Source organism: Actinoalloteichus caeruleus (genome assembly GCF_049311605.1).
Lineage (GTDB): Bacteria > Actinomycetota > Actinomycetes > Mycobacteriales > Pseudonocardiaceae > Actinoalloteichus_B > Actinoalloteichus_B caeruleus.
Genome location: NZ_CP186005.1, coordinates 4,317,678 through 4,374,304, shown reverse-complemented (window position 1 = coordinate 4,374,304; position 56,627 = coordinate 4,317,678). Strand labels below are relative to the sequence as shown.

Annotated in this window: 53 protein-coding genes, 1 pseudogene and 1 riboswitch (2 of these 55 cut by a window edge); of the genes and pseudogenes, 37 read left to right on the top strand and 17 right to left on the bottom strand. The window is 72.7% G+C overall.

The window, feature by feature from the left end; translation table 11 throughout:
* From hisD to ACOJVX_RS17585, 4 genes are all read left to right on the top strand, one after another.
* A protein-coding gene (hisD, locus tag ACOJVX_RS17600) for a histidinol dehydrogenase (RefSeq protein WP_026420047.1) crosses the window boundary here: on the top strand, window positions 1-1,216 show its 3' portion. The gene continues 119 nt to the left of window position 1, outside the view; only the last 1,216 of its 1,335 coding nucleotides appear in the window; its start codon lies off the left edge, out of view; its stop codon occupies window positions 1,214-1,216.
* Between the two features lie 29 nt (window positions 1,217-1,245).
* Window positions 1,246-2,370, top strand: a complete 1,125-nt coding sequence (locus tag ACOJVX_RS17595; protein ID WP_026420048.1) for a histidinol-phosphate transaminase — start codon at window positions 1,246-1,248, stop codon at window positions 2,368-2,370.
* Entirely contained in the window at window positions 2,367-2,966 is a 600-nt protein-coding gene (gene hisB / locus ACOJVX_RS17590) for an imidazoleglycerol-phosphate dehydratase HisB (protein ID WP_026420049.1), read from the top strand. The genes ACOJVX_RS17595 and hisB overlap by 4 nt, the downstream gene beginning before the upstream one ends.
* Before the next feature lie 101 nt (window positions 2,967-3,067).
* A complete protein-coding gene (locus tag ACOJVX_RS17585; protein WP_418153527.1) occupies window positions 3,068-3,223 on the top strand; it encodes a hypothetical protein in 156 nt (51 codons plus the stop codon).
* 618 nt (window positions 3,224-3,841) lie between these two features.
* Here ACOJVX_RS17585 and soxR read toward each other — a convergent pair.
* The gene (soxR, locus tag ACOJVX_RS17580; RefSeq protein WP_418153528.1) at window positions 3,842-4,303 is read right to left on the bottom strand and encodes a redox-sensitive transcriptional activator SoxR; all 462 of its coding nucleotides are present in this window, start codon (window positions 4,301-4,303) and stop codon (window positions 3,842-3,844) included.
* A gap of 52 nt (window positions 4,304-4,355) precedes the next feature.
* Between soxR and ACOJVX_RS17575 the strand changes: the two genes are divergently transcribed.
* From ACOJVX_RS17575 to priA, 7 genes are all read left to right on the top strand, one after another.
* Window positions 4,356-5,126 carry a thiamine pyrophosphate-dependent enzyme gene (locus ACOJVX_RS17575; protein WP_372493001.1) on the top strand — a complete coding sequence of 257 codons (771 nt, stop codon included), beginning with the start codon at window positions 4,356-4,358 and terminating at the stop codon, window positions 5,124-5,126.
* Window positions 5,123-6,076 (top strand): transketolase family protein, encoded by a 954-nt coding sequence (locus tag ACOJVX_RS17570; protein ID WP_422646934.1) that lies wholly within the window; start codon window positions 5,123-5,125, stop codon window positions 6,074-6,076. The genes ACOJVX_RS17575 and ACOJVX_RS17570 overlap by 4 nt, the downstream gene beginning before the upstream one ends.
* 116 nt (window positions 6,077-6,192) lie before the next feature.
* On the top strand, window positions 6,193-7,056 hold the full coding sequence (locus ACOJVX_RS17565) for a helix-turn-helix domain-containing protein (protein WP_026420053.1): 864 nt from the start codon (window positions 6,193-6,195) through the stop codon (window positions 7,054-7,056).
* Window positions 7,053-7,283 carry a DUF397 domain-containing protein gene (locus tag ACOJVX_RS17560; RefSeq protein ID WP_337661844.1) on the top strand — a complete coding sequence of 77 codons (231 nt, stop codon included), beginning with the start codon at window positions 7,053-7,055 and terminating at the stop codon, window positions 7,281-7,283. Before ACOJVX_RS17565 ends, ACOJVX_RS17560 begins: the two co-directional genes overlap by 4 nt.
* Window positions 7,284-7,763: 480 nt before the next feature.
* Window positions 7,764-8,393, top strand: a complete 630-nt coding sequence (gene hisH / locus ACOJVX_RS17555; RefSeq protein WP_030225497.1) for an imidazole glycerol phosphate synthase subunit HisH — start codon at window positions 7,764-7,766, stop codon at window positions 8,391-8,393.
* A complete protein-coding gene (locus tag ACOJVX_RS17550) occupies window positions 8,390-8,599 on the top strand; it encodes a hypothetical protein (RefSeq protein WP_026420056.1) in 210 nt (69 codons plus the stop codon). Before hisH ends, ACOJVX_RS17550 begins: the two co-directional genes overlap by 4 nt.
* A 78-nt stretch (window positions 8,600-8,677) precedes the next feature.
* Window positions 8,678-9,427 carry a bifunctional 1-(5-phosphoribosyl)-5-((5-phosphoribosylamino)methylideneamino)imidazole-4-carboxamide isomerase/phosphoribosylanthranilate isomerase PriA gene (gene priA / locus ACOJVX_RS17545; protein ID WP_026420057.1) on the top strand — a complete coding sequence of 250 codons (750 nt, stop codon included), beginning with the start codon at window positions 8,678-8,680 and terminating at the stop codon, window positions 9,425-9,427.
* Between the two features lie 33 nt (window positions 9,428-9,460).
* On the opposite strand, the gene ACOJVX_RS17540 is transcribed toward priA, so the two are convergent.
* Window positions 9,461-10,192 (bottom strand): CPBP family intramembrane glutamic endopeptidase, encoded by a 732-nt coding sequence (locus tag ACOJVX_RS17540; protein WP_026420058.1) that lies wholly within the window; start codon window positions 10,190-10,192, stop codon window positions 9,461-9,463.
* Window positions 10,193-10,227: 35 nt separating this feature from the next.
* Between ACOJVX_RS17540 and ACOJVX_RS17535 the strand changes: the two genes are divergently transcribed.
* The 12 genes from ACOJVX_RS17535 to ACOJVX_RS17480 all read left to right on the top strand — a co-directional run bounded on the left by ACOJVX_RS17535 (window position 10,228) and on the right by ACOJVX_RS17480 (window position 22,210).
* Window positions 10,228-11,415 carry an acyltransferase family protein gene (locus ACOJVX_RS17535; RefSeq protein WP_026420059.1) on the top strand — a complete coding sequence of 396 codons (1,188 nt, stop codon included), beginning with the start codon at window positions 10,228-10,230 and terminating at the stop codon, window positions 11,413-11,415.
* 194 nt (window positions 11,416-11,609) lie between these two features.
* Window positions 11,610-12,383, top strand: coding sequence for an imidazole glycerol phosphate synthase subunit HisF (gene hisF, locus ACOJVX_RS17530; RefSeq protein ID WP_026420060.1), 774 nt, complete (start codon window positions 11,610-11,612; stop codon window positions 12,381-12,383).
* Complete coding sequence (locus ACOJVX_RS17525; RefSeq protein ID WP_026420061.1) at window positions 12,380-12,766, top strand: hypothetical protein; 387 nt, start codon at window positions 12,380-12,382, stop codon at window positions 12,764-12,766. The genes hisF and ACOJVX_RS17525 overlap by 4 nt, the downstream gene beginning before the upstream one ends.
* Before the next feature lie 82 nt (window positions 12,767-12,848).
* Complete coding sequence (hisI, locus tag ACOJVX_RS17520) at window positions 12,849-13,208, top strand: phosphoribosyl-AMP cyclohydrolase (protein WP_418153531.1); 360 nt, start codon at window positions 12,849-12,851, stop codon at window positions 13,206-13,208.
* 68 nt (window positions 13,209-13,276) lie between these two features.
* Window positions 13,277-14,905, top strand: a complete 1,629-nt coding sequence (locus ACOJVX_RS17515; protein WP_026420063.1) for an anthranilate synthase component I — start codon at window positions 13,277-13,279, stop codon at window positions 14,903-14,905.
* Window positions 14,889-15,572 carry a Trp biosynthesis-associated membrane protein gene (locus tag ACOJVX_RS17510; protein WP_026420064.1) on the top strand — a complete coding sequence of 228 codons (684 nt, stop codon included), beginning with the start codon at window positions 14,889-14,891 and terminating at the stop codon, window positions 15,570-15,572. The genes ACOJVX_RS17515 and ACOJVX_RS17510 overlap by 17 nt, the downstream gene beginning before the upstream one ends.
* Window positions 15,573-15,691: 119 nt before the next feature.
* Window positions 15,692-16,501 carry an indole-3-glycerol phosphate synthase TrpC gene (gene trpC, locus ACOJVX_RS17505; protein WP_026420065.1) on the top strand — a complete coding sequence of 270 codons (810 nt, stop codon included), beginning with the start codon at window positions 15,692-15,694 and terminating at the stop codon, window positions 16,499-16,501.
* Window positions 16,502-16,539: 38 nt separating this feature from the next.
* Window positions 16,540-17,817, top strand: a complete 1,278-nt coding sequence (trpB, locus tag ACOJVX_RS17500; RefSeq protein ID WP_422646933.1) for a tryptophan synthase subunit beta — start codon at window positions 16,540-16,542, stop codon at window positions 17,815-17,817.
* Entirely contained in the window at window positions 17,817-18,614 is a 798-nt protein-coding gene (gene trpA / locus ACOJVX_RS17495) for a tryptophan synthase subunit alpha (protein WP_422646932.1), read from the top strand. Before trpB ends, trpA begins: the two co-directional genes overlap by 1 nt.
* 362 nt (window positions 18,615-18,976) lie before the next feature.
* Window positions 18,977-20,017 (top strand): prolipoprotein diacylglyceryl transferase, encoded by a 1,041-nt coding sequence (gene lgt, locus ACOJVX_RS17490; protein ID WP_245588911.1) that lies wholly within the window; start codon window positions 18,977-18,979, stop codon window positions 20,015-20,017.
* A 40-nt stretch (window positions 20,018-20,057) separates the two neighbouring features.
* Window positions 20,058-20,735: a response regulator transcription factor gene (locus ACOJVX_RS17485; RefSeq protein WP_016699564.1), complete on the top strand. Its 678-nt coding sequence runs from the start codon at window positions 20,058-20,060 to the stop codon at window positions 20,733-20,735.
* An 11-nt stretch (window positions 20,736-20,746) separates the two neighbouring features.
* On the top strand, window positions 20,747-22,210 hold the full coding sequence (locus tag ACOJVX_RS17480) for a HAMP domain-containing sensor histidine kinase (RefSeq protein WP_422646931.1): 1,464 nt from the start codon (window positions 20,747-20,749) through the stop codon (window positions 22,208-22,210).
* Between the two features lie 613 nt (window positions 22,211-22,823).
* Here ACOJVX_RS17480 and ACOJVX_RS17475 read toward each other — a convergent pair.
* Entirely contained in the window at window positions 22,824-23,795 is a 972-nt protein-coding gene (locus ACOJVX_RS17475; protein ID WP_337661846.1) for a TAXI family TRAP transporter solute-binding subunit, read from the bottom strand.
* A 297-nt stretch (window positions 23,796-24,092) separates the two neighbouring features.
* Between ACOJVX_RS17475 and dctA the strand changes: the two genes are divergently transcribed.
* The 5 genes from dctA to ACOJVX_RS17450 all read left to right on the top strand — a co-directional run bounded on the left by dctA (window position 24,093) and on the right by ACOJVX_RS17450 (window position 29,122).
* Window positions 24,093-25,499 carry a C4-dicarboxylate transporter DctA gene (gene dctA, locus ACOJVX_RS17470; RefSeq protein WP_035274813.1) on the top strand — a complete coding sequence of 469 codons (1,407 nt, stop codon included), beginning with the start codon at window positions 24,093-24,095 and terminating at the stop codon, window positions 25,497-25,499.
* A 106-nt stretch (window positions 25,500-25,605) separates the two neighbouring features.
* Window positions 25,606-26,334, top strand: a complete 729-nt coding sequence (cmk, locus tag ACOJVX_RS17465) for a (d)CMP kinase (protein ID WP_026420068.1) — start codon at window positions 25,606-25,608, stop codon at window positions 26,332-26,334.
* A complete protein-coding gene (locus ACOJVX_RS17460; RefSeq protein ID WP_245588912.1) occupies window positions 26,331-27,086 on the top strand; it encodes a lysophospholipid acyltransferase family protein in 756 nt (251 codons plus the stop codon). The genes cmk and ACOJVX_RS17460 overlap by 4 nt, the downstream gene beginning before the upstream one ends.
* Window positions 27,067-28,485, top strand: a complete 1,419-nt coding sequence (gene der / locus ACOJVX_RS17455) for a ribosome biogenesis GTPase Der (protein WP_026420069.1) — start codon at window positions 27,067-27,069, stop codon at window positions 28,483-28,485. Before ACOJVX_RS17460 ends, der begins: the two co-directional genes overlap by 20 nt.
* A 16-nt stretch (window positions 28,486-28,501) precedes the next feature.
* Window positions 28,502-29,122, top strand: coding sequence for a hypothetical protein (locus ACOJVX_RS17450; RefSeq protein WP_026420070.1), 621 nt, complete (start codon window positions 28,502-28,504; stop codon window positions 29,120-29,122).
* Between the two features lie 226 nt (window positions 29,123-29,348).
* On the opposite strand, the gene ACOJVX_RS17445 is transcribed toward ACOJVX_RS17450, so the two are convergent.
* The 4 genes from ACOJVX_RS17445 to ACOJVX_RS17430 form a co-directional block, all read right to left on the bottom strand.
* Window positions 29,349-29,813 carry a DUF2690 domain-containing protein gene (locus tag ACOJVX_RS17445; RefSeq protein WP_026420071.1) on the bottom strand — a complete coding sequence of 155 codons (465 nt, stop codon included), beginning with the start codon at window positions 29,811-29,813 and terminating at the stop codon, window positions 29,349-29,351.
* A 134-nt stretch (window positions 29,814-29,947) separates the two neighbouring features.
* Window positions 29,948-30,121: a hypothetical protein gene (locus ACOJVX_RS17440; RefSeq protein WP_155886229.1), complete on the bottom strand. Its 174-nt coding sequence runs from the start codon at window positions 30,119-30,121 to the stop codon at window positions 29,948-29,950.
* A gap of 168 nt (window positions 30,122-30,289) precedes the next feature.
* Entirely contained in the window at window positions 30,290-30,997 is a 708-nt protein-coding gene (locus tag ACOJVX_RS17435) for an HAD family hydrolase (RefSeq protein WP_418153539.1), read from the bottom strand.
* Between the two features lie 279 nt (window positions 30,998-31,276).
* On the bottom strand, window positions 31,277-31,831 hold the full coding sequence (locus ACOJVX_RS17430; RefSeq protein ID WP_026420074.1) for a GNAT family N-acetyltransferase: 555 nt from the start codon (window positions 31,829-31,831) through the stop codon (window positions 31,277-31,279).
* A gap of 127 nt (window positions 31,832-31,958) precedes the next feature.
* On the opposite strand from ACOJVX_RS17430, the gene ACOJVX_RS17425 reads away from it, so the two are divergent.
* A complete protein-coding gene (locus ACOJVX_RS17425) occupies window positions 31,959-32,723 on the top strand; it encodes a hypothetical protein (protein ID WP_026420075.1) in 765 nt (254 codons plus the stop codon).
* 226 nt (window positions 32,724-32,949) lie between these two features.
* Here ACOJVX_RS17425 and ACOJVX_RS17420 read toward each other — a convergent pair whose 3' ends face one another.
* On the bottom strand, window positions 32,950-33,822 hold the full coding sequence (locus tag ACOJVX_RS17420; RefSeq protein WP_211257290.1) for an Eco29kI family restriction endonuclease: 873 nt from the start codon (window positions 33,820-33,822) through the stop codon (window positions 32,950-32,952).
* A gap of 82 nt (window positions 33,823-33,904) precedes the next feature.
* Here ACOJVX_RS17420 and ACOJVX_RS17415 point away from each other — a divergent pair, with 82 nt between their 5' ends.
* Window positions 33,905-35,266: a DNA cytosine methyltransferase gene (locus ACOJVX_RS17415; protein ID WP_418153542.1), complete on the top strand. Its 1,362-nt coding sequence runs from the start codon at window positions 33,905-33,907 to the stop codon at window positions 35,264-35,266.
* Window positions 35,267-35,275: 9 nt separating this feature from the next.
* Entirely contained in the window at window positions 35,276-36,055 is a 780-nt protein-coding gene (locus ACOJVX_RS17410; RefSeq protein WP_081715650.1) for a very short patch repair endonuclease, read from the top strand.
* A 170-nt stretch (window positions 36,056-36,225) separates the two neighbouring features.
* On the opposite strand, the gene lpdA is transcribed toward ACOJVX_RS17410, so the two are convergent.
* The 7 genes from lpdA to ACOJVX_RS17375 all read right to left on the bottom strand — a co-directional run bounded on the left by lpdA (window position 36,226) and on the right by ACOJVX_RS17375 (window position 46,516).
* Window positions 36,226-37,623: a dihydrolipoyl dehydrogenase gene (gene lpdA, locus ACOJVX_RS17405; RefSeq protein ID WP_026420077.1), complete on the bottom strand. Its 1,398-nt coding sequence runs from the start codon at window positions 37,621-37,623 to the stop codon at window positions 36,226-36,228.
* A 581-nt stretch (window positions 37,624-38,204) separates the two neighbouring features.
* Complete coding sequence (locus ACOJVX_RS17400) at window positions 38,205-38,996, bottom strand: ECF transporter S component (protein ID WP_051314266.1); 792 nt, start codon at window positions 38,994-38,996, stop codon at window positions 38,205-38,207.
* Between the two features lie 389 nt (window positions 38,997-39,385).
* Window positions 39,386-41,014 carry an ABC transporter ATP-binding protein gene (locus ACOJVX_RS17395; protein WP_030225519.1) on the bottom strand — a complete coding sequence of 543 codons (1,629 nt, stop codon included), beginning with the start codon at window positions 41,012-41,014 and terminating at the stop codon, window positions 39,386-39,388.
* Window positions 41,014-42,243, bottom strand: coding sequence for a CbiQ family ECF transporter T component (locus tag ACOJVX_RS17390; protein ID WP_081895294.1), 1,230 nt, complete (start codon window positions 42,241-42,243; stop codon window positions 41,014-41,016). Before ACOJVX_RS17390 ends, ACOJVX_RS17395 begins: the two co-directional genes overlap by 1 nt.
* Window positions 42,240-43,280: an ABC transporter substrate-binding protein gene (locus ACOJVX_RS17385; RefSeq protein WP_422646930.1), complete on the bottom strand. Its 1,041-nt coding sequence runs from the start codon at window positions 43,278-43,280 to the stop codon at window positions 42,240-42,242. Before ACOJVX_RS17385 ends, ACOJVX_RS17390 begins: the two co-directional genes overlap by 4 nt.
* Complete coding sequence (locus ACOJVX_RS17380; protein ID WP_422646929.1) at window positions 43,280-45,250, bottom strand: LPXTG cell wall anchor domain-containing protein; 1,971 nt, start codon at window positions 45,248-45,250, stop codon at window positions 43,280-43,282. Before ACOJVX_RS17380 ends, ACOJVX_RS17385 begins: the two co-directional genes overlap by 1 nt.
* Before the next feature lie 154 nt (window positions 45,251-45,404).
* Window positions 45,405-45,490, bottom strand: a riboswitch (cobalamin riboswitch).
* A gap of 174 nt (window positions 45,491-45,664) precedes the next feature.
* Window positions 45,665-46,516: a fumarylacetoacetate hydrolase family protein gene (locus ACOJVX_RS17375; RefSeq protein WP_026420080.1), complete on the bottom strand. Its 852-nt coding sequence runs from the start codon at window positions 46,514-46,516 to the stop codon at window positions 45,665-45,667.
* A gap of 848 nt (window positions 46,517-47,364) precedes the next feature.
* Between ACOJVX_RS17375 and ACOJVX_RS17370 the strand changes: the two genes are divergently transcribed.
* On the top strand, window positions 47,365-47,961 hold the full coding sequence (locus ACOJVX_RS17370) for a cadmium resistance transporter (protein WP_030105926.1): 597 nt from the start codon (window positions 47,365-47,367) through the stop codon (window positions 47,959-47,961).
* Between the two features lie 288 nt (window positions 47,962-48,249).
* Here ACOJVX_RS17370 and ACOJVX_RS17365 read toward each other — a convergent pair whose 3' ends face one another.
* Complete coding sequence (locus ACOJVX_RS17365; protein ID WP_103056455.1) at window positions 48,250-48,948, bottom strand: hypothetical protein; 699 nt, start codon at window positions 48,946-48,948, stop codon at window positions 48,250-48,252.
* Window positions 48,949-49,311: 363 nt separating this feature from the next.
* Window positions 49,312-49,977, bottom strand: coding sequence for a phosphotransferase (locus ACOJVX_RS17360; protein ID WP_026420083.1), 666 nt, complete (start codon window positions 49,975-49,977; stop codon window positions 49,312-49,314).
* A 989-nt stretch (window positions 49,978-50,966) separates the two neighbouring features.
* Between ACOJVX_RS17360 and ACOJVX_RS17355 the strand changes: the two are divergent.
* From ACOJVX_RS17355 to ACOJVX_RS17335, 5 genes and pseudogenes are all read left to right on the top strand, one after another.
* Window positions 50,967-53,437, top strand: a pseudogene (locus tag ACOJVX_RS17355) (NACHT and WD repeat domain-containing protein); the annotation flags it as partial.
* Entirely contained in the window at window positions 53,435-54,946 is a 1,512-nt protein-coding gene (locus ACOJVX_RS17350; protein WP_422647581.1) for a WD40 repeat domain-containing protein, read from the top strand. The pseudogene ACOJVX_RS17355 and the gene ACOJVX_RS17350, both read left to right, overlap by 3 nt.
* Before the next feature lie 404 nt (window positions 54,947-55,350).
* Window positions 55,351-55,614 (top strand): hypothetical protein, encoded by a 264-nt coding sequence (locus ACOJVX_RS17345; RefSeq protein ID WP_026420086.1) that lies wholly within the window; start codon window positions 55,351-55,353, stop codon window positions 55,612-55,614.
* The gene (locus ACOJVX_RS17340; protein ID WP_418156064.1) at window positions 55,611-55,865 is read left to right on the top strand and encodes a hypothetical protein; all 255 of its coding nucleotides are present in this window, start codon (window positions 55,611-55,613) and stop codon (window positions 55,863-55,865) included. Before ACOJVX_RS17345 ends, ACOJVX_RS17340 begins: the two co-directional genes overlap by 4 nt.
* Window positions 55,866-55,929: 64 nt before the next feature.
* Window positions 55,930-56,627, top strand: the 5' portion of a protein-coding gene (locus tag ACOJVX_RS17335) for a glycerophosphodiester phosphodiesterase (RefSeq protein WP_422646928.1). It continues 415 nt past the right edge of the window; 698 of the gene's 1,113 nt are visible here — the first part of the coding sequence; it begins with the start codon at window positions 55,930-55,932; its stop codon lies off the right edge, out of view.

The following is a 56,627-nucleotide window of genomic DNA, read 5'->3' as shown; positions in this document are numbered from 1 at the left end:
GGAGGTCCGGCGGTACGGGGTCTCGGCGGCGCTCGACCTCACCGAGCGCTTCGACGGTGTGCGCCCGGCCCGCGTCCGCGTCCCGGCCCAGGCCCTCGCCGACGCCGAGCGGGACCTCGAACCCGGGGTGCGGTCCGCGCTGGTGGAGAGCATCTCCCGCGCCACCCGGGTGCACGCCGCCCAACGCCGGCGGGACGTGACCACCCAGGTCGTGCCCGGCGGCACGGTGACCGAACGGTGGGTCCCGGTGGCCAGGGTCGGCCTCTACGTCCCCGGGGGCAACGCCGTCTACCCGTCGAGCGTGGTCATGAACGTCGTACCCGCCCAGCAGGCCGGCGTGGACTCGCTGGTGGTGTGCTCGCCGGCCCAGGCCGACTTCGGCGGGCTGCCGCACCCCACCATCCTGGCCGCCTGCCAGCTGCTCGGCGTCACCGAGGTCTGGGCGGTCGGGGGCGCGCAGGCGATCGCCCTGCTCGCCTACGGGGGGCAGGACACCACGGGGGAGGACCTGGTCCCCGTCGACCTGGTCACCGGGCCGGGCAACATCTACGTGACCGCCGCCAAGCGGGAACTGCGCGGGCTGGTCGGCATCGACGCCGAGGCCGGTCCGACCGAGATCGCCGTGCTCGCCGACCACACCGCCGACCCGGTCCACGTCGCCGCCGACCTCATCAGCCAGGCCGAGCACGACGAGCTGGCCGCCAGCGTGCTGGTGACCACCTCGTCCGACCTCGCCGACGCCGTGGACGCCGAACTGGCGCGCCGGGTCCCGGCCACCCGGCACAGCGAGCGGGTCCGGACGGCGCTGTCGGGCGCCCAGTCCGGCTGCGTGCTGGTCGCCGACCTGACCGACGGGCTGCGGGTGGTCGACGCCTACGCCGCCGAGCACCTGGAGATCCAGACCGAGGACGCCGGGGCGGTGGCCGCCCGGGTGCGCAACGCCGGAGCGGTGTTCGTCGGAGCCCACAGCCCCGTCTCGCTGGGCGACTACTGCGCCGGATCCAACCACGTGCTGCCCACCGGCGGCTGCGCCCGCCACTCCGGCGGCCTGTCCGTGCAGAGCTTCCTCCGGGGCATCCACGTCGTGGACTACTCCGAGCAGGCGCTCCGGGACGTCGCCGACGTCGTGGTCGCCCTGGCCGAGGCCGAGGACCTGCCAGCCCACGGGCAGGCCGTCACCGCGCGTTTCCGTCCCGAGTCTGGAGCTTCCAGTTGAGCAGCACCCCCGAGCCGCCCGCTTCCGCCGTGCCCGGTGCCCGCGTCGGGTTGGACGCCCTGCCGCTCCGCCCCGACCTGCGCGGCCGCAGCCCCTACGGGGCACCGCAGCTCGACGTGCCCGTCCGGCTGAACACCAACGAGAACCCCTTCCCGCCGCCCGCCGAGCTGGTGGCGGACGTCACCGCGGCGGTGGGCCGGGCCGCCGCCGAGCTGCACCGCTACCCGGACCGGGACGCCGTGGCGCTGCGCGCCGACCTGGCGGCCTACCTCTCCCGGGCGACCTCCACCCCGCTGGACGCCCGCAACGTGTGGGCGGCCAACGGCTCCAACGAGATCCTCCAGCAGCTGATGCAGGCCTTCGGCGGCCCCGGCAGGACGGCGTTGGGCTTCGAGCCGTCCTACTCGATGCACCCCATCATCGCCGCCGGCACCCGCACCGAATGGGTCGCCGCGCCCCGGCGCGCCGACTTCTCGCTGGACACGGCCGCCGCGGCGGAGACCGTGCGCTCCCGGCGGCCCGACGTCGTGTTCGTCACCAGCCCCAACAACCCGACGGGGCAGTCGGTGCCGCTGGCCGACCTGCGCACCGTGCTGGACGCCGCCACCGGGATCGTCGTCGTCGACGAGGCCTACGCCGAGTTCTCCTCCGCCCCCAGCGCGGTGTCGTTGATCGACGAGTACCCGGACCGGTTGGTGGTCAGCCGGACGATGAGCAAGGCGTTCGCCTTCGCCGGGGGGCGTCTCGGCTACCTCGCCGCCGCCCCGGCGGTCGTCGACGCGTTGCTGCTCGTCCGGCTCCCCTACCACCTGTCCGTCCTGACCCAGGCCGCCGCCAGCGCCGCGCTCCGCCACGCCGACGCGACGCTGAAGTCGGTGCGGACCCTCGTCGAGGAACGGCACCGCGTCGCCGACGGGCTCGGGGCGCTCGGGTTCGACGTGGTGGACTCCGACGCCAACTTCCTGCTGTTCGGCCGTTTCCCCGACGCGGGCGCGGCCTGGCGCGCCTACCTCGACTACGGTGTGCTCGTTCGTGACGTCGGCATCCCGGGGCACCTGCGGGTGACCGTGGGCACGGCCGAGGAGAACGACGCCTTCCTCGCCGCGAGCAGGGGTCTCGCCGAGGGGGCCGCAGACGGGAAGGACCAGCGGTGAACCGCATCGCGCGGGTGGAACGCACCACCAGGGAATCCTCGGTCGACGTGGAGGTCGACCTCGACGGCGCCGGGAAGGTCGAGATCGACACCGGCGTGCCCTTCTACGACCACATGCTGACCGCGCTCGGGACCCACGCGGCCTTCGACCTCCGGGTGCGGGCCAGCGGTGACACCGAGATCGACGCGCACCACACCGTCGAGGACATCGCGATCGTGCTGGGGCAGGCGCTCCGGGAGGCGTGGGGCGACAAGAAGGGGGTCCGCCGCTTCGGGGACGCCTGGATCCCGATGGACGAAACCCTGGCGCACGCGGCCGTCGACCTGTCCGGCCGGCCGTACTGCGTGCACACCGGTGAGCCGGAGACCTACAACACCTTCACCATTGGTGGGAACTACCCCTTCGTGCTCAACAGGCACGTCTTCGACTCGTTGGCCTTCCACGCCCAGATCGCGCTCCACGTGCGGGTGATCCACGGTCGGGATCCGCACCACATCACCGAGGCCCAGTTCAAGGCGGTGGCCAGGGCGCTGCGGGCCGCCGTCGAGCCGGACGAGCGGCTGCGGGGAGTGCCCTCCACCAAGGGCGCCCTCTGACCGAGCACCGGTACGGCGCGGGGGGAGCCCCGCGCCGCCACCACGGTCCGCCCCGGCGCGGGCGCCGGCTGACGACGTGTCACGACGAGAAAGGGTTCCGCGTGGAGTTCACCTGGGTGTCGATCGTGCTGCTCGGGGTGGCGGGTTTCCTGTTGGGAGGGGCCTGGTCGCTGCGCCGGACCAGCCGGGCGGGCGTGGCGGTCCTCCTGGTCGGCGCGGTGCTCGCCGCCGCGGGAGCGGTGCTCTGGACGGGCTGAGCCCAGCCACCTGGTCGCCGACGGCAGGGTGGTGACCGGCAGACCAGCCACCCGCCGTTGGCGCTGAGGTGGAACACGTGCCTGCCCCGGGTCATGCCTCCGGCGTCCACGACGAGCACGACGGGCGCGCCCCCGCGGTGCGGACGGCCCCGGCCGTCGCCTCGTCAGGGGAGACGCACGGCGTGGCCCCGCACCGGGCGTAGCCCCTCCCGGCGGATCGAGGCAGGGGACTTCGCCGTCGTGCCGTGGAACGACGTCGGTGGGGGGTGGCGGAGGTGAGGCCGGGGTCGAGGGGCACCGGGGGCCCCTGGCTCGCCCGCATCCACGAGCCGGACCCGTCGTCGGCGAAGCGCTTCCGGTCGTTCTCGCCGACCAACCCGGTCCAGGGCGCCGGTCGATCCGGTGCCCTCGTCCCGCAAGCCCCGCGAGCCGGGGCTCGACCGACACCCACCCCGCGGCGCCCGGGGAGACCCCCAGCGTTCCCGGGTCGCGCCGGAGTGCGTGGGCCAGGACGCGCGGGATCCCGCCGGGGTCGATGTTCCGCGCGGTCCGCCCCTGCCACCCCGGCCGCACGACCCACCTCCGCCGCGTCCCGGCTGGTCGGCGTCCTTTTGTGGATCAGCGGCCACCCTCGCGTGACGGTCGCAGCATGGGGGCTCCCGGGCCCTGCGCGGCCAGCTCGTCGTCCGGGTTGTGCAGCCAGCAGGTGGCCAGCGAGAGGCAGCCGCAGCCGATGCACGAGTCGAGGCGGTCCCGCAGCCGCACCATCCCGTCGATGCGGGTGTCGAGTTCGGACCGCCACTGCCGGGAGAGCCGCGCCCAGTCCGCCTTGGTCGGGGTGCGCCCTTCCGGAAGGGTGGTGAGCGCCGCCTGGATGTCCTCCAGGCTCAGACCGACCCGCTGCGCGGAACGGATGAAGGCGAGCCGGCGCAGGACGGACCGCTCGTAGCGGCGCTGGTTCCCGCTGGTGCGGTGGGAGGAGATCAGGCCGCGGTCCTCGTAGAAGCGCAGGGCGCTGTGGGGGACTCCGCTGCGGTGGGCGATCTCGCCGATGCTGAGGGTGGGGCTGCTCGCGGGCATGGGACAGCCTAACCCTTGACCTAAACCAATGTCGAGGTATCAGGCTGGGGTCATGATGATGAAGAACCCCACCACCCCCACCACCACGCGGTGGGGGTACGCGGACCTGCCAGCCCTCGTCCGCCGGATGACCGGCGACGAGAAGCACCACTCCGCGTCCTCCTCCACCCTGGACGTCCTCTGGGTCCTCTACGACCGGATCCTCGACGTCAGCCCCGAGCGGATCGACGACGAGGGGCGCGACCGCTTCCTGCTGTCCAAAGGGCACGGTCCGATGTCCTACTACGCGGTGCTCGCGGCCAAGGGGTTCCTCGACGCCGACCAGTTCCCGGACTGGGCGTCCTTCGGATCCCCCCTCGGCCACCACCCCGACCGGATGCTGCTCCCGGGGGTGGAGATCGGCAGCGGCTCCCTGGGTCACGGGCTCCCCCTGGGCGTCGGCACCGCGTTGGGACTGCGCGCCCGGGGCATCGGCTCCCGCGTCGTGGTCCTCACCGGGGACGCGGAGCTGGACGAGGGCAGCAACCACGAGGCCATCGCGGTCGCCGGTCGACTGGGGCTGGAGCAGCTGACCACGGTGGTCGTGGACAACGACTCCGCCTCGTACGGCTGGCCAGGCGGCATCGAGGACCGGTTCACCCGGGAGGGCTGGAACGGGGCCACCGTGGACGGACGGGACCACGACGCGCTGTACGCGGCGTTCACCAGGCCCTCGAACGGGCGGCCCTCGGTGGTCGTCGCCCAGGTCGAACCGTACGACGACGACGCTTCCGAGAGCCAGGACCAGGGCACGGCCACGACGACGGAGGAGCAGACCCGATGAGCACCCGACCCGCCACCAGCAGCGAGATCGACGAGCGGCCCACCCGGACCATGCGCGACATGTTCGTCGAGACGACCACCGCCCGCTTCGACACCGACGACCGGCTGGCCGTGGTGCTGGCCGACATCAGCGCGGACAGTTTCGCCCCGGCGGCGGCCCGCTGGCCGGACCGCGTGCTCAACGTCGGGATTCGTGAACAGGCCATGGTCGGGGTGGCCGGCGGCCTCGCGTTGACCGGTCTCCGCCCCGTGGTCCACTCCTACACCCCGTTCCTGGTGGAACGGCCCTTCGAACAGCTCAAGATCAGCATCGGTCACCAGGGGGTGGGTGCGGTGCTCGTCAGCATCGGCGCCTCCTTCGACGCCAGCAGCGAGGGACGCACCCACCAGGCACCCGGGGACGTGGCCCTGCTCGACACGCTGCCTGGGTGGCGGGTGCACGTCCCCGGCCACCCCGACGAGGTCCCCGCGCTGTTGCGGGACGCCTTCGACTCCGACGGCCCCGTCTACGTCCGGTTGTCCGGTCAGACCAACTCCACGCCGATGCCGGTCGGCGCCGGATTCCACCAGGTCAGGGGCGGGTCAGGCTCGGACAGGGGGGTGGTGCTCGCGGTAGGCCCCGTGCTCGACCAGGTCATCGAGGGCGTCGGGGACCTCGACGTCACCGTGCTCTACACCCCGACCGTCCGGCCCTTCGACGCGGTCGGCCTGGCCGAGGCGGTCGGTCGTGCCCGGCACGCCGACGTCATGCTGGTCGAGCCTTACCTGGCGGGAACCTCCGCGCACCGGGTGGGCTCGGCGCTCGAGGCCGTGCCCCACCGCGTCCGGTCGCTGGGCGTGTCCCGGGACGCCGAGTTGCGCGCGTACGGCACACCCGAGGAGCACACGGCGGCGCACGGCTTGGACGCGACGAGCATCGGGCTGGCCGCCCGGGAGTTCTTCCGACCGTGACCGCGTCAGCCAATATCACTAGTGGCTATCGCCCAAGAGGTTGATTGCCACTGCTACACCGATGGGGTTGTGTGGGCGGCGGCAATTCGCACGGCAGTTCGAAGGAAGGAACCGTGATGGCGCCGTCCTCACCCACCGTCGCAAGTTGGGAACTGGGACTTCGGCTTCGTGAACGTCGGGAGCTGATGGGGCTCACGGCGCAGGCGGTGGCCAAGCGCAGCGGGTGCACCCAGGGCTACCTCTCGGAGGTCGAACGGGGAAAGACCAAGATCGCCGAGGAACGGCTGGCCGCGTTGACCGAGATCTACGAGTTCCACCGCGACGAGGCCGAGGAACTGGCGGCGCTGCGGCGCGACGCCAACCAACGCCCGTGGTGGAACTCCTACTCGGCCCTGTTCAGCGACGACCTCCTCCGGTTCTTCGGCTACGAGCACGGCGCGGAGAGCTGCCGCGCCTACGACGGGGGCCTGGTGCCCGGTCTCCTCCAGACCGAGGACTACGCCCGCGCGGTGATCCGGGGAGGGGGCCCCAACATCCGGCTCGCGGAGGTCGACCGGCGGGTCGAGGCGCGGATGCAGCGCAAACAGCGGCTCACCGGCCCCACACCCATCCACTACACGGCGGTGATCAACGAGGCCGTCCTCCGCCAACACGTCGGAGGCCCCCGGGTGCTGGCCGACCAGCTCACCTACCTCGTCGACATGATCGAGTCCTGCCCGGACACCCTCGACCTGCGGGTCGTGCCCTTCACCGCGGACGCCTACCACGCGCTGGGCGGATCGACCTTCTACCTGCTCGACTTCGCCAGCTCGCGGTTACCCACGCTGGTCTGGCAGGAGACCGTCACCTCCACGGACCTGATCGATCACTACATGAGGGTCCGCGAGTACGATCTGGCGTACTCGCAGGCCGCCACGCTGGCCCTGAGCGCGGCCGACTCGTTAGCCCTCATCCGCCTGATCGCCAAGGAGCTGCTGTGACCAGTCGGGTGTCCCCCGTTCGTCACGATCGGTCGGCGCGCTCCTCCTGGTTCAAGTCGACGCGGAGCGCGGGCAACTCCTCCTGCGTGGAGGTGCGGTTCGTCTCCGGGGAAGCCGGGGTGCGGGACTCCAAGAACCCGTGCGGGCCGGCACTGGTCTTCGCCTCCTCGCAGTGGTCGGGCTTCGTGGGCAACGTGCGGCGGGGCTCGTTCGACGACACCCCCTGAGCGCCGGCTGGCGGTAGCTCGGTGGCGCGGATCTCACTCGGATCGGTGGTAGGCACCCGCACGCTTCGTGAGCGGTGCGGATCCGGGGTCCCAAGGCCCCGATCGGGTGCCGTCACGGTGAACAAGTGGGCGTGGTGACCTGTCCGGGGCCCGGCCGAGGTGGCCCTGGACGGGCGGAGCGCCCGAGGCGGGGCGCCCGAGGCGGGGTGCCCCGGGGCATCAGCCGCGGTAGGTGGTCCCCACCTTCCGCGTCCCGCCAGGGCCGCCGCCGCTCCGGCCGCTGACCAGGGCCTCGTCCGCGTGTGGCCCTCCGGTCGGGGCGGGAGGTGGCGGAACGCGGACGGGACGCCGAGGCCACTCGCGCCCGACCCGCTCCGGCGATGGCCGCCGCCGACCTCCCTCGGCGCGGCGTCCGTCACACCCCGCCTCCTCCCGACTCCGGCCCGTGGGCACGCCGGCCCGACGGTTTAGCCTGGACGCGTGGCATCAGTCGTCGTGTTGGATTACGGGTCGGGCAACCTCCGGTCCGTCGAGCGGGCGTTGGAGCGAGCGGGCGCCGAGGTGACGGTGACCTCCGACGCTCGCGCGGCCGTCGAGGCGGAGGGCCTGGTGGTGCCGGGCGTGGGCGCGTTCGCCGCATGCGCGGGAGGGCTGCGCGAGGTGGGCGGCGCCGAGATCGTGGACCGGCGCCTCCGCGACGGGCGCCCCGTCCTCGGGGTCTGCGTCGGCCTCCAGGTCCTCTTCGAACGCGGCGTCGAGCACGGGGTCACCGCCGACGGGCTCGGCCGGTGGCGGGGTCAGGTGGAGCGCCTGAAAGCGGATGTCCTACCCCACATGGGCTGGAACACGGTCCGCGTGCCGGCGGGCAGCCGGCTCTTCGCCGGCCTCGACCCGGAGACCCGCTTCTACTTCGTCCACTCCTACGCCGTCCGCACCTGGGAGCCGGACGGAACCGGCGGCGCGGGACCGCTGGTCACCTGGGGGCACCACGGCGAGGACTTCGTGGCCGCCGTGGAGGACGGTCCGCTGTGGGCGACGCAGTTCCACCCCGAGAAGTCGGCGGACGCGGGCGCGGTCCTACTCCGGAACTGGTTGCGGGAACTCCGGTGACCGGGCGCCGCTACCGCTCCGTGCGGCCCGGGAGGGGGTCCAGGTTCGTCGCGCTCCTGTTGATCGTCGTGATGACGGCGAGCGTCGGCCAGGCCGTGCTGGTCAACTTCGGGCTCTCGCTGTGGGAGGCGCTGGCCGTGCTGTTGCTGGTGATCGCGGTCCCCGCCGCCGTGGTGTTCGGCCGCAACCGGGACCGCGACCGCTGAGCCACGATGTGCCGCCCAGCGCGCCGGTAGGGGGAACCGCTCCGGCGTCGGCGGCGCGTCAGGCCTTAAGGTTGCCCGGTGACTTTCACCTTGCTCCCCGCCGTGGACGTGGTGGACGGCCAGGCCGTCCGGCTCGTGCGCGGTGAGGCCGGTACCGAGACCTCGTACGGTTCCCCCCTCGACGCCGCGCTCGCCTGGCAGCGCGACGGAGCCGAGTGGGTGCACCTGGTGGATCTGGACGCCGCCTTCGGACGGGGTGAGAACCGCGAGCTCCTCGCGGACCTCGTGGGGCGCCTTGACATCGACGTGGAACTGTCCGGCGGGATCCGGGACGACGCCTCGCTGCGCGCCGCCCTGGCCACCGGCTGCCGACGGGTGAACCTCGGAACGGCTGCGCTGGAGAACCCCGACTGGTGCGCCCGCGCCATCGCCGAGCACGGCGACCGCATCGCCGTCGGCCTCGACGTGCGCATCACCGAACGCGGGCACCGGGTGGCCGCCCGGGGCTGGACCAGCGACGGCGGCGACCTGTGGGAGGCGCTGGAACGCCTCGACCGGGACGGCTGCGCCCGCTACGTCGTCACCGACGTGGGCCGGGACGGGACCCTCACCGGCCCCAACCTGGACCTGCTCCGCGCCGTCTGCGAACGGACGCCGGCGCCGGTCGTCGCCTCCGGTGGCGTGGCCAGCATCGAGGACCTGACCGCTCTGGCCGGCCTCGCCGACCTCGGTGTGGAGGGCGCGATCATGGGCAAGGCGCTCTACTCCGGCGCGTTCACCCTCCCGGCGGCGCTGGCCGCGGTCCGGGACACCGCCGTCCGAGGCTGACCCGCTCCGGTGGCGGCGCCTGACCGGGCCCGGTCAGGCGTGCAGCAGCCAGGCCAGCAGGAACGCGCCACTGTTGCTGGCCAGGTGTCCGAGGACCGGCGCCAGCAGGCCGCCTCCGAGCCGCCGCACGCCGCACAGCACCAGACCGAGGACGAAGGTGGCCAGCACCGCGGTGAGGCTGGTCAACAGGGTGGAACCGCCGAAGAGCGCGCCCACCGCGTCGTTGCCCTCGCTCAGGCCGAGCGAGGGCAGGACGTGCCACAGGCCGAAGCACGCCGAGGCCAGGGCGGCCGCCGGCCACCAGCCGCGGCCCTCGGGCCGGAACAACGCGGGCAGGACCCCCCGGAACGCCACCTCCTCCAGGAGGACGGTCCCGACCGGGATGCGGACCAGCACCGCCCACAGCATCGCCCCGGTGCCGACCTCGGCCGCGCGTTCGTCGGCGAAGGCCTGCCGGAGTTCGGGAACGACCAGCGCGATCGCGAACGCGAGCAGCACCACCGCCACGGCGGCGGCGCCGACGAGGAGCCCGCGCCGGTCCAGATCGGACCCGATGCCCAGCGTCCGCCAGCTCAGGCCGCAGCGGCGGGCCACGACGACGGCGAGCACGGCGACCACCCCGTTCCAGAACGGGTAGGCGGTCGCGGGCAGAATCGTGTTGGTCATCACCACCGAGCAGGCCAACATGACCAGCACGAGGAACAGGCCGCGGCGGCGGGACCACCGAGCCGTCCCCGGATCGGAACCGACCTGCGCCATCGTCATGCCATCCTGCCGGAGAACCTGGGGAGAGGGTAGCGATGGTCGGGCCGGACGGGGTGGGGCAGGCTCCGGGCGCGGGGGACGAATCCCAGTTCACCGCGTCCGGCCAGCGGGACCGCTACGTCGACCTCCTGCGAGCTCTCAGCCTGCTGGTGGTGGTGTTGTGGCACTGGGCGTTCACCATCCTGATCTGGACTCCCGACGGCCCCGTCGCCACCAGCCCGCTCGGTTTCACCTCGGGGCTGTGGATCTTCACCTGGCTGCTCCAGGTGATGCCGGTGTTCTTCTACATCGGCGGCTACGTGCACATGATGTCCTGGCGGCGGGCGAAGGCGCGGGGCTCGGGACTCGGTGGCTTCGTCTGGCACCGGATCAGGCAACTCGCCGTCCCGGGTGCCGCGCTGATGCTCACGTGGATCGTGCTGGGACTGGTCCTCGGCGCGCTGTTCGACATCCAGTGGATCGGCCAGGCGGTGCTGATGGTCATCAGCCCGCTGTGGTTCCTCGCCGTCTACCTCATGCTGATCGCCCTGCTCCCCGTGGCGCTCTGGTTGCACCGCCGCTTCGACGTGCTCGCCCTCGTCTGGTTGGGCGGCCTGGCCATGTGCGTGGACGTCCTCCGGTTCCGCTACGGGCTGGAGGAGCTGGGCTGGCTGAACATGGTGCTGGTGTGGGGACTGGCCCACCAGGCCGGTTTCTTCTACCGGCGCCTCGTCCTCGCCTCCCGCCGACTGGACCTGTCCTTGTTGTGGGCCGGGCTGTTCGCCCTGGTGGGGCTCGTGTTCTCCGGGCTCTACCCGGGGTCGATGGTGGGCGTCCCCGGCGACCGGCTCTCGAACATGGCGCCGCCGACCTTCGTCATCGTGGCCCTGCTCGTCTTCCAGATGGGTGTGGTGGAGACCCTCCGCCCCCGGATGGAGGGAGTGCTCGAGGGCGTGCGCTGGCGACGGTTCAACGACGTCATCAACCGGTTCGCGTTGCCGCTGTTCCTCTTCCACACGACCGGGATGGCCCTGTGGCTGGTGGTGTCGTGGGGGGTGTTCGGCGTCACGGTGCCGGAGGCGATCGTGCCAGACGCCGGGTGGTGGGTCCGCCGCCCGCTGGCCCTGGTGGGCCCGCTGTTGTTCACCCTCCCGGTGATCGCGCTGTTCGGGAAGTTCTGGATGCGGCATCGCACCGAACGGCGCCCCGCCGTGATCCCACCCCGCCCCCCGGGACCCGGGTAGGACGTGGCGCCGGAGCCCCGGACGGGCGACGTCCTGGCCGGCCCGGCCACCTGGGGGCCGGGACGGGGCGGCGCCCTCGGCCAGGTGGTGGCCGGCCCGGCCGGCGGGGGAGGGCGCGGGCCCTGCCCGCCCGAACCGGAGCGCGGTGACCGGCGGTCGACGGACGTGGAGGGGGCAGCCTCTACCCTGGGCGCATGTCAGTCGCCGTACGCGTGATCCCCTGCCTGGACGTGGACCGGGGACGGGTCGTGAAGGGGGTCAACTTCACCGACCTCGTGGACGCCGGTGACCCGGTGGAGCTCGCGGCCGCCTACGACGCCGAAGGCGCGGACGAACTCACCTTCCTCGACGTCACGGCCTCCTCCTCCGAGCGGGAGACCACCTTCGACGTGGTGCGCCGGACCGCCGAGCAGGTGTTCATCCCCCTGACGGTCGGCGGTGGGGTGCGCAGCGTCGAGGACGTCAACCGGCTGCTGCGTGCCGGTGCCGACAAGGTGAGCCTGAACACCGCCGCCGTCGCCCGCCCCGAGCTCCTGCGGGAGGCCTCCCACCGGTTCGGCGCCCAGTGCGTCGTGTTGTCGGTGGACGCCCGACGGGTCCCGGCCGGGCAGCCACCCACCCCGTCGGGGTTCGAGGTGACCACCCACGGGGGCCGCCGGGGCACCGGCGTGGACGCGGTGGAGTGGGCGGCCACCGGCGAACGACTCGGAGTGGGGGAGATCCTGTTGAACTCGATGGACGCCGACGGCACGAAACGGGGCTTCGACCTCGAACTGATCGAGGCGGTCCGCCGGGAGGTCTCGGTCCCCCTGATCGCCAGTGGCGGCGCGGGGACCCCGGAGCACTTCGCCCCGGCGGTGCGGGCCGGTGCGGACGCGGTCCTCGCCGCCAGCGTCTTCCACTTCGGCGAGCTGCGCATCGGCCAGGTCAAGGACGCGCTGCGCGAAGGCGCGGTGACGGTGCGATGACCCGGGCGGAACGCTCGACCGAGGCTGGTCCGCCACTGGAGGTGCGGGTGGCCATCGGCGTCCTCTCCGGTGGGGGCCTGTTGTTCCTGGTGCTGGGCCTGGTGCGCCTGGTGACCGAGGGCGGCTCCGACGTGATGTTGCTGCCCACCATGATCACCATGCTGGTGCTGGCCGCCTCGGTGAGCATCTACGCCGGCCGCCCGTCGCTGCGCGCCCTGGGACTGGCGGGGGCGACATTGGCCGGGCTCCTCTACCTGCTGCTGGCGATGAGCGACGGACCCTGGTGGCTGACCGTGGTCGGTCTGCTGCTGGCCGCCAGCGCCTTCTACACGCTGGTCCTGCTCAACACGGGGCCCGCCCGCCGGTACGGCGGACTGGCCTGATCCCGGGGGCCGCCCCGACCGGGGCGCCGCCGGCCACGCCGCCCCTCCAGGGCGGCGAACACCGAGAACGTGGAGGTCGTCGATGAGTTCGGCGCGGCTGGATCCCACCGTCGCCGACCGGCTCAAGCGCAACGAGGCCGGTCTCGTCTGCGCGGTCGCGCAGCGCCGGGAGGACGGCGCCGTGCTGATGGTGGCGTGGATGGACGACGAGGCCCTCCGACGCACCCTCGCCACCCGGCGCGCCACCTACTTCTCCCGGAGCCGGGGGGAGTACTGGGTCAAGGGGGAGACCTCCGGGCACACCCAGTACGTGCACGAGGTGCGGTTGGACTGCGACGGCGACACCGTGCTGCTCACCGTCGACCAGACGGGCGCCGCCTGCCACACCGGCAGCGCCACCTGCTTCGACGACGGGCTCCTGCTCGCCGCCGAGACGGGCTGAGCGCCTCGCGGGCAGGGCGTTCGCCGAGCCCAAACCCGGTTTGGGTGACGGCCCGGTCCGGCGGCACAATGGCCGGCATGGCTGGCGTGCACGGTGGCGGTACTGGTTCGGTGAGCCCGACCAGGGAGGAGTTCCGGCAGCTCGCGGTCCAACGGCGGGTGATCCCGGTGGTGCGCAAGCTCCTCGCTGACGGGGAGACGCCCGTCGGCGTCTACCGGAAACTCGCCAGGAACCGGCCCGGGACCTTCCTGTTCGAGTCGGCCGAGAACGGCAAGTCCTGGTCGCGCTGGTCCTTCGTCGGTGTGCGCAGCCCCGCCGCGTTGACGGTGGTCGACGGCCAGGCCACCTGGACCGGGAGCCCACCGGTCGGGTTGCCCAGTGGGGGTGATCCGATGGCGGTGCTGCGGGAGGCGGTGGAGCTGCTGCGTACCGATCCGCTGCCAGGCCTGCCGCCGCTGACCGGCGGCATGGTCGGCTACGTCGGCTACGACGCGGTGCGCCGGCTGGAACGGCTGCCCGAACTGACCGAGAACGACCTCCAGGTGCCCGAGCTGATGATGCTGCTGGCCACCGACCTCGCCGCGCTGGACCACCACGAGGGCACCGTGACCCTCATCGCCAACGCGGTCAACTGGGACGACAGCCCGGAGAACGTCGACGCCGCCTACGCCGACTCCGTCCGCCGCCTCGACGAGATGACCCGGCTGCTGTGCACCCCGGCCGAGCCGACGGTCTCGGCGTTCGGCCGCCCCCGCCCGAGTTTCACGCGCCGCCGGTCCCGTGAGGAGCACTTCGCGGCGGTGGAGACCGCGAAGGAGGCGATCCGGGCCGGCGAGGCGTTCCAGGTCGTGGTGTCCCAGCGGTTCGAGGTGGAGACCGACGTCGACGCCCTCGACGTCTACCGGGTGCTGCGCACCACCAACCCCAGCCCGTACATGTACCTGCTGCGGCTGTCCGCGCCCGACGAGGACGGTGTGGAGCGCCCGTTCAGCGTCGTCGGCTCCAGCCCCGAGTCGCTGGTCACGGTGCGGGACGGCCACGCGACGACCCACCCGATCGCCGGCACCCGGTGGCGGGGCGCCGACCCGGACGAGGACGCGCTGTTGGAGAAGGACCTGCTCTCCGACGAGAAGGAACGCTCCGAACACGTCATGCTCGTCGACCTCGGCCGCAACGACCTCGGCCGGGTGTGCCGCCCGGGCAGCGTGCACGTCGTCGACTTCTTCCGCATCGAGCGCTACAGCCACGTCATGCACATCGTCTCCACCGTGCGCGGTGAACTCGCCGAGGGCCGCACCGCCTTCGACGCCGTCGCCGCCTGCTTCCCCGCCGGGACCCTGTCCGGCGCTCCGAAGCCCAGGGCGATGGAACTCATCGAGGAGCTGGAGCCGACGCGCCGGGGGCTGTACGGCGGAGTGGTGGGCTACCTGGACTTCGCCGGCGACGCCGACACCGCCATCGCCATCCGCACCGCGCTGATCCGGGAGGGCGTGGCCTACGTGCAGGCCGGGGGCGGTATCGTCGCCGACTCCGACCCGGAGGCCGAGGACAACGAGTGCCTGAACAAGGCCGGTGCCGTCCTCTCCGCGATCGCCACGGCCGAGACCCTGGCCGAACCGGGACCCGTGGGTGGCGAGGGCACGGACGGCGGTGCCGAGACGACGACGAGGGCGGCGGCGGATGTCGCGGGCGTCTGAACCCGGCGGTTCGGGAACGGGGCCCGCCCAGGCGGAGGCTCCCGCGAGCAAGGACGCCGCCCGCCGGCGCGGCGGTCGGCTGTGGCCGCTGGTGGCCGGCCTCGTGTCGGCCGCGCTCCTGCTGTGGGGCGCCAACCAGCTCAGCTGGGGTTTCGTCGCGGACTGGCGGCCGGGGCAGGCCAGGCTGCCCGGGGACATCCCGGGTTCCGCGGCCGTCGGTGGACTGGCCGCGGTCGCGCTGCTGTCCCTGGCCGCCGTGGCGGCCGTGCTCGGCACCCGGGGCTGGCTGCGCCGAGGGGTGGGCGTCGTGCTGGCCCTCGCCGGGATCTGGGTCCTCTGGTCGGTGAGTTCCTTCGATCCGGGCGCGGCTGTCGGTGTGGTCGGCGACACTGGTCACGTCCCGGTGGACCCGATGTCCGTCGCCGACCCCGGCGACGGGGGCCCGCCGTGGGGCAGGGTGCTCGGCGGCGCGGGCGGCGTCGTCCTGGTGCTCAGCGGGCTGTCGCTGGTCCTGCGTTCCGGCGCGCTGCCCGTGCTGGGCGGGCGCTACCGCACGCCCGCCGACCGGCGCTCGGCGGCGCCGTCCGACCGCCAACTCTGGGAGGCGATGGACAGTGGTGACGATCCGACCACCGCACGCGACCAGCACGACGCGGCGCGCGAGTGATGGTCCACCCAGTGCGGGGGGTCGCCCGCGAGCGGAGTTAGCATCCTCGACAACCAGCGGCGCGCGAGGGGAGTGGGCGTGATCGAGCGCACGAACGGGCACGGCGACGAGGTGATCTCGTGAGCGTCCTGGAGTCCATCCTCGACGGGGTGCGGGCCGACCTGGCGGAACGCGAGTCCGCGGTCCCCTTCGAGGAGATCAAGAGGCGGTCCCTGGAGGTCGCGCCTCCCAAGGACGTCAAGTCCGCGATGCTGGCCCCGGGTGTGGGGGTCATCGCCGAGGTCAAGCGGCGCAGCCCCTCCAAGGGTGAGCTCGCCGAGATCGCCGACCCGGCGGAGCTGGCCAGCTCCTACGCGGCGGCGGGGGCCAGGGCGATCAGCGTCCTGACCGAGCGGCGACGTTTCGGCGGATCGCTGGAGGACTTCGACGCCGTCCGGGCGGCGGTGGACGTCCCTCTGCTGCGGAAGGACTTCATCGTCAGCACCTACCAGGTGCACGAGGCCAGGGCGCACGGCGCGGACATCGTGCTGCTGATCGTCGCCGCCCTGGACCAGAACACCCTGTCCGCGTTGCTGGACCGGGTCGAGTCGTTGGGCATGATGGCGTTGGTGGAGGTGCACACCGCCGAGGAGGCGGACCGCGCGCTGGAGGCCGGGGCCAGCCTGGTGGGCATCAACGCGCGCGACCTGCACACCCTGGAGGTCAACCGCGAGGTGTTCGGGCGGATCGCGCCGGGCATGCCGGCCGACGTGCTCAAGGTCGCCGAGTCCGGGGTGCGCGGCCCCAGCGACCTGATGGCCTACGCGGGCGCGGGCGCGGACGCCGTGCTCGTGGGTGAGGGCCTGGTCGTCAGCGGTGACCCGAGGGCGGCGGTCACCCAGCTGGTGACGGCCGGTTCCCATCCGGCGTGCCCCCGCCCCAGCCGCTGATGGCGGGCGCGCACCAGGGAGCAGGAGACGGACGGACGGTGGGTGACGTGAGCGGAGACGACGGAGCGGCGCGGACCACGGACGCGGCCCCTCCCGCGAGCACCCTCCCCAGCGGGCACGACCCCGACGAGCGCGGGCGCTTCGGCCCCTACGGCGGCCGGTTCGTCCCCGAGGCCCTGGTCGCGGCCCTCGACGAGCTGCATGCGGAGTACGAGAAGGCCCGGGTCGACCCGGCCTTCGTCGACGAGTTGCGCCGACTGCTCCGTGACTACACGGGGCGGCCGTCGCCGCTCACCGACGCGCCCCGGTTCGGTGAGCACGCCGGTGGGGCCCGGATCCTCCTCAAGCGGGAGGACCTCAACCACACCGGCTCCCACAAGATCAACAACGTGTTGGGGCAGGCCCTGCTCACCCGGCGGATGGGCAAGACCCGGGTGATCGCCGAGACCGGCGCCGGGCAACACGGCGTGGCCACCGCCACCGCCTGCGCCCTGTTCGGTCTCGACTGCACGGTGTACATGGGCGAGGTCGACACCCGGCGGCAGGCGCTCAACGTCGCCAGGATGCGCCTGCTCGGGGCGGAGGTCATCCCCGTGCGGACGGGGTCGGCCACCCTCAAGGACGCCATCAACGAGGCGATGCGGGACTGGGTCACCAACGTCGCCGACACCCACTACCTGCTGGGTACCGTCGCCGGACCCCACCCCTTCCCCGTGATGGTGCGTGACTTCCACCGGGTGATCGGACTGGAGGCGCGGACGCAGGTCCTGGACCGGGTCGGTCGGCTGCCGGACGCCGTCGCCGCCTGCGTGGGGGGCGGTTCCAACGCCATCGGCGCGTTCCACGCGTTCCTCGACGACCCGGGCGTGCGATTGGTGGGCCTGGAACCCGGTGGGGAGGGCCTGGAGACCGGGCGGCACGGCGCCACCCTGACCGCCGGTTCGCCCGGCGCGCTGCACGGCGCCATGTCCTACCTCCTCCAGGACGAGGACGGCCAGACCCAGGAGACGCACAGCATCTCCGCCGGTCTCGACTACCCCGGTGTCGGGCCGGAACATTCCTGGTTGAAGGACACCGGGCGGGCCGAGTACCGGCCCGTGACCGACGCGGAGGCGATGGACGCCTTCCAGCTGCTGTGCCGCACCGAGGGCATCATCCCGGCGATCGAGTCCGCGCACGCCCTGGCCGGGGCGTTGACCCTCGGCCGTGAGCTCGGCGAGGACGCCGTGGTCCTGGTCAACCTCTCCGGTCGGGGCGACAAGGACGTGGACACCGCGGCCCGGTGGTTCGGGCTGCTTCCCGGAGAGGACGCCTGATGGGGCGGTTGGATTCCCTGTTCGCCTCCTGCCTGGCCGAGCGGCGGGCCGCTCTCGTGGGCTACCTGCCCGCCGGTTACCCGACCGTGGCGGACTCCGCCGCCCTGCTGGGCGAGATGGTCGCGGGTGGCTGTGACCTGGTCGAGATCGGTGTGCCGTACTCGGACCCGGTGATGGACGGGCCGACCATCCAGTCCGCGGCCGACACCGCGCTGCGGGCCGGGTTCCGGCTGCGGGACGTGTTCTCGCTCGTCGAGTCGGTCGCCACCGCCGGTGGTCGCGCCGTGGTCATGACCTACTGGAACCCGGTGCACCGCTACGGCGTGGACGCCTTCGCCCGCGACCTCGCGGCCGCCGGGGGGCTCGGCGTGATCACCCCCGATCTGATCCCGGACGAGGCGGAGCCGTGGCTGTCGGCCTCCGACGCCCACGACCTCGACCGGATCTTCCTGGTGTCGCCGTCCTCCACCGAACAGCGGATCGCCATGACGACGAAGGCGAGCCGGGGTTTCGTGTACGCGACCGCCGTCATGGGGGTGACCGGGGCCAGGGACCAGGTGGGTTCCGACGCTCCCGGTCTCGTCCGCCGCACCCGGCAGCACACCGACCTGCCGGTCGGCGTGGGGCTGGGTGTCCGGTCGGGGGCGCAGGCGGCCGAGATCGCCGGTTTCGCCGACGCGGTGATCGTGGGCTCGGCCTTCGTGGCGCGCGCCGGCGGTGACCAGGAGCGGGCCCGGTCGGAGGTCCGGTCGCTGGCCGAGGAGCTCGCCGCCGGGGTCCGGGGCCAGGTCAGCTGACCGGCCGGCTGCCCGGCGGCCCGTCACGGGAGGACCGCGCCCACCGGCCGGGGACGAGCCCCGCCCCTCCGCTGACCGGGGGCGTCGGCCGCCCGACCAGCCCGGTGCCGCCACCAGCCGCGACGGACCCGCGCGCCCGCCGGCGGCGACGACATCGGTGGAGTCCGTTCGGGGGCGGCCTCGCCCGACCCGTCGCGGGCCGCTGGCGGCGGCCCGCCATCACCCGAACGGCGGCACCCGAGGTGCTCCCGAGGGATCTTGCGCGGCCACCCCGACCACCGCGCGTCCGGACCGCCCGCTGCCAGCGCGATCGCGACCACACCGCCGGACGCCGGGGACACGTGGACGGTTAGTGTGGTCCGGTGAGCACTACGGCAACCGTGTTCCTGGCGAACATCCCGAGCCCGGACCAGGGTGTGTGGCACCTCGGCCCGATATCGCTCCGCGCCTATGCGCTGTGCATCCTCGCCGGCATCCTCATCGCACTGTGGTGGGGCGACCGGCGGCTCGTCGCCCGGGGCGCGGAGAAGGGCACCGTGCTCGACATCGCGGTGTGGGCCGTCCCGTTCGGGCTGATCGGCGGCCGCCTCTACCACGTGATCACCGACTACCACCAGTACTTCGGCCCCGGCCGCAACCCGCTCGACGCGCTGGCGATCTGGAACGGGGGCCTGGGCATCTGGGGAGCGATCGCCCTCGGCGGGGTCGGGGCGTGGATCGCCTGCCGGCGGCGGGGGATACCGCTGCCGGTGGTCGCGGACGCCATCGCCCCGGGCATCATCGTGGCGCAGGCCGTCGGACGCGTCGGCAACTGGTTCAACCAGGAGCTCTACGGTGGACCGACCGACCTGCCGTGGGGGCTGGAGATCTACCAGCGGGTGAACCCGGCGACCGGGCTGAACGACCCGCTGAACGGAGTGGCCATCGACCACACCCCGATCGCGGTCGTCCACCCCACGTTCCTCTACGAGCTGCTGTGGAACGTGCTCGTCGCCCTCGTGATCGTCTGGGCCGACCGCCGGTTCCGCCTCGGCCACGGCCGGGTGTTCGCCCTCTACGTCGCCGGTTACACGCTGGGCCGGTTCTGGATCGAGCTGATGCGGACCGACCAGGCAACCGAGATCCTCGGGGTGCGGGTCAACGTCTACGTCGCGGCGCTGGTCTTCCTCGGTGCCCTGGTCTACCTGCTCGTCGCCCCCAAGGGACGGGAGGACCCGTCGGTGTTGGCCGTCACCCGGACCGACGACGACGGGGACGTCCCGGCCGGAGCCGGGGACGCCCCGGCGGACGGGGACACCGCGGCCACTCCTCGCACCCCGGCCCGCCCCGCCGGTACCGAACCCCGCCAACCCCGTCGCCCGGCCGGCGGAACGGACCGCTCGGACGGAGACGGGACCAGCTGAGAAGCGGCGCCGTGCCGTCGGAGCCTTACGATCCCCAGTCATGCGAATCCTCCTCGTCGAGGACGACGACCGGGTCGCGGGCGGGTTGACCGTGGCGTTGCGCCACGCAGGCTACGAGGTGAACCGGGTCGGTACGGCCGCCGCGGCGCTCGCCGCGCCGGAGTCCGACGTCGTGCTGCTCGACCTCGGACTGCCCGACGGTGACGGGATCGACGTGCTGCGCCGACTCCGGGAGCGGCCCGGCGTCGCGGTCATCGCGGTGACCGCGCGCGGCGAGGAACGCGACCGGGTTCGGGGCCTGCGGACCGGCGCGGACGACTACGTGGTCAAACCCTTCGGGACGGCGGAGCTGCTCGCGCGCATCGAGGCGGTGCTGCGGCGGACCCGCGCCGCGCGGGCGCACTCCGCGCCCGCCGCGCCGCTGCGCGCCGGCGATCTCGTCCTCGACCCGGCGACCCGGGTGGCCAGCACCCCCACCGGCCCGCTGCCGCTCACCCGCAAGGAGTTCGACCTGCTCGCCCTCCTGGTGGCGCAGGCGGGAGCCGTCGTGAGCCGGGTGCACATCCTCGACCAGGTGTGGCAGGCGGCCTGGGAGACGTCCTCCCGGACCCTGGACACCCACATCGCCTCGTTGCGGGCGAAGCTCGGGGACGCCGCGCGCATCGACACCGTCCGGGGGATCGGGTACCGGCTCTCACCCGGCGGGCGGGCCGACTAGTGCTGCGCCGGTTGCTGGCCGTCCTGGTCCCGCTGCTGGTCGTGCTGATGGCCGCTCTCGGGGTGCCCCTGGGCGCGGTGGTGGCCCAACGGGTGACCCAGGAGGTGTACCTGGACCGCCTCAGCGATGTCGGCCGGTTCGCCTCGCTCGCCGAGAGCGCCCTGTCCTCCGGCCGGGTCGAGGCCCTGCGGGACGAGATCGCCCGCTACGACGACCTGTACGGCATCCCCGTGGCGGTCCTCGCACCCGGCGGTGAGGTGCTGCTCTCGTCCAGGGACGCGTGGCCGGCGGCCGACGAGATCGACGGGGACGACCTGTCGGGGCAGCTGCGGCAGGCGTTCGCCGGGTACCGACCGGAGCCACCCGCCCTCCTCTGGCCGTGGCAGGCGCGACCCCTGCACGTCGTGGAACCGGTCGGCCGGGACAGCGAGGTGGTCGCCGTGGTGGCGATGGCCTCCCCGACGGGCGGGTTGCGGGCGGAGATCGGCTGGCAGTGGCTGCTGCTCGGGCTGGTCGGGCTGGTTCCCCTCGGGGGGCTGGTCCTGGCGGCCTGGCCCATCTCCCGCTGGGTGCTGCGACCGGTGCGCCAGCTCGACGAGGCCACGGCGGCCGTCGCGCGGGGACGCCTGGACACCCGCGCCGACGAGGTGACCGGCCCGCCCGAACTGCGGCGGTTGGCCGCGTCGTTCAACACGATGGTCGGCGTGGTGGGGACCGCGTTGGAACGGCAGCGGGCCTTCGTCTCCGACGCCTCCCACCAGATGCGCAACCCGCTGGCCAGCCTGCGGCTGGCCGTCGAGAACCTGGAACCGCACCTGCGGGACGACGACGCCAGGGAGGCGCAGCGGGTCGCCGTCGACGAGGCGGCCGCCCTCGGGCGCCTGCTGGACGCGATGTTGGCCGCGACCCGGCTCGACAGCGCCACCGACGCCGAGCCGGTGGCCCTCGACGACCTCTTCGCGACCCATGAGCCCGGGTGGCGGGTGCAGGCGAGGCAGGCTGGCATCCGCCTGGAGGTCGACCCGGGGCGGGGCCTCGGTGCCCTGGAGCCTCCCGGCGGGTTGGGCGGTGTCCTCGACGAACTCGTGGGCAACGCGGTTCGGCTCTCGGGCGCGAGTTGGGTGACGGTTCGGGCCCGCCGGGTGCGGGAGCCGACCGAGCTGGCCGACCTCAGCTCGGAGGAGGTGGCCACTCCGGCCTCCGGCACGGAATGGGTGCGGCTGGAGGTCACCGACGACGGGACGGGTCTCGACGAGGCCGAACGGACGGCCGCCCTGAACCGCTTCTGGCGTTCCCCCCGGCACCAGAACGTCGCCGGGACCGGGCTGGGCCTGGCGATCTGCCACGAGCTGGTCACGGCGGCGGGGGGAAGGTTCGAGCTGCGCCCCGCCGGCGAGCACGGGCTGGCGGCGGTGGTCACGCTGCGCGCGCCCGCCGGGTCCGTCGAAGGGGAGGTGGCTGGCGGGACGCCCTGACGTCGCCGGCCGGAGCGCGTGGGGGACCCCGGCCCGCGTCGCCGGGCGCGGGCCGAGCCGTCGGGGTCGCCCAGGATGTTCGGGCGCCGGGACGGTGTCGAATGTGCGGGAACCACGGGGCCAGGCACCCGCCGCGTCGGACGGTACCCACCCGCCCCCGCTGCGACGACCCGGGTGGGGCTCGCCGGCGACCGGGGTCGAGGAACGGCGGGGCGGGTGTGCCGACCCACCGGGCCCGGGCGGGCAGGGGCGTCGGCCGGCGACGTCCCCGCACCCCGGGGCCGCTGGCGGGGGCGCGCTCGTCCTTCCCACCGTCCACGCCGCCGCGCGGGAAGCCCTGATGCCGTGACCGTGCCCGTCCAGGGCCGCCCCGACGTCGTCGTGCTCGGCTGGGCGGCGGACCACCCGGGAGTCGTGGGACCGGGGGTCAGCGAGTGGACGGCACCCGTCGAACCCCGGCCGGCGCGTCTCCGGCCGAGCGGGCGGTCGAACTCCCTCCCGCGCCTGCCGGGAGGGGGCCTCGGGGCTCCCGCCGGTGCTGGCTCCCGCTGGGCGCCTGCCGGCGTCGACGGCCACCACTCGGGCGCACCGACCGGCAGCCCGCCGGCCGCCCTCACCGCTTGGCGTCCTCGAACCAGTCCCGCGCCCCCGGGTGCAGGGGCACGGGACCGGTGGCGATCCCGGTGCGCACGTTGATCCGCGCCGCCTCGGGGCGGTTGGCCGCGATCCGGCCCGACTCGGTGAACACCACCTCGGTGACCAGGGTGGCCACCTGGTCCGCGACGTCGTTCCTGACCAGGAGCACGTTCGGTACGGCCACCGTCGGACAGGGCGGCACCCGGTGGTAGGTGGTGGCGGGGACCGTCGCCGGGATGTAGGCGCCACGGTGGGCGTCGGCCATCCGGTCGGCCTCCTCGTCCAGGGGCACCAGGCGGAAGGGGGCGACCCCGGCGAGGGTGGTGAGAGCCGGGGTGGGGATGCCGGTGAGGGTGAAGGCGGCGTCGATCTCCCCACCCGCGAGGGAGGCGGCGGACATCGCCTGGGGGAGTGGGAGCTTCTCCACCTCGACCCCCGTGAGGTCGAGCAGTCGGGTCACGATGAACTCGGTGCCGGAACCGGACGCCCCGATCGAGACCCGCAGGCCCGCCAGATCGGACAGGTTCCGCACCGGCGACCCGTTCAGCACCGCCAGCTGGAGGAAGCTGTCGTAGAGCCGGCCGATCGCCGAGACCGAGTCCGCGGGGCGGCCTTCGGCTCCCACCACCGCGTCCAGGCTGCACAACGCGAGCTGCGCGTCGTCGGAGGACAACAGCGAGAGGTTGTCCACGCTCGCGCTGCTCGGCAACGCCTCCACATCGGTGTCCGGCATCCGCTGGTCCAACGCCTCCGCCAGCGCCCCGCCGATCTCCCGGAACACGGCACCTTCCGGTCCGGTCGCCAGGACCAGCCGGGGAGGGAACCCACGGCCGCCGGCGGAGCACCCAGGGAGGCCCAGGGTCAACGCCGTTCCGCCGACCGCGCCGAGGCGGAGCAGGGAACGACGGGACAGCGACGGCGCCGCGGAGCGAGGCTGGTTCCTGGGCACCACGGCAGGTTAACCCGTTCGGCGGGGCACACGGTGCCGGCGAACACGCTCAGGCACGCACGACGACCACTCCGTGGGCGAGCGACACCAGGAGCGACCACTCCATCACCTGGTGTGCGCGTTATGTCAAGCGAATCTGAAGTTTCGTGTGCGTTTCTTGCCTGGTGTTACCCCTGTGCTCAGGATCACTCCTTGTCCCGGACGACAGATCAAGGAGGATTCGTGTCTGCCGACGACAGGAAGAGGAAAGAGGGGGCATCGCCTGACGACGCGATGTCGTCGGCAGTGGATACCGCCGTGGCGGGCACTGCGGCGAACGCCCCCACCAAGCCGAAGAAGAAGCGCATCTACCACCACCTCTACTTCTGGGTGCTGATCGCGATCGCCCTCGGCGTCGGAGTCGGGATCGCCTTCCCCGCGCAGGCGTCCGAGATGAAGTGGCTCGCCGACTTCTTCATCAAGCTGGTCAAGGTCGTCATCGCGCCCACCATCTTCTGCACGGTGGTCGTCGGGATCGCCAGCCTCGGCAACCTCGCCAAGGCGGGCGGCCTGGCGCTGAAGACGGTGCTGTACTTCAACATCACCACGGTGTTCGCCCTGGGCATCGGCCTGGTGACCATCAACCTGCTGAGGCCGGGCGCCGGGCTCGACATGGAACTCGACGAGTCGGCCGCCCAGAGCACCCTCGACGCCGCCGCGGCGACCGAGGCGGAGGGCTTCACCTCCTTCCTCCTCAGCATGGTGCCGGACTCGTTCTTCTCCGCGTTCGTCGACGGCCAGCTCATCCAGGTCCTGGTCCTGGCCATCCTCGTCGCGGTCGCGCTGTCCATGCTGGGTACCCGCGCCGAGCCGGTGATCCGCGCGCTCGACACCACCTCGCGGGTGTTCTTCGGCATCATCAAGATCGTGATGTGGGCCGCCCCCATCGGCGCCTTCGGTGGCATGGCCTTCACCATCGGCCGCTACGGCGAGCAGATCCTGGGCAGCCTGGCCTACTTCATGCTCAGCTTCTACCTGACCTGCGTCCTGTTCGTCTTCCTCGTGCTCGGCACGGTCTGCCGCCTGGCCGGCTTCAGCCTCCTCAAGTACATCCGCCTGATCAAGGACGAGCTGCTGATCGTGCTCGGCACCTCCTCCAGCGAGTCGGTGCTGCCCAGGATGCTGGTCAAGCTGGAGGCAGCCGGCGCGAAGAAGTCGGTGGTCGGCCTGACCATCCCCACCGGCTACTCCTTCAACCTCGACGGCACCGCCGTCTACATGACCATGGGCGCGATGTTCATCGCCCAGGCCACCGGCAACGAGGTCTCCGTCTGGACGCAGATCGCGATCCTGCTGTTCATGCTCGTCTCCAGCAACGGTGCCGCCGGCGTCAGCGGTGCTGGCCTGATCACCCTGGCCGCCTCCCTCCAGGCCTTCGACGACGTCATCCCGCTGGTCGGCATCGCACTGATCGTGGGCATCGACCGGTTCATGTCCGAGGGGCGCGCGTTGACCAACCTCACCGGCAACGGCATCGGGACCCTCGCCATCGCCCGCTGGCAGGGTGATCTGGACCGCGAGCGACTCGCGAAGGTGCTCGACAACCCCAAGCTCGTGGACATGGACGAGCTGATGAAGCTCGACGCCGAGGGCGGCCATCGGAGCGAGGAGGGCTCCGGGGCGGCCGACCGGAAGGAGCCGGCCTCGACCAGCGCGTCCTCCTGACGCGCCCGCCGTCGCCGACCCGTGCGGAGCCCTGACGGCCACCCCCGGCGGGCGGGCAGAATGGGGGCCGACCAACACGGGTCGGTGACGGCGATGAGGAGCACGAGTGGACAGCGGGCAACTGCGCGGCGTGGTGGCGCTGGACGGGCCATCCGGCACCGGGAAGTCGACGGTGGCCCGTCAACTGGCGGTCGGCTACACCGCCCGCTACCTGGACACGGGGGCCATGTACCGGGCGGCCACCCTGGCCGTCCTGCGGGCTGAGGCCCCCCTGGACGACCCGGCGGCCGTCACCGAGGTCGTGACGGCGGCCGACCTGCGGGTGGGGACCGACCCGAGCCACCCCACGGTGGCCCTCGACGGCGAGGACGTCAGCGCCGAGATCCGTGGCCCGGAGGTCACCGGCGCCGTCTCCGCGGTGTCCGCGGTGCCCACGGTGCGCACGAGGCTGGTGGGACACCAGCGCTCCCTGATCCGCGAGGCGCTGAGCACCGTCGGTGGCGTCGTCGTGGAGGGCAGGGACATCGGTACCGAGGTCGTCCCCGACGCCGGGTTGAAGGTGTTCCTGACCGCGAGCGTCGAGGTCCGGGCCCGCCGTCGGAGCGTCCAGGACAGCGCCGCGGGGCGGCGGGCCACGCTCACCGCCACCCAGGCCGACGTGGAACGGCGGGACACCCTCGACTCCACGCGCGCCGTCGCTCCGCTGCGGGCCGCCCCGGACGCGGTGGAGGTCGACACCTCTGACCTGGACGTCAGCGGGGTGCTCTCCCGGTTGCGGGAACTGGTGGAACAGCGTGAGCTGCTGGCCGACACCGCCACCGGGGGCACGCGGTGAACCGGCGCCCGTGGCAGCGCTGGTCGGCGCTGGGGGACGGTCCGGGAGACGGGGTGCCGGAGGGCGGCTCGGCCGGCTGGTACCGCGCCGGACGGTGGGTGGGCCGCCTCGGTGGCGGAATCGGCTACCGCATCCTCGTCAACGGTGAGGACCGGTTACCCGCCAGCGGGCCGGTCGTGGTCGTGGCCAACCACACGTCCTTCGCCGATGGCCCCCTGTTGTTCGGTCTCCTCGCCCGCCCGTCGGTGTTCCTCGTCAAGGAGTCGATGTTCCGGGGGCCGCTGGGCGCGCTGCTCCGCAGGCTGGGCCAGCTGCCGGTCCGCCGGGGTCAGACCGATCGGGAGGTGCTGCTGACGGCGGTCCGCCGCCTGCGGGCCGGTGGCGTCGTCGGCGTGTTCCCGGAGGGCACGCGGGGCGCGGGAGCGGTGGACAACGCCCACCACGGCGCCGCGTGGCTCGCGCGGTCGAGCGGCGCGGTCGTGCTGCCGGTCGCCCTGCGCGGAACCCGCCGCGAAGCAGGATCCGGGCGTAGGCCGCGGCCGACCGTGCACGTATTGTTCGGACAGCCCCTAACCTTGCCCGACGCTCGTGGGCGCGCGGGGTTGACCGCCGCCACCGAACGGGTACGCGAGGAACTGGCGGGCCTGGTGCGGGAACTCGACCGCCGGCGACCGCGGCCGCGGGCCGGAGCGGGCGAGGGGGGCACCCCGACAGCAGCAGAGGAGAACGAACGTGACCGGCCTGGACGGTAGCTGGACCGACGAGGCCGACTGGGACCTCTCGGCGGAAGCCGGAGACGAGAGCGCTGACCAGGGGTCAGCGCTGCCGCAACCCGTGCTGGCCGTCGTGGGGCGACCCAATGTCGGCAAGTCCACCCTTGTCAACCGCATCCTCGGGCGACGCGAGGCCGTCGTGCAGGACACGCCGGGTGTGACCCGGGACCGCGTCGCCTACGACGCGCTGTGGAACGGCCGCCGCTTCACCGTCGTCGACACCGGCGGGTGGGAACCGGACGCCAGCGGGCTCCAGGCGGCCGTCGCCGCCCAGGCCGAACTGGCCATGAGCACCGCGGACGCCATCCTCCTGGTGGTGGACGCCACCGTCGGGGCGACGGGGACCGACGACGCCGTGGCCAAGGTGCTGCGGCGCTCCAAGCGGCCCGTGCTGGTGGCGGCGAACAAAGTCGACAGCGAGCGGGCGATGGCCGAGGTCGCGGCCCTGTGGGGGCTCGGACTCGGCGAACCGTTCCCGGTCAGCGCCCTGCACGGCCGGGGATCCGGCGACCTGCTCGACGCGATCCTGGAGGCCCTGCCCACCACCCCCCGGGACACCTTCGGAGGGCAGCCCGGCGGCCCCCGGCGGGTGGCCCTCGTCGGCAAGCCCAACGTGGGCAAGTCGAGCCTGCTCAACCGGCTCGCCGGGGAACAGCGGGTGGTCGTCGACTCGGTCGCCGGGACCACGGTCGACCCGGTCGACGAACTGATCGAGATCGAGGGACGCCCCTGGCGTTTCGTCGACACCGCCGGCCTCCGCAAACGGGTCAACACCGCGAGCGGGACCGAGTACTACGCGTCGCTGCGGACCAAGGCCGCCATCGACGCGGCCGAGGTCGTCATCGTCCTGCTCGACGCCAGCGAACCGGTGACCGAGCAGGACCTGCGGGTCATCACGCAGATCGTGGAGGCGGGCCGAGCCCTGGTGCTCGCGTTCAACAAGTGGGACCTCGTCGACGACGACCGGCGCCACCAGCTGGAGCGCGAGCTGGACCGGGGCCTGGTCCGGGTCCCGTGGGCGGAGCGGCTGAACATCTCCGCCAGGACGGGACGCGCCGTCGGCAAGTTCGCCCCCGTGCTGGACCGGGCGCTGGAGTCCTGGGACACCCGGGTGCCCACCGGCCAGCTCAACGCGTGGTTGAACGAGATCATCGCCGCCACTCCGCCACCCGTTCGAGGTGGCCGGCAGCCCAAGGTCCTCTTCGCCACCCAGGCGCAGACGCGGCCGCCGACGATCGTGCTCTTCACGACGGGTTTCCTGGAGGCCGGCTACCGGCGGTTCCTGGAACGCAAGCTCCGGGAGACCTTCGGGTTCTCCGGAAGCCCCGTTCGGCTGTCGGTTCGGGTGCGGGAGCGCAAGCAGCGCAACAAGGGCTGAGGAGAGGAGTGGCCCGATGGCGTCGGAACCCGGCTCGGCGCTGCGCGCGTTCGCGGAGTGGACCATCCGCGGGTCCCGGCACGACGAGGCCGCTGGCAGGAGGATCGCCGTGTTCTGGCGGTGGAGCACCGCCCTGGTGTCCTGGCTGGCGGCGGCCTTCGCCGTACTGCTCGGGCTGTGGGGCCTGCTCTCGCTGATCTCCCCCAACCTGCCGGTCGCCGACGTCTTCGCCTTCGCCGGTGTGGTCGCGCTGGCCGTCCTGCTGGTGCTGGTCCTGGGGGCCAAGAACCGGGTCGAGGTGCGGGAGCGGGGCCTGCTGGTGGTGAACTCGCTGGTCCGGTACTGGATACCGTGGTCCGAGGTCCGGGCCGTCGACGCGGCGGATGACGTCGCGGTGCGGCTGCGCGACGGCAGCGTGGTCAAACCGACGATCACGGCCTACTCGATGGCCAGCAGCCTGAGCGGCCGACGCCTCCAGAACGCGGTCGCCGAGGCCGCCGAACAGGCCAGGAAGGCGGCCAGAGGCCGTCCCGAGCGGCCGCTCACCCGAACCGTGGACGTGCCGTGGCGGAGTGCGCTGTTCCTCGCGGTGGTGCTCTTCGCCGCGGCCACGACCAGCGTGCTGCTCGCCCCCTGACCGCCCGCCGGGCCGGCGGAGCGCGAGCTCCCTGCCCGAGGGCACCGGAAGCGTGACCTCCGGCCGGGAGCCCTCCCCACGTGGTTCCGGCCCACCGGCCGGCCCGTCGCCGGTTCAGCCCGCGGCCCGAGGCGCGGCGGGTGGGCGCCCGTCGGGTACGGCGGCCGGACCTCGAACCACCAGGCATGGACGGATGCGCCGCGCCGCCGACCGTGCCGGAGGTGGATCAGTACCAGTCCGTGCAGGTCGGCACCTGGCGGGAGAACGCGCAGGCCCGCGCCTCGTCCAGCCCCCACCGGTTGGGCACCATGCCCGTCCACTCGGTCACCCCCGACGTCGCGATGGTGGCCCCGTGCCGCCGCTCCTGGGTGTTCTCCACGCTGATCACGTCTCCGTTGGTCGACCGGGAGACCCGCGTCCACGAGGCGTGGCAGCGGGGGCTGTACCGGTGTTCGAGATACCCGCCGCCGGCGAGGTCCCGCCACCCGTTCTTCGGGGTGTAGGCATCGGAGGCGCACCGGGTGACCAGCGGGTCCTGCCCGAGGCAGTCCTCCTCGGAGCAGGCGGGAGCGGACATCCCGAGGGCACCGGGCGGCGGGTCCACGACGTTGGCCTGGGCGGTGGGGGTGAGCAGGACGGCGACCACGGCGACGGCGATCACGAGTGCCTGGCGGCGGATGCGGAATCGCATGTGGATCCTCCCGACGAGCGGTCCCCACGCGACCACGCGGGGAAGCGGAGCGACTCGATGCGTGTTCCGCCAGCCGGCGCCCAGCGGCGGGCGCGGTGATCCGCCGGCGCGGAGCGTGGACTGGCCGAACCTCGTCACGGATGCGACCGGCGGCTGGGGGAGGACAGCACGAGGTCGGCGCGCCGTTGACCGCTCCCACGGTAGACGGGAGCGGGCTCCCCGACTATCCACCGTTCGGTGTCGTCCCCGCGCTGGGTCGGCGGAACGACGCACTCCGAGGCGCTGGTCAGCGTGACGGGCTCGGTCACCGAGGCCACCAGCGGTCCGCCCGGACCGGGAGGTGGGTGCCGCCCCCGACGGCCGTCCCGCCCCCGTGCTGGGCGAGCGTTCCCCTCGGCAGTCGGGACCCCGCCGCCCCCAACCCCCACCGAACCCGCCAGCGCACCCCGCCGCCCGCGGGCTCCGGCCGACGGCGCTCAGGCCGTCAGGATCGCCTCCCGCACCAGGGCCAGGTCCTCCAGGTTCGCCAGCACTCGCATGGCCCCCGCGTCCCGCAGGTCGGCGACCGAGTAGACGCCGGTCGCCACCCCGACCACCCTGGCTCCGCCCCGCAGCCCCGCGAGCACGTCGTGCGGGGTGTCACCGACCAGCACCGAGGTCTCCTCGGTGGCGGTGCGACCCGTGACCGCCCGGTGGCGGCGGCGGGCGATCCCCACCAGCTCCGCCCGGTCGTGCGCGTCGTCGCCGTAGGCGCCGCTGGCCAGGTCCAGGAGGCCGTCGAGGCCGAAGGCACGCAGTTTCACCTCGGCGACCTCCAGGGTGTTGCCGGTCAGCACGCTCTGGTGGACGCGGGGGTCGGCCGCCAACGACCGCAGGGCCGCCTCCGCCCCGGGCAGCGCCCAGCCGAGTGCCGCGAGTTCCCCCTCCCCCTCCCGGTAGGCGGCGGTGCGCGCGGCGGACAGCCGGGCGACCAGGTCCTCGGTGGGCTCCAGCCCGTGCAGGGCGAGGGTGTCGTGGATGATGTCCAACTCGGTGCGACCGTGCACGTCGGCCAGGGCGCGCAGCGGCCGTCCCACCACCCGCGGGAAGATCCGCTCGTACACCAGCCGGCCGAAGCCCCGGTTCTCGATCAGCGTGTGGTCGATGTCCCACAGGACGAGGCGGGTGTCCTCGGCGGTCGTCATGACCACCAGTCTCGCAGGCCGGTCGGGCTCGCGTCCCCACCCGAGTCGCCCCGCACGGAACATCACGGGTGCTCCGGGACGCCCGTCCCGGCAACCCGCGCGCCGTTCCCGGCCGCGCCCGCCCGGGGCGCTGGCCCCGCTCGGGACGAGGTCACCGCCGCGCCGGCGACGATTCCCGGTGCCGGTCCCCGCCGGTCAGCCCCAGTCAGCGCGGCCGGCGAGGCGCTGGCCGCTCCCACCGGAGGTCGAGCCCGCCACCGTCGGGCGGACGGCCCCGCCTCACGGCCCCGCGGGCAGGGGAGCGTCCTCCGGGGGCGCCTGCTCGGGGATCCGACCCCGGCGCACGGTGAGCAGCCGGGTGATCCCACCACCCTCCTCGGTGAAGTCCCGGACGGCCTCGAAGCCCGCGGCGGCCAGCACGACCAGCGATCGGGTGTTCAGGACGTCGACGGTGGCGTGCAGTTCGGGGAGGCGGCGTACCGCGAAGGCCTGCCGCAGCAGCCCGCCGACGAGCTCCCGGCCCAGACCCCGCCCCCAGACCGCACGGGCGAGCGCGTAGATCAGTTCGTGGCCCTCCGCGCGCGAGCAGGGCTTGAGCTCGGCGTGGCCGACGTGCGCACCGTCGAGCCAGACCGCCCAGACGTCGAACCGGCGAGTCGGGTACACGTCGGTGAGGACGCGGTGGAACAGCGCGCGGTCCGCCGCCTCGGTCTGGAGGCCGTCGCCCACGTACCGAACGACCTCCTCGTCCTGGAAGAGCCGGACGAAGCTCTCCTCGTCCTCCCGCACGTAGGGTTTGAGGAGGAGGCGGTCGGTGCGCACCACGTCCGTCATGACCGCCACCGTAGGCAGGGAGGGGCTCCGCGACCACCGAGTTTCCGGGCGCGCGGCGGGAGGACATGATCGCCGGCGGGAGTGTCCGCCCGTCGGGGGCGTTTTCCGGCCGGTAGCGTGCTGGGTCATGGCGGACATCGAGCAGAGAGTTGTCGCGCTGCGCGCCGAGGCCGAGTCCGGGGACGCCGGGGCCGCGGCCGAACTGGGGCGGCTGCTGTGCGTGCGTCCCGCGCTCTCCGACGCGGACGACGTCGAGGACCTGTGGCCCAGCGAACGGTGGCTGCGGGCCGCGCTGCGGGAACGCCCGGGTGACAGCGTGACCACGAACCTGCTGGCCAGTCGCCTCGTGCAGCAGATCGACGCCATCCACGAGACCGACCTGACCCTGGGGGAGGAGTCGGCGCGGGACGGTGTCGAACGTCGGCGGAGCGAGGCCCTCGCCCTCTACGACCGGGTGCTGGACGTCAACGTCGCCGACCCGGCGGCCTCCGCAGGGCTGGCGGCGTTGCGCGCCGCCGCCAGCGACGAGGAGCCGTCGGCCGACGAGCTGCGCCAGTCCCGCTACAGCTGGTACCTCGTCGAGGTCGACACCGGGAGCGGAGCGGTCAGCTACGTGGAACAACTCGTGGTGACCGACCCCGACGAGCTCAGGTGGGCCTGCGACCGCTTCTTCCACACCTACGGGTCGCTGGCCGGAACCACGCTGATGACCTTCCAGGCCGGTGAGGAGGACGAGCGCATCGAACTGGCCGAGCTGGGCGAGGACGCCCAGCCCCACTGGGACACCGTGCGCATCCCGCCGCTGCGCGGAGAACCGCTCCCGGTGGCGCACCCCGTTCGGGTGGGCAGGATGGTCAGCCACTACGGCTACACGGTGCACGCCTACTTCTGAGCGACGGAGTCCACGGGCGGGTGTGACGACGCGACACTCCTTGGACGGAAGGATATTGAGTCGAGGGCTTCGCCTCCGCTCAACCACAACGGGCCGGCCATTGGGGCTGAGGTGAGCGGTGTTTCGCCATGAACGTTAGCTCGCCTAGCGAGTTTCGCTCATCCTCAGCGCGTGGTGAGGAACCAGTGGTCCACGCGTAATAGGTATTGCGTAGCGTGGCGAAGTGTCAAGAACTGTTCGTATCGTCTTCGCTCTCTTCGGTGATCAGTCCCGCCTCTCCGTACTGAGGGGTGACCTCGGTTGCGGCCCCTCGCCGATAATAGCTCAAAGCGCTGGGGTAAATTCGAGGTTCGGGGTACATGATGGCGCGACCTGGAAGGATGGTAATCTGCCAGTCCTCGGGGAGTGCCGCTGTGGTCAGCCTGAAAACTTGATCGATGGATAGCGTGTCCGAGCTGTCCACTATGCCGCGAAAACTCTTGCTGTGTCCTTTCTTGTCGTAGCGGAACGTGTATGGGATTCTCTTGCTCGCTTCGATCAGTAATTCGCCTACTTCAACTTTCCCTGAGGGTAGCCCAGAGATTTTCCGGTCCACGTCAATGGGGTATAGTGCGTCAAAATGGTTCTCCTTGACCAGGGTTTCGTCGCGCCTTTTTCCTGGGTCTTTGTTTCCAAATCCGTTGTTATTCCAGATGGCCAGTCCATTTTTGCGGTGTGTCTTGATGAGTAGTCTTTCCGGTGCGAGTGCCGAAAAATCTTCGGCGACGTAGAGGCAGGTGAACTTCATGTCCTGTAGGGATATGTTTCGCCGACCTGACACTTTTCGGAGGTGCTGGTGGATCCTGCTGGGAAGCGGTTGGTCGGCCTTGCCGACGTAGACGAGCTCCTCGCGGTGGTAGAGCTGGTAGACGCCTGCTGTCCTCTCGACGCAGTCCAGGTTCTCAGTTGTGAGCGGAGCTGGCGTGAGCTTGTCCAATGATTCGGCGAGCTGGTCCCCGAGTGCCTTCGTGATGCTGAGTCGAAAATCACTGAAGTGAACGCTTCTAGGGGGGCTTGGTGTCACCTTGTCGGTCCCTTCTGCTCTCCTCGCAGTGCGCACCTTACGTGATCCGAGCGACACGATGGGTTGGAAGTTCTGGGCCGGTTCATCCTTCGCAGTAAGGCCGCGGTACGATTTTGGCATGTCTGAGCAGCAAGTACCCGCTGTAGAAGGTGGCCGCTCCAGTGTGGAGCTGTTCGCGGGTGGTGGTGGTCTGGCGATGGGGGTTCATCGCGCGGGGTTCCGGTCTCTGCTGTTCAACGAGTTCGACAAGCGTGCTTGTGAGACCCTCGAGGCGAGCGCGCCGCGCATCCTGGGTTCCGAAGGGGTGCGACGTGTCATGGACACCCGTCCGATTCCTCCCGGGCGTGGGGAGCCGGCTCCGCTCTATCCTGGTGACGTTCGAGATCTCGATTTCAGTGCTTTTAGGGGGCGGGTGGACGTTCTTGCGGGCGGGCCGCCGTGTCAGCCGTTTAGTGCCGGTGGTGCGGCGAAGGGTGACGAGGACAGGCGAAACATGTTTCCCGCCATGTTCAAGGCAGTTCGCGAGATACGCCCCAAGGTCGTAATTTGCGAAAATGTTCGCGGACTGCTGCGGAAGTCCTTTCGTGAATACTTTGAGTACATAAAGCGCGAGCTTTCGTTGCCGGCTGTTGGGCGTGGATCCATCGTTAGATGGGAGGATCATAATGATAGGTTGCGTACGCTGATTGAGGCTGGGGGAGGTGGAGGGCTGGACGAGAAATACGCGGTCCGACATATTCCCGTGAATGCGGCAGACTACGGTGTCCCGCAAATTCGTCATCGTGTTATCATTGTCGCCTTTCGGCGGGATCTTGGCGTCGATGTGGATCGATTTGTTGCGGAGGTGCAGAAGGCTCCGTTTAGTGAAGAGGCCTTGCATCGAACCATGCTCAAGGGGGGATCTTACTGGAAGCGTCACGGTGATGTACCTGGATATGTTCGGGAAGAGGTCATTTCTCGTCTTCCTCGGGGTCTTGAGTCAGAGGACAAGAATGATGAACTTGGTGTACTGCCGTGGAGGACGTTGCGCGACGCTGTGAGAGGCTACGGTACTGGAACTTATCTTCCTTCCCTTCCAGCGATAGACCTGGAAAAGTTGGACAGGAAGACCGAGCAAGGCGGTAGCATCACCGACCATGTGGGGTGGCCCAACGCGCGCATCTACAAGGGGCACACCCCGAACGAGCTGGACCGGCCCGCGAAGACTGTCAAAGCGGGGGTTCACGGTGTTCCGGGAGGAGAGTCGGTCGTTCTCCTGGACGAACGTAAGCAGGAAGTGGGTTCGCCAGACGGGTGGCGCAGGCTACATCGCTACATGACGGTCCGTGAAGCGGCACGCGTCATGACCTTCCCTGACGAGTGGCAGGGGGCGGGACCGCGGGGTGAGAAGATGCGTCAACTCGGCAACGCGGTTCCAGTGGTGCTCGCCGAGTTCATCGCGAACAAGGTAGCTGAGGCTCTTGAAATGGTCGGGCACTAGGCGGTGACGATGAACCTCTCGAGTCGCGCCTGGAAGGCCGCTTGGCCAACGGCGCGAGCCTACAAGCCGCGACGAGGCGTCAAACCTTCCGCTGAGCAGGACCGTGCCGCGGGTGGGCACCATCGGCGGGCTGTCGCACTAGGAGATGGCCGCTTCGCACGGGCGTCGGTCTCCCTCAGGTTGGCGAAGGGGCAGCGACGGATTCGGGCCTATCTTCGCTGGTCGGAGGGCGGAAAGACCGAGGAGCGGTACATCGGCGAGGTAGACCAGGCAACACGGTCTCGAAACCTAGCTGACGCCTGGCGTCTGGCTCTCGATCGAGGTTTGGTTGGTGAAGAGCCGCTCCCACCACAGTCGAAGGCGTCGTCAAGAAGCGCGCGGGCAGTCATGCGAGCGAATCGCAGGCGAGACACCGGCCCCGAGATCGCCCTTCGGTCCCTGCTCCATAAAGCGGGGCTGCGCTACCGAGTGGACGTCTGCCCCTTGGGTACAACTCGGCGTAGAGCCGACATCGTCTTTCCGCGCAAGCGCGTAGCTGTATTCGTGGATGGCTGTTTCTGGCATGGCTGCCCCGAGCACCTTCGGGCAGCTAGGACGAACGCAGATGCGTGGGCGGCGAAACTCGAGGGGAATCGGGTTCGAGACGCCGAAACCAATCGGCTGTTGCGTGACGCCGGTTGGTCTGTCATCAGGGTGTGGGAACACGAGGACCCAGCGGATGCGGCCGAACGGATCAGCCGTGTAGTGCGAGCGGGGGAGACGTTCGAAAGCGACCGGGCATCGGAGTGAGGGCGCACACCAGCTCAAACCAGTCCGCGGTATGGCTACAACTGGGCTCCAACCGTGGACAGTCGTGCCCTGAGTGAGTACCGACAATGTGCGGTGGCGGTGAACCGTATTGGTGGAGCGGGAGTGAATGGCCAGCCCCCATCCTTGAGTGGAGGGGGCTGGCTCACCGCTCAGAAGTTGATCATGTGGCCGGCGAGGCCGTGGACGGCCTCCTTGACGGCCTCACCCAGCGTCGGGTGGGCGTGCACGTTCCGGGCGATCTCGTGCACCGTCAGGTCCCACTGCTGGGCCAGCGTCAGCTCGGGCAGCAGCTCGGTGACGTCCGGGCCGATGAGGTGCGCCCCGAGCAGCTCGCCGTGCGTGGCGTCGCTGAGGATCTTCACGAAGCCACCGGAGTCGCCCAGGCCGTGCGCCTTGCCGTTGGCCATGAACGGGAACTTCGCGACCTTGACGTCGAAGCCCTGTTCCCGGGCCTGCTCCTCGGTCCAGCCGAAACTGGCGATCTGCGGCTGGCAGTAGGTGGCCCTGGGGATCATCCGGTAGTCGAGTTCCATGGTTTCCGCGCCACCGATCGTCTCCGCGGCGATCACACCCATGGATTCGGCGGTGTGGGCCAGCATCAGCTTCGCGGTGACGTCACCGATCGCGAAGATGTGCGGCACGTTGGTCCGGCCCCGGCCGTCGATGTCGATCGCGCCCCGGTCTGTGAGGGCGACACCGGTGTTCTCCAGGCCGTAGCCCTCCACCCGAGGCTGGAAACCGATGGCCTGGAGGACCTTGTCCGCCTCCAGCACCTGCTGCGCGCCGTCCTTGGTGACGGTCACCTTCACCTTCGCGCCGCTGTCGTCGATCGCGTCGACCCGCGTGGAGGTGAGGATGTCGATGCCCAGCTTCTTGTAGCGCTTGTTCAGCTCGGCGGAGACCTCGGCGTCCTCGTTCGGCACCACCCGGTCCAGGAACTCCACGATCGTGACGTGCACGCCGTAGTTGTGCATCACGTACGCGAACTCGACACCGATGGCGCCCGCACCGGCGATGATGATGCTCTCCGGTAGTTCCTCGGTGAGGATCTGCTCCTCGTAGGTCACCACCCGCTCGCTCAGCGACGTGCCGGGGAGCAGCTTGGTGGTGGCGCCGGCCGCGATGATGCAGTGGTCGAAGGTGACCGTCTCGGTGCCGCCGGCCGTGGTGACCTCGATGGTGTTGGCGTCGGTGAAGGAGCCGCGCCCCTGGAACTCGGTGATCTTGTTCTTCTTCATCAGGAAGTGCACGCCCTTGACGCGGCCTTCCGCGACGTTCCGGCTGCGCTTGAACGCCGCCGAGTAGTCGAAGGTCACCTGGCCCTCGGTGCGGATCCCGTAGGTCGAGGCCTCGTGCTGGAACAGGTGCGCCAGCTCCGCGTTGCGCAGGAGCGCCTTCGACGGGATGCACCCGACGTTGAGGCACACGCCGCCCCAGTACTTCTCCTCGATGATCGCGGTGCGCAGACCGAGCTGGGCCGACCGGATCGCGGCCACATAGCCACCCGGGCCGGCGCCCAGGACCACAACGTCAAAGTGCGAGCTCATACCGGGCACCCTATCTAGCGGCGGCAACGGCCTCACGGGGGAGCATCGGGCCCGTCCTGGCTGGTGTGACCCGCCCCACCCACCCGCGGCCAGATGGCGGTTCCGGCCGTTGACCTGCGTCGGGTATGGCGGGCACCCCGTCCGGGGCGGGAAGTTGGACCGGCCGGACGCGGTGGTCCCGGTGGGGGCCTGGCGGGCAGGGCCGCGGGGGTGCGCGGGTGGCTGGGGGTCGCGCACCGTCCCACCTCCTGCCGCCTGTCCGGGACCGCGTCCTCCGCGTCGGCCGGCACATCCGAGCGAACCAGAGCGCCCTCGCGGTGATCAGGGACGTAGGTCCCGTCCTACCGGGGCCTTGGCCATTCCCGCTCCTGCTCCATCCGGAGGGCGGGGCCGCCCGGTCGCGCCCGGACCTCGGCCGTCGGGTGCGTGCCGCGACCACGTCGGGACACGGAGCCGGGTGGTGTGCGCCCCTGCGGCCCCCGGTCGTGGGGGACGTGCCGTTGCCGTCCACGGGCCACCCGGATCGCCGGGGCCGAACACCGCGCGCCGGGGGACTCGGCGGACGGCTCCGGGAGACGCGGTCAACCCCGGTCGAAGGTGGCCGGGGCGTGGAAGGCCGCCCGCCGGGCGGCGCGCCGCAGCACCGCGAGCACGGCGCCGCCGATCAGCGCGATCGCGAGCACGTTGGTCAGCGCACGTCCCGTGTCCCATCCGAAGGTGGAGGTGTAGAGGGTGAAGACCACGAAACGGTGCAGGTTCTCCAGCACCGGGTCGCCCGCGACGAAGGACAGCTGGGTGTCGATGCCGGCGGTGAACGGCCAGAACCACATGTTCATGACGAACCCGAAGAAGTAGGCGGAGAACGCCCCGTACCCGGCGAGCATCACGATCTCCGCCCGCCCCCGGACCCGGCGCGGGAGCAGCCCGGCACCCAGGCCGACCCAGGACGAGGCGAGCATCTGGAAGGGGAGCCACGGCCCCACCCCAGCCGTCAGCAGGGCCGAGGCGAACAGCGAGGTCGACCCGAGGACGAACCCGAAACCCGGCCCGAACACCCGGCCGGCCAGCACCAGCATGAAGAACACCGTCTCGATGCCGGCGGTTCCCGCGCCGAGCGGGCGCAGGGCGGCGTTGATCGCCGACAGCACGCCGAGCATCGCGAGGGCCTTCGAGTCGATGCCCCCGCTCGACAGTTCGGCCAGCACGATGCCGATGAGGACCGGCAGCACCACGACGAAGATCAGGGGAGCGTCGGCGCTGTGGGCCATCGCCTCCGGTTCCGGGGCGGCGAACAGGGGCCAGAAGAACATCGCGAAGCCCGCCAGGGAGGCCAGGGCGAGGACCACGGCGGTGCGCGGCGCGATCCGCACCACCCGGGGCGGTCCGGCCTCGGTCGGTCGCGGGGCGGCGGCGTCGACCGGTCCCTCGCCGGAACCGACCAGGCCGGTGGATCCGCCACCCGTGCGTTCCCGCCGTTCCGCCGCCCGCGCCTCCACTGGCGGCGCGCCGGCGACCTCCTCGTCCCCCGCGCCGGGGGCCGGCTCCTCCTCCCGTGAGGCCGGTGGGCGCGGTCCCGGTCGCCGGTGCCCAGCGGTGGCACCCGAGGCCGGCGTCCCGGATCCGTCCTCGCCCCCCGCACCGGAACCGGTGGACGTGCCGTCCGCGTTGGCCCCGTCGCCGCCGGCACCCGGTGGGCGACCGGTCGGGGCGGCCGGGTCCGCCGTGGCGTCGTCGACCGGCACCTCGGGACGACCCGCCCCCGTCATACCCGGGCCTCCGCACCCGCGAGGGCGTCCCGCACCTCGGAGACGGTCAGCCAGGGTTGCGGGCTGAGCACCTTCGCCACCTGCGGCGCGAACGCCGGGGAGGCGACCACCACGTCGGCGGTCGGCCCGTCCGCCACGATCTCGCCCTCGGCGAGGACCACGACCCGGTCGGACACCCCGGCGACGAACTCGACGTCGTGGGTGGCCAGCAGCACGGCCCTGCCCTCCGAGGCCAACTCCCGCACCAGGTCGCCGAAACTCGCCTTGGCGTGGTAGTCCAGCCCTCGGGTGGGTTCGTCCAGCAGCACGACGGCGGGCGCGGCGGTCAGCTGCACGGCCAACACCAGGGACAACCGTTGTCCCTCCGACAGGTCCCTTGGGTGCCTTTCTGGTCGGATGCCCGGGGTCAACCGGTCGAGCAGCCGCCGACAGGTCCCCTCGGGGACCTCGGACTCCCGGTCGGCCTGCTCGCACTCCTCGGCCACCGTCTCCAGGTACAGCAGGTCGCCCGGGGTCTGCGGCACCAGGCCCACCAGCGCCCGCGCCTCGGCGGCGCTGACCTTCGCCGGGTCCGTGCCGTCGACGGAGACGGTGCCTCCCTGACGCGGCCCGGAACCCTGGAGCGCCCACAGCAGTGAGGACTTCCCGGAACCGTTGCGCCCCATCAAAGCCACCACCGCCCCCGGGGCCAACTCGACCGACACCTCCCGGACGGCGGGGACCCGGCCGTAGCGGACGACCACCCGCCGCGCCACCAGCCTCGGCCGGTCACCCACGCCCACGGCGGCCCGACCCCGGGCCGGCCGCGGCCGCTCCCGCAGCTGGTCCCGCAGCCCGGCCGCCCGCCGTCGGGCGTCCCGCACCGACAGCGGCAGCGGACGCCAACCGGCGAGCCTGCCCAGTTCCACCACGGGCGGGGCGACGGAGGAGACGTCGAGGATCTCCGGCGGCGCGCCGGCGAGCACCGAGCCGTCCCCGGGCAGGTGAACCAGCCGGTCCGCGTACTGCACGATCCGTTCCATCCGGTGCTCCGCCGCGACCACGGTCACCCCGAGGTCGTGCACCAGCCGGGTGATGGCCGCCAACACGTCCTCGGCGGCGGTCGGGTCGAGCGCCGAGGTGGGCTCGTCGAGCACCAGCACGGCGGGGTGGGCGGTGAGGACCGCCCCGATCGCCACCCGCTGCTGCTGGCCACCGGAGAGCGTGCGCAGGGGACGCCGTCGCAGCTCGGCGATCCCCAGCAGGTCCAGCGTCTCCTCGACCCGCTTGCGCATCACCTCCGGCGGGACCCCGAGCTGCTCCATCGTGTAGGCGAGCTCGTCCTCGACGGTGTCCGTGACGAAACCCGCCAGCGGGTCCTGCCCCACCCGCCCCACGAGGTGCGCGAACTCCCGGGGTGGTCGGCTCGCGGTGGACACGCCACCCACCCGCACCTCCCCGTGCAGGTGCCCGCCGGTGAAATGGGGCACCAGGCCGTTGATCGCACCGAGCAGGGTGGACTTCCCGGAGCCCGTGCGGCCCACCACCAGGCACAGCTCCCCCTCGCCGACGGTGAGTTCCACGTCGCGGAGCGCGGGCCCGGGAGCCTCGGGGTAGTGGACCGTGACCCGGTCGAACTCGATCATCAGGGTGTCGTCCTCTCGTGGGTGGCCGACGGTGGCACTGGCTGCCGCACGTCCCCTCCCGGTGTCCTCCGCCCGGCCAGGGCGGGAGCCCCGCTGCCAGCCGGTCGGTGCTCGTCGGGGTCGCCGGGCGAGGGCGACGACAGCTCCGGCGGCGGCGCCAGCCACGCCGGCAGCACCCCGACCAGGACGGCCAGCGAGGGCAACAACGCCAGCTCCGGCCAGGCCAACGGGTTCAGCGACGGGTACAGGTTCGCCGCGTCGACCTGGCTGGTCAGGTAGAGCAGGCCGCCGGCGCCGACCCCGCAGCAGATGACGAGGACCTCCCCGAGCCGCCACCGGTCCGGGCGGTGCACGCTGCGCCGCACCTGCCGGCCGCCCCACAGCAGACCGGCGGCCGCCACCGCCGCGCCGGCCACCAGCATCGGCAACCCCAACTGGCGGGGGGTCGACCCGTCCATCAGCCCGTACACCCCGACGCACACCCCGACCAGGCCGCCGAGCACCAGCACCCCGGTCACCAGCCGGGCCCGGCGGGACAGCGCCCCGACCCGGCCGTACCCCCGGGAGTCCATCGCGGCGGCCAGGGCCAGGGAACGGTCCATCGCGTCCGCGAGCACCGGGATGACGATGCCCCGCAACGCCCGCATCCCCCGCTGGCGGCCACCCCGCAGCCGCCGCGCCCGCCGTACCCGGAGCACGCTCTCCACCAGTTGCGGAGCCACCGAGAGGGCGACCACGACGGCCGAACCCACCTGGTACAGGGCGCCAGGGACCGCCTTCAGCAGCCTTTTGGGGTTGGCCAGGGCGTTGGCCGCCCCGATGCAGACCACCATGGTGGCCAACCGCAGCCCGTCGTAGAAGCCGCCGAGCAGCTGTTCCACCGCCACCGGCCCGAACAGGCGGATGCCGGCCGCCCACGCGGGTAGGGGGATCTCGGGCAGGGTGAACAGGATGTGATCTCCCTGCCCGCCACCGAAGATCACCCGGAACAGCACCCGGGAGAACACGATGAACGCGCCCAGCAGCAGGTACAGCCGGAACGCCAACGCCCACGGCGCGTCACCCCGCCGGCGGGCCACCACGAGCCCGGCGACGGCGATGATCAGGACCAGCAGCAGCGGGTTCGTCGTCCGGCTGGCCGCGGTGGCCAGCCCGAGAGCCCACAGCCACCACGCTCCCGGGTGCAGAGTCCTCGGGAGCCGGCGTCGATCGGGGAACCCGAGCGTCACGGGTGGTGCTGTTCGGCGCGTCGTCGCCGTACCGCCGTCGCCGTGCCCGCCGCCACGATGACCACCACGGCGGCCAGCCCCAACAGGGTCGCCGGTGGGATCCCCGAGGAGGCGCCGGTGTCGGCCCGGTCGGCCAGGGGGTCGGGGTATCCGGGATCCGCACCCGCCGGGGAGCCGGGCGGTCCCGGTGACGCCGAGGCACCGGCCACGGACGAGGTGGCGCCGGCCCCGGCGGAGGGCTCGGAGCTGGGCTCGGTGGAGCCCGACGGGGTCGCCGTCCCCGACCGCGACGGGGATCCGGGTTCGGGCGATGGTTCGAACTCGAAGACCGTTCCGGTGCGTTCGGCCCCGCTCGGGGCCTCCTCGGTGCCGCCGTGGGCGCCTCCCTGCTCGGCCGGCGGCCGTACGGGACGCTCCGGCTCCGGCTCCGGCTCCTGCGGTGGCGGGGCGGGCTGGTCGGGAGCCGGAGGCGGCGGTGGGGGCGCGGCCGGACGCCGAGGAGCCACCCGGGGCGGCGGGTTCGTGGTCTCGGTGCGGTTCAACGAGAACGACCAGCCCTCGAAGCTGCCCAGCGGAGGTTTGCGGTTCATGACCCCCCACTGGCTGTACTCCCAGGCCCCGCCGTTGGGTGAGTGCCAGTAGGACCAGTAGGCGGTGGCAGGTGGCGTGTCGATGCACGGTTCGGCCTCGGGGACCGGCAGGCCCTCGATCCGGCAGATGAAGGCCTCGCCCCACCGGTTCGTCCCGGTGATGTTGATCCCGGCGTTGCGGAGCGCGGCGTGACCGGTGGCCTGGTCGCCGTGTGCGCAGCGGATGATCGTCTGCCCACCGAGTTCCTGGAAGTCGATGACCACGGTGACGCCGTTGGCGTCGGGGCAGTAGCCGGCGGAGCCGGACGTCGGGGTGACCGACGTCGGTCGCGGACCGGTGGACTCCCCGTGGGCCACCACCGCCGCCGGCCCGACGGTCAGACCGACCGACAGCGCGACGGCGAGCGCGACGGCGGCCGGGCTCCGACGAAGTGGGCGTCGTCCCATCAGCTGCTCCCGATCCGTCGGCGGGACATCCACAGGAGCGCGGCACCGCCGAGCAGCAGGGCCCCCAGCAACGCCACGGCGACCCCGACGTCGGCACCGGTCCTGGCCAGCGGTGGCGGGGACTTCGGGTCGACCCCGGCGGGGTCGACGGGCGGGGGAGCGGTACCGGTGGGCTGGGAGGTGACCGGCTCCGAGGACGTCGGGGCCGGCGAGGAACTGGGCGTTGGCGTGTGCGAGGTTTCCGGTGCCGACGGCGTCGTCGGCTGCGAGGTGCTCGGGGGCGGAGGTCCCGGCTCCTCCTTCCCCGATTCACCCAGCGGGACCTTCGCCAACGCGAGCACGGCCTGGGCGGTGGCCCGCCGCCACTGGTCGCGGGCCATGTCGGTCACGCCGTCGGCGACGGCGGACGCGAAGGAGCCCGGGTTGTAGGCGATCGCGCCACGGTCGGCCGAGGCCGCACCAGCGTTCCCCTCGGTCAACTGGAGTTCGGCGACGTAGTCGGCCGCCTCGTCGGCGGCGTCCCGCAGGCCGGCGGCGGCCAACGCCTGCCCCGCCAATCCGCTGCTGTTCGTGTTCGACCCGGCGGTGGGGCCGGACCCCCCGAAGGAACCATCGTCCCGTTGCACCGAGGCCAGCCATCCCGCGCCCCTGGCCGCGGCCGCACCGGCGTGCTCGGCGCCCGCCTCGTCGGCGGCCAACAGCGCCTGCACCGCCATCGCGGTGGAGTCCGGGTCGAGGACCGCGTCCGGGGAGGAGTCGCAGGACGCCGACGGTGTGCCGAACAGTTCGGGTGACAGCCGGAACCCACCGGAGGAACACTGCTGGCGGATGAGGAAGTCCACGGCGGACTGCGGGACCCCGCCGCTGCGGGCCAGGCCGATCACGCCGAGGGACTGCCCGAAGGTGTTGGACTGGTCGGCCGTCCCCTGGTCCTTCAACCTCCCCTCCTGGACCCCCGCATCCGGGCCGGCGATCAGGTCCAACGTCTCCCGGCGCATGTCGTGGCCGCCGAAGTCGGTGGGGTCCCGGTCGGCGGCGACGGCCGCGACCAGGATTTTCGCGGTGGCGCCCGCGACGCGCACACCGGGCACTCCCCAGTCGTCGTGGCTGTTGTAGGAGCGGACGTTCGCGGCCACGGCGTCGGCCGCCTCCTCGACCGCGGCGGGGTCGGCGTTCGTGGCCGCGAGGGCCAGCAGCGCGTCGATCGTCAGTCCCCAGTCGGCCCCGACGAACCCGGGCATCCGACCGTCGACCAGTTCCTCCGCCAGCCACCGGCCGGCCGCCACCGCCTGCCCCCGGTGCGGGTTGGGTGGTGGGGCGTCCAGTGCGCCGGCGACGTCCGAGGCGGCCGTGTGCCCCGGGACCGGCGTCCCCGTCGCCGTGGGCGGGGTCGGGGTCGGGGTCGGTTCGGTGGGCTCCTCCACCACGACCGGGCGTACCGGGTCGAGCCGTGGGGGCGGGTTGTCGTCGAAGTCGCGGTCGAGGGCGAAGGACCAGCCTTCGAAGCTGCCGGGTGGTGGGGTGCGGAAGGTGGCGCCGTGGCTGCTGTACTCCCAGTCGCCCCCGTTGGGGGCGTGCCAGTAGGACCAGTAGGCGTGGGCGGGCGGGGTGTCGACGCAGTCCTCGGTGTCGGGGGTGGGCAGTCCGTTGATGCGGCAGATGAAGGACTTGCCCCAGCGGTCGGTCCCGGTGACCTCGAAGCCGGCGTTCTCGAGGGCGTCGAGGCCGGTCTCCTGGGGGCCGGGGGCGCAGGCGACGAGGGGGTCGGCGGTGGAGAGTTCCTGGAAGTCGACGATGACGGTGACGCCGTCGTCGTCGGGGCAGTGACCGGGGGTGGCCGGCGCCACCACCTCGACCGACGTCACCGTGGGAGCGGTCGGCGGCGGAGCCGGTGTCGCGACGGCGGTACCACCGCCGACGAGCAGGGTGACGGCGGCGGCCGACACCCGGAGGAGACGGAACCTGGACATCGATGGCACCTCTGGCGGTCGGGGAAGCCCGGCCGCCCGGCCGCCGCCCCGCGAGCCGGCCACCCGAGGTGGACCGGCGGTCGGAGGTGCCCGCGCGTGAGGGCTCCGTCCTGCAATCCTCGGCAGTTCGTGAGCGAGCGACCGGTGTCCGAGCGGGCATTCCGACTCGTGGCGGGCTCGTTCCACACGGTCCCGTCACACACGGCTGCGGGTCAGCGCCGGATTCGCACCGGCTTCCCCCGCTGGGGCCACCTGTTCAGTTGTGTCGCGCGGTCGGCGCCTCGCCCACCGTCGTCGAGATCGAACCCTGCCACGCTATCCAGCCGGAGATCACCTGATCGAGGGCTGCTCGCCAGCTGTTACCCGAGCGTGACTGGAGGTCAGTGGTTCGGGTGGTCGAGGACGAGTCCGTGATCAGGCCGGGACCAGGTTCTGCCGCTGCCGGCCCAACCCGTCGATCTCCAACTCGACCACGTCACCCGCCCGCAGGTAGGGGAACCGCCCGGACAGGGCCACGCCCTGCGGGGTGCCCGTGTTGATGACGTCGCCCGGTTCGAGCGCGAGGTACTGGCTCAGGTGCCACACCAGGTAGGCGGGGGTGAAGATCATGTCCGACGTGGATGAGTCCTGTCGGGGCTCCCCGTTCACCCAGGAACGCAAGCCCAGCGAGGAGGGGTCCGGGACCTCGTCGGCCGGGACGAGCCAGGGCCCCAACGGGTTGAACGTGCGGCAGCACTTCCCCTTGGACCACTGCCCACCCGAGTCCTCGAGCTGGTAGGTCCGCTCGGACACGTCGTTGGAGACGGTGTAGCCGGCGATGTGGGCCGCGGCGTCCTCGGGGGACTCCAGGTAGGCGGCCTGCCGGCCGATCACCACCGCCAGCTCCACCTCCCAGTCCGTCCGCTCCGCACCACGGGGGATCTCCACGTCGTCGAAGGGCCCCACCACGGTGTTCGGCGTCTTCAGGAAGATGATCGGCTGCTCGGGCGGCGCGGCCCCGGACTCGGCGGCGTGCGCCGCGTAGTTCTGCCCAACGCAGATCACCGACTGCGGGCGTACGACGGGCGCCCCGACCCGCAGCCCGTCGGTGTCCAGCACGGGCAGTTCCCCGGCCCGCAACGCCGACCTGACCCGGCCCAGCCCGCCCGAGGAGAGGAAGGCGCCGTCGATGTCGGCGGTCACCGGGGACAGGTCGTAGGTGGTGCCGTCGTCGGCGCGAACGGCGGGACGTTCGGCGCCCACCGGGCCGAGGCGGAGCAGTCTCATCCGGAACTCTCCCTGATTCGACGTGGAGGGGCACGGCCGCTCACCACGAACACCCCGCGGAACCACAGCCGGTGCGCCGAGTGTATTGCCGCCGGTGGCGCCGATCCGGGCCGCAACTGGCCACGGGAGCCGGTCGCCTGGCGCCACCGGGGTCGGGTGCCGGGACGGCCCGGGCGTCCGGACGGGTACGGGCCCTGGTCCGCGCGGGCACCAGGGGTCCTCCCGAGACCCGGACCCCCTTCCCGCCTGGTGGGCGCGCGTCGGGGATCGGGCGGCTCCACCTCAGGGATGTGTGATGCTTCGGGGAGGAGCACCGGGGGGCGGGGGACGTGGACGCTCGGGCACGAGGACGCCGTGGCGCGGCGAGGGGCGTCGCGTGCTGGTGGTCACGGCGCCGATCCCCACCTGGTGGTGCGCGACCCGCCAGTCCCGTTCGCCGACCTCCGGCCAAGACGGATCGCCCCACGGCGTGGGCCGGAGCAGGCCACCCTCGACCTCGCGCGTCTCGCCTCGGGACGTCCGAGGATGACCTCGGCCCTCGGCCCTCGGCATCGGGGTCGGCCCTCGGCGCTCGGCGTCGGCGCTCCGCCGGGGGCCGACGAGACCCGGCCCGTCCGGTGTTCCGCCCCAACCACGCGCGACCCGCCCTGATCCCGCACCGGATCATTCGGTGCCGACAGGACGTGGGACGTGCTCCGCGCGGCTGGTCACGTCGCGCCGCGTCGTGCCACCGTACCGAGCAGCCGAAGGGTGAAGATGCGCTTACCGACATCCTGCCGTCATGTCCGCACCGGGCACTCCACCGAACGGGCGGCCCTCCGGGCTCCCCTGTCGCCGGCGGTGGCGCCGTGAACCTGGGTCTCGTCGGTCAGGCGGTGGGGCTGTTCGTCGTCACGAACATCGACGACATCGTGGTGATCGCGTTGTTCTTCGCCCAGGGCGCGGGACGTTCCGGTACCACCCGCACCATCCTCCTCGGCCAGTACCTCGGCTTCTGCGGCATCCTGATCGTCTCGGTCGCCGCCGCGCTCGGTGCCACCCTCCTGCCCGACCAGGCGGTGCCCTACCTCGGACTCCTCCCGCTCCTCCTGGGCGTCAGGGCGGCGGTGGAGGTGTGGCTGCACCGGGACGACTCGGAGGAGGAGAGGGCCACCGCCCGGACCGGCCCCACCCTCCTGGCGGTGACGGCGGTGACCTTCGCCAACGGTGGGGACAACATCGGTGTCTACGTGCCCGTCTTCGCCACGGCGGGGGTCGGTGGGACGAGCGTCCACATCGTCGTCTCCCTCGTCCTGTTGGCCCTGTTGGTCCTGACCGGTCGTCACCTGGCCACCCGCCCGACCGTCGCCAGGGCGTTGGCCCGGTGGGGCCACATCCTGATGCCGGTCGTCCTGATCGCCGTCGGACTGGTCATCCTCGTCGAGGGCGGGGCCTTCGGCTTGTAGGGCGTCGTCGGGAGGACCGCGGCGGGGACCGCACGGCATCCACTCGCCGGCCAGCGCCCCACCCGCCGACCCGTCGCGCCCGCACCCGGCGAACTCGACAGGCCCGCCGTGGCCGGACGATCACGTCACGTGGGCCGGTGACGACCAGCGGGACCCGCTCGTCCAGCTACCCCGGCGGTTCAGCGCACCCGTCCGGCGAGTGCGCGCGCCGTAGGAAGGGCGTGCCGGGGTCAGCGGACCGGACCCGGTGCCGTCCGGAGCGAGCCCGTTGGGACGCGTCCGTGCCGGTCAGCGGCGTCCCTGCCCACCCCGCACTCGTTGGGGGCGCCGCACGGGGGCGGGAGACAGCGAAGCGACGACCTCGATTCCGGCTTCAGCCGGTGGACTCCGCGACCAGCGCCCAGAAGTCGCGGTGGCAGGCCTCGACCGGGTTCCCGTGGTGACGTCCTCGGCGCCGAACACCAGCGACCGCCCACCCGGCGTCCACGGCGCCACCGGCGCCCGTCCCGTCCGCGCGAAGCCCGCCCAGACCTCGATCACCCGGGAGGCGGTCCCCCGCTGCGCCGGCGTCAGCGGAACGTGGTTGCCCTCGATGTCGAGGGGTTGGCTGGCCATGTCGAACAGGTGGGGCAGTTCAGCGGAGTGCGCCGCGCCGGGCTTCGGGGCGCGCCGTCGAGGAGCGGCAGCGGGGCCGGCGCGGCGCGGTCGGCGAACTCGTGGGCGTGGACGTCGGTGTTTCTCGGACATCACGTCGTTGGCGTGCGACCGAGGACAGGCGAACGTGCGGTCGGTGCGCACCGCCGACCAGGCCTCGGTGTCGTCGGCGAAGGACTCCACCGGGTACTCGGCGAGCACGGCCTCGGCCCGCGCCCCGAAGGACTCGCGGATCGCGGGTTCGTAGGGGCCGGGGACGCGCGGAGCGCCGCCGCGACACCGGCGGCGGCTCGTGGTGACCGGTGGATTCGCTGTCGTCCACCGTGTGGCCACCGGCGGCGGCGCACACCCTACGAACGTCGGTACCCGGTTGAACCAACGTCGGTCGCTGCCATTCCCGCCCAGGAGAAGCCCCGGTCAGGGTCGCCGGCGGCGGAGCGGGCGGAGACGGTCCCTCGGTTCGGAGTGGCGCGGGGCTCCGCTGGAGATGGGCGGGTGCGCGGAGCCGCGGCCCGCCCGGTGTTCGCGGTGGCCGGCCTGGGGGAGGAGCGAGGAGGTCCGGCGCGTACCCCGGACCGTGGTCGGTCGGGGCGGTGACGGCGTCCACCCGGGAACCCGCTCCCTCGACTCCGGTCGGGCGGGGAGCGGGCACCACTCCGGCGAGGAGGGCCCCACCAGCCGTCCGCGTCGTGCCGATCAGGGGTCGGTGCTGAGCGCGCGGATCAGAGCCGCCGCCCGTCCGAGGTGGGCGATCTCCGCGTCCCCCTGGTTCGGATCGGCGCCGCGCGCCGCAACCGCCTCCTCCAACGCCACCAGGGCGTCCCGGCGGGAGTGGGCGAGGAACGCCGGGAGGACCGCACGGGCGATGCCCGCCAACGCGCCGCCCCCGTCCACGGCGACCTGCGCCAGGATCACGGCTGAGAGCGCGATGTCCAGGCCGGGCGGGCCCTCCGTCGTGTTGCGCCAGTCGATGACCACCGGACCCCGCGCCGCGAGCACCACGTTGCCCGGGTGCAGGTCGCCGTGGCGGATCCGCCAGTCCGGTTCGGTCGAGACCCGGGGCGGCAGCGTGTGCAGCCGCGCCTGGAGGTCGGCGAGTTCGCGGCCCGCGTCGTCCGCGCTGACCAGACCGTCGACCACGGCCTGGAGCAGGGTCGGGCCGTCCAGTCGCTCCAGCACCAGGTCGGCGTGGTCCACCCGGTGGACCCGGGGCACCGGGTATCCGAGCTTCCCGAGGTGCGCCATGACCGCTGCCTCGGGCGCCGCATCCGTACCCGCGCGGTAGCGGCGCAGGACGCGGCGGTCGTCGAGGGCGAAGACGTCCGCGTCGCGGCCGGCCGCGAGGAACACCGGGATTCCCACCCGGATGACCCTAACCTCGGGCCACGCCGGGACGTGGTCCGAACCGGGCACTCCACCAGCCCCGCCGCACCGACTCGGCCCGTGCCAGCCCCTGGGATGTCCCGACCCCGCCGGGGACTTCGCGGAACCGCCGCTCCTCGCGCCACCCCACCGCTAAGCTCCTTGTGACGGGGGTCACCTCAAGCTTCGGGGGTAGCTGGGTGAAGGCTGACGAGGGATCGTTCGACGCGGGGGACGAGGAGCCGGAGGGCCGGGCCGCGACCGGCGGCCACGGGCACGCCGGCACCGGGGATGGGATCGGGCGCGGCTCCGACCACGACCACGCCACCGGCGAAGATGGGTGGCACCTCCCGTCGCCCGCCGCGCCCAGCCCCGCCAGCGACCAGCCCCTCGCACGCCCGGACCCGTCGTCCACCGAGCGAGCTCGTCGTGACCGGCGCCGCGCCGGACGCACGGGGAACCAGGAGACCGGTGAGCGCCCCGGAAGCGGTGAGCGGACCGAGAACGACGACAACCACCTGGCCGGCGACGTCTCGCGCGACGTCCCCCGTGAGCAGGACAGTCCAGCGCACGCGGCGGCCAGGAACGGGGTGCGTCGCTGGTTCGGCCGCTCCTCGGCACGCTCCGGTCTCCGCCGGCTCGGTCCACCAGCGATCGCGGCGACCCTGACCGCCTGCGCCCTCGCGCCCGTCGCCGCCCCCGCCCTCGGGTTGGCCGGCGGAGCCGTCGCGGGCGCACTGGTCGACCTCCTCGGTGGGCTCGGCAGCGACTACCTCAGCGACCTCGTCTCCGGCGTCCGGGAACGTGCCGAGAAGGCCGCGCGAGGCGCGGACTCCGATGAGGACGCGCCGGAGTCGGAGCGGAAGCCAACGACCGCCGACGGCGGAGCCACGGCCGTGGACCCCGACCTCCTCCGAGAACTGCTCGCCGTCGAACTGGAACGCCGGCTGGCCGTCGGCGGTGAGGAGGCGGCGGCGCTGCGCCGGGAGATGGCCGCCGTCCTCCGTTCGGTCGACGCCGTCGGTGTGGCGCTGGAAGCCGCCGTGCGCGCCGAAGCCCGGGAGACGCGTCAGGACGTCGTCGCGGCGCTGCTCTCCCTCGGCGCGGAGTTCCGCGAGTTCCACTGGATGATCAGCGGCGCGCGGGAAGCGCTCCTCGACATGCAGCGGCAGCTCACCGACCAGACCTCCGCCCAGCGGCGGCACATCCTGCTCACCGAGCGGTCCCTGTACGAACTCACCGCGCTGCGCGCCGAACTGGCCGGCGCGCCCACCCCCGCCGAGGAGGGCGAGCACCCGCCCGCCCCGGTCCACGACCGTTCCTCCCGAGACGCCTGCCCGCCCGAACCCTGCCCGTACCCGGGCCTGGCCCCGTTCGAGGCGCACGACGCCCGGTGGTTCTTCGGACGGGAGCGGTTGACCGCCATGCTCGTCGGCCGGCTCGCGGCCACTGCGGACAACGGGGGACCGGTGTTGGTCCTCGGGCCCTCCGGCAGCGGAAAATCGTCGCTGATCCGCGCGGGTCTGGCCCGAGCGGTCGCCCGAGGTGACCTCCCGTTCCCCGGTTCCCGGAGGTGGCGTCCCCGGCTGGTCCGCCCCGGGGCGGACCCGCTGCTCCGGCTCGCGGAACAGCTCACGGCGGCCGCCGCCGGCTCCGACTCCCCGGGACTGGACTGGCCGGTCACCCGCATCCGACGCCGACTCGGTGAGGAACCCGGCTCGGTGCGTCGTGCGCTGGACGCCACGACCTCTGACGGGACCGGGCGCGTCCTGCTCGTCGTCGACCAGGCCGAGGAGCTGTTCACCCAGGCCAACGCCGTCGACCGCGCCCGCTTCCTCGACGCGCTGGCCGCCCTCACCGAGGCGCACGACGGGGGCGGTGGCGCTCCGGTGCTCGCCGTCGTCGGGCTCCGCGCCGACCACGTGCGTCGCTGCGTCGACCACCCCCTCCTGCTCACCGCGCTGGAACGGACCACGCTCGCGGTCGAACCCATGCGACCAGCGGAGTTGGCGCGGTCCGTGCTGGGTCCGGCCGAGGCGGTGGGGTTGCGCGTCGAGCCGGGCCTGGTGGACCTGCTGCTCGCGGATCTCGGGACGGCTCACCGGTCCGGGGAACCCGGGACGCTCCCGCACCTGGGGCACGCCCTGCGGGAGACCTGGCGGCGGCGGGAGGGGAACACGCTCACCGTCGCCGGCTACCGGGACGCCGGCGGTGTCTCCGGCGCGATCAGCGGCGCCGCCGAGTCCTGCTACCAACGGCTGTCCCCCGACCAGCGGCGCCTCGTCCGGCGCTGTTCACCGAGCTGGTCACCGTGTCCGGCGACGCGGAACCCCATCGGCGGCGCCGGGGGCGCGCCGAGCTGGTTGAGGCGTGGGAACCCAGCGGCTCCTGGGACCCGGAGGTGCTGGACGGCCTGGTGGAGGCCCGCCTCGTCACCGTGGGGGAGGACTCGGTCGAGATCAGCCATGAGGTCCTGCCACGGTCCTGGGACCGCCTGCGCGCCTGGCTCGCCGAGGACCGCGAGGAACTGGTCCTGCGCGGCCGCCTCTCCGTCGCCGCCCGCGACTGGGACGGCGGTGGCCGGCCCCCGGACTCGTTGTGGCGGGGTACCCAGTTGGCGGTGGTGCGGGCGTGGGTGGGGGAGCGGCCCCGATCGCGGTTACCCGGCCGGCGGCTGCGGGGCCGCCGGTCCACCGAGGACTCCTCCCCGCCCTCCCCGGTGGGGCTGCCGCCGGTCGAGGCGGACTTCGTCCGAGCGTCGGTCCGCCTCGACCGGCGACGCGACCGGGCCACGGTGGGGGTCGTGGTCGGCCTCGTCGCCCTGCTCGTGGCGGCCCTCACCGGGGCAGGGGTGGCGGTGGTGCAACTGCGGACCTCCACGGTGCTCGCCGCCGAGGCGCTGTCCCGCCAGTACGCGGCCCAGGCGGCGCTCGACGAGGCGACCCAGCAACGTCGCGCCCAGCTGGGTGCGCTCGCCGCCTGGCGGGCCAGCCCGACCGTGGAGGCGAGGAGCGCGTTGTTCTCCCAGGTGCTGAACCCGTTACGAGGACCGCTGACCGGTCAGGGCGCGGCGGTGAGCGACGTCGCCGTCACCGATGACGGGACCGTCGCGGCCACCGCCGACGGGGGCGGGGAGGTGGTGCTGTGGAACGTCGCGGACCGGACCGAACGCACCCGGCTCCGCGTGACCGACAGCGGCGTCTACCGGGTCGTGCTGTCCCCGGACGGCGACCAGGTGGTCACCACGGACCTGGACCCGGGAGGTGGGCTGGCCGCCTGGGACGCGGCCGGCGGGAACCCGCGCTGGCGGGGTGGCCCGGGGACCAGTGAGCTCGCCTACCGGCCCTCGGGAGACCTGCTCGCGAGCGCGGACGCCGACAACGTGGTGCGGCTGCGCGATCCCGCCACCGGCCAGGTGGTCGACGAGGCGACCGCGCACGAGGACCTGGTGACCGGGATGGCGTTCAGCATGGACGGGTCCCGACTGGCCACCGGCGATCTCGTCGGCGAGATCGTGGTCCGGGACCTGCCCGGGAGTCGGGAACTGGTGCGGGTACGCCCGACCGGCGCGGCGATCAGCGGGGTATCCCTCAACGAGGACGGCACCCGGCTGGTGACCGCGTCCCTGGACGGGATGGTCCGGTACTGGGACGTCGACACCGGTCTCGAACTGTTCGCACGGGACAACTCGGAGGATCCCGCGACCGCTGTCAGCCACCTGCCGGGAGACGGCATCGTGGTCACCGGGCACGTGAGCGGTCGACTGCGGGTGACCGTCGTCGGATCCTGGGAGTCGAACGTCCTGGGCACCGCGCGGGGTGTGGGCGGAGTGCGGGCCCTGGCGTCGTCCCCGTCGACCGGAGCGGTGGTCTGGGCCGGGGGCACCGGGGACGCCGTGGTCCACGACCACCAGGGCACCGTCCTCCTCGGGCACGAGGGCGCCGCCGGCTGCGTGGACTTCGACCCGACGGGGACCACGCTCGCCACCACGGCCGGCGACGCGCGCGTCCGGGTGTGGGACCACGCCACGGGACGGCGGACGGGGGCCGTCGACCTGGGGCCCTCCGCGCGCCCCCACTGCGTCGCCGTGGACCCCGGTGGCCGGCGCCTCGCCACCGGCGGCACCGACCGCGCGCTCCGGCTGTGGGAGCTGGACAGCGGGGAGCAGCTCGCCGAGATCACCCTGCCCCTGGAGGAGTCGACGGCGGAACCGGCGCACACCCCCGGCGAACCCGCCGTGCTGAGGTTCCGGCCGGACGGGCGCGCCGTGCACACGGCGCTCGCCCAGTTCGAGGTCGCCGAGCCGGACGAGGCGGAACCCGGAGTGCTCACCTGGTATCCGGACACCGGTGCCCTGCGCGCCCACGACGTCCGGGGCACGACCGGTGCCCTGGACCTGCACCCGTGGGGCACGCTGCTCGCGGTGGGCAGGCTCGACGGCACCATCGCCCTGCTCGAGTCCGGGACGGGAGAACGCCGAGGTGACCTGGGGGAAGCGGCGGTCAGCCAGTCGGGCGTGGTCGGGACCAGTCTCGTCTCGACACTGCGTTTCAGCCCGGACGGGACCTTGTTGGCGGCCACGCGCGCCGACGACCGGGTCTCCGTCTGGGACTGGGGGCGAGGCGAACTCGTCCACGAGCTCGCGACGTCCGCCGGCGCCAGGGCGACGGCCTTCAGCCCGGACGGTTCGCTGCTCGCCGTCGGTGGTGTCGACGCCGTGATCCGGCTCTGGCGGACCGACACCTGGGAGCCGTACGCGGTGCTCGACCGGCACGACGCGGCGGTGAACGACCTGGCGTTCAGCCCCGACGGCCGCACCCTGGCGAGTACCAGCGACGACGGTCGGGTCCTGCTCTGGCCGACCAGCGTGGACCAGGCCACGGAACGGCTCTGCTCCACGGTGGTGGACGCCCAGTTCGGATCCGACTGGCGGCGGTGGTTCCCGGACCTCGACGACACACCCTGCTAGTCGGCCGTCCGGGCCCCGGCGGCGGCGTCCTCGTCCTGGGCCGGGCCGTCGTTACCTCCAGTGGGTGGCCTGGAACCACTCGAAGGTGGTGAAAGTGGGGTGCGGTGATGATGTCGTGCTGCCGTCCCTCGGCAGCGCTGCCATGATCACGCGCGGCGGACGGAGTTCCGAGCACTCCCCGCGCGACAGGGCCGACGATTCCCGAGGGCGCACGACGACCGGGGGCTGACGCCCCATCCTCCGTCGCGCGGACGGCGTCGGTCCGGGAGACCCGGAGTGGACGCCGGTGCGCCGCCGGACGCGGGCGGACCACATCGACGAGACGTGTCGGGTGTCCGCGTCAACCAGCGGTCGACCGGATCCCGTTCGCCGGTCCGCGACCATGCCACCTCCTGAGGGGAGCCATGAACCAGTTCCGTGAGTCGGCCACCACTTCCTGCTCCGAAGCGGGGCCCCGCGAGTCGCTGTCGCTGCACCCCACCACCGTCGCCGCCATCGCTCGCGTGGCGGAGAGCGAGAACGTCCCCTACACCGAGGCGCTGCGCCGACTCGTGGCCGACGGGCGAGCGATGCACCGGGCACGAGCCAGCGGCGGACGGGTCGTGGTGCGCTACCTCGACGGCAGGGAGGAACCGCTCCGGGCCGGTGGCGTGCTCGAACCCGCGTGACCGGGGAACGGGGGACCACCGCGGCGGGCTCCGGTCACGAGGTCCCGCCCCGACCGGACCTCCACGGGCTGTGCGGCGGCACCGGGGTGACGGCGTTCCCCCGCCCGCCCCACGCGGCGGGGCGTCCCACCACCCGGTGGGGCACCGGGCGGACCGACCTGGCGATGCCCCACCCGTCCCGCAAGCCCGAGGTTCCCGTCGCGGACCACCCGGTGGTCGGTAGTCACCCGTTCAACACCCGGCCAGACTGAGGACACGCCGGGGACACGCTGCCGAGGCAGCCTTGTCCCGCACGGGACGGGGAGGGAGCCGAGCATGCGGTGCTGGACACGGGGACACCCCCGGGCGTTGGTCGCGCTGACCCTGGCCCTGGGAACGGTCGCGACGGCCACCGGAGTCGCCACGGCGGGCCCCCACGACGCGGGTCCGGTGGAGGCCAGGGCGAGCGAGGACGTCTTCGACGTCCAGGCCCACCGAGGAGGTCTCGGCCTGCGGGTGGAGGGCACCCTCGACGCCTTCGCCAACGCCCTCGAGCTCGGGGTGTCCACGCTGGAACTCGACATCCAGATCACCAGCGACGGCCGGGACGTCGTCACCCACGACCGGCGGATCAGTCCCGCCAAGTGCCAGGACACCGGTCCGGTCCGACCGGACGACCCCGACTACCCCTACGTCGGCCGGTACGTCAAGGACCTGACGTTCGCGCAGGTGCGCACCCTGGACTGCGGCTCGCTGACCCTGCCGGAGTACCCGGGGCAGCAGCCCTCGCCCGGCGCGAGGATGCCCACGTTGAGCGAGGTCTTCGCCCTGGCCCGGCAGTACCGGGCCTGGGACGTCGGTTTCAACATCGAGACGAAGGTCGAGGCGGCCGCACCGCACGAGACCGCGCCCCGGGCCGAGTTCGTGCGGGTCGCCGCCCGCGAGATCCGACGGTCCGGTTTCCTCGACAACGTGACGGTGCAGAGCTTCGACTGGGGCGCGCTCATGCTGATGGCCCGGGTGGAACCCCGACT

What these genes read in the sequence shown, in the direction of transcription:
- soxR (WP_418153528.1), bottom strand. Translation starts at nt 4,303, where the DNA reads ATGCCCGCGAGCAGCCCCACCCTCAGCATCGGCGAGATCGCCCACCGC.
- ACOJVX_RS17575 (WP_372493001.1), top strand. Translation starts at nt 4,356, where the DNA reads ATGATGATGAAGAACCCCACCACCCCCACCACCACGCGGTGGGGGTAC.
- ACOJVX_RS17570 (WP_422646934.1), top strand. Translation starts at nt 5,123, where the DNA reads ATGAGCACCCGACCCGCCACCAGCAGCGAGATCGACGAGCGGCCCACC.
- ACOJVX_RS17565 (WP_026420053.1), top strand. Translation starts at nt 6,193, where the DNA reads ATGGCGCCGTCCTCACCCACCGTCGCAAGTTGGGAACTGGGACTTCGG.
- ACOJVX_RS17540 (WP_026420058.1), bottom strand. Translation starts at nt 10,192, where the DNA reads ATGACGATGGCGCAGGTCGGTTCCGATCCGGGGACGGCTCGGTGGTCC.
- ACOJVX_RS17535 (WP_026420059.1), top strand. Translation starts at nt 10,228, where the DNA reads ATGGTCGGGCCGGACGGGGTGGGGCAGGCTCCGGGCGCGGGGGACGAA.
- hisF (WP_026420060.1), top strand. Translation starts at nt 11,610, where the DNA reads ATGTCAGTCGCCGTACGCGTGATCCCCTGCCTGGACGTGGACCGGGGA.
- ACOJVX_RS17525 (WP_026420061.1), top strand. Translation starts at nt 12,380, where the DNA reads ATGACCCGGGCGGAACGCTCGACCGAGGCTGGTCCGCCACTGGAGGTG.
- hisI (WP_418153531.1), top strand. Translation starts at nt 12,849, where the DNA reads ATGAGTTCGGCGCGGCTGGATCCCACCGTCGCCGACCGGCTCAAGCGC.
- ACOJVX_RS17515 (WP_026420063.1), top strand. Translation starts at nt 13,277, where the DNA reads ATGGCCGGCATGGCTGGCGTGCACGGTGGCGGTACTGGTTCGGTGAGC.
- ACOJVX_RS17510 (WP_026420064.1), top strand. Translation starts at nt 14,889, where the DNA reads ATGTCGCGGGCGTCTGAACCCGGCGGTTCGGGAACGGGGCCCGCCCAG.
- trpA (WP_422646932.1), top strand. Translation starts at nt 17,817, where the DNA reads ATGGGGCGGTTGGATTCCCTGTTCGCCTCCTGCCTGGCCGAGCGGCGG.
- ACOJVX_RS17485 (WP_016699564.1), top strand. Translation starts at nt 20,058, where the DNA reads ATGCGAATCCTCCTCGTCGAGGACGACGACCGGGTCGCGGGCGGGTTG.
- ACOJVX_RS17450 (WP_026420070.1), top strand. Translation starts at nt 28,502, where the DNA reads ATGGCGTCGGAACCCGGCTCGGCGCTGCGCGCGTTCGCGGAGTGGACC.
- ACOJVX_RS17445 (WP_026420071.1), bottom strand. Translation starts at nt 29,813, where the DNA reads ATGCGATTCCGCATCCGCCGCCAGGCACTCGTGATCGCCGTCGCCGTG.
- ACOJVX_RS17435 (WP_418153539.1), bottom strand. Translation starts at nt 30,997, where the DNA reads ATGACGACCGCCGAGGACACCCGCCTCGTCCTGTGGGACATCGACCAC.
- ACOJVX_RS17430 (WP_026420074.1), bottom strand. Translation starts at nt 31,831, where the DNA reads ATGACGGACGTGGTGCGCACCGACCGCCTCCTCCTCAAACCCTACGTG.
- ACOJVX_RS17425 (WP_026420075.1), top strand. Translation starts at nt 31,959, where the DNA reads ATGGCGGACATCGAGCAGAGAGTTGTCGCGCTGCGCGCCGAGGCCGAG.
- ACOJVX_RS17415 (WP_418153542.1), top strand. Translation starts at nt 33,905, where the DNA reads ATGTCTGAGCAGCAAGTACCCGCTGTAGAAGGTGGCCGCTCCAGTGTG.
- ACOJVX_RS17410 (WP_081715650.1), top strand. Translation starts at nt 35,276, where the DNA reads ATGAACCTCTCGAGTCGCGCCTGGAAGGCCGCTTGGCCAACGGCGCGA.
- lpdA (WP_026420077.1), bottom strand. Translation starts at nt 37,623, where the DNA reads ATGAGCTCGCACTTTGACGTTGTGGTCCTGGGCGCCGGCCCGGGTGGC.
- ACOJVX_RS17395 (WP_030225519.1), bottom strand. Translation starts at nt 41,014, where the DNA reads ATGATCGAGTTCGACCGGGTCACGGTCCACTACCCCGAGGCTCCCGGG.
- ACOJVX_RS17385 (WP_422646930.1), bottom strand. Translation starts at nt 43,280, where the DNA reads ATGGGACGACGCCCACTTCGTCGGAGCCCGGCCGCCGTCGCGCTCGCC.
- ACOJVX_RS17380 (WP_422646929.1), bottom strand. Translation starts at nt 45,250, where the DNA reads ATGTCCAGGTTCCGTCTCCTCCGGGTGTCGGCCGCCGCCGTCACCCTG.
- ACOJVX_RS17375 (WP_026420080.1), bottom strand. Translation starts at nt 46,516, where the DNA reads ATGAGACTGCTCCGCCTCGGCCCGGTGGGCGCCGAACGTCCCGCCGTT.
- ACOJVX_RS17350 (WP_422647581.1), top strand. Translation starts at nt 53,435, where the DNA reads ATGGCGTTCAGCATGGACGGGTCCCGACTGGCCACCGGCGATCTCGTC.
- ACOJVX_RS17345 (WP_026420086.1), top strand. Translation starts at nt 55,351, where the DNA reads ATGAACCAGTTCCGTGAGTCGGCCACCACTTCCTGCTCCGAAGCGGGG.